This is a genomic window from Dryocola boscaweniae (assembly GCF_025215095.1).
Lineage (GTDB): Bacteria > Pseudomonadota > Gammaproteobacteria > Enterobacterales > Enterobacteriaceae > Dryocola > Dryocola boscaweniae.
Genome location: NZ_JALHAP010000068.1, coordinates 57,672 through 110,231 on the forward strand (window position 1 = coordinate 57,672; position 52,560 = coordinate 110,231).

48 protein-coding genes, 10 tRNA genes and 2 other RNA genes (1 of these 60 cut by a window edge) are annotated in these 52,560 nt (G+C 52.1%); 38 read left to right on the plus strand and 22 right to left on the minus strand.

Annotated elements, in window-relative coordinates:
- The 4 genes from corC to miaB form a co-directional block, all read right to left on the minus strand.
- Positions 1-580, minus strand: the 5' portion of a protein-coding gene (corC, locus tag MUA00_RS02655; protein WP_271121569.1) for a CNNM family magnesium/cobalt transport protein CorC. The gene continues 299 nt to the left of window position 1, outside the view; only the first 580 of its 879 coding nucleotides appear in the window; its start codon is at positions 578-580; its stop codon lies off the left edge, out of view.
- 101 nt (positions 581-681) lie between these two features.
- Complete coding sequence (gene ybeY / locus MUA00_RS02660; RefSeq protein WP_271121568.1) at positions 682-1,149, minus strand: rRNA maturation RNase YbeY; 468 nt, start codon at positions 1,147-1,149, stop codon at positions 682-684.
- Complete coding sequence (locus tag MUA00_RS02665; RefSeq protein WP_271121567.1) at positions 1,146-2,207, minus strand: PhoH family protein; 1,062 nt, start codon at positions 2,205-2,207, stop codon at positions 1,146-1,148. The genes ybeY and MUA00_RS02665 overlap by 4 nt, the downstream gene beginning before the upstream one ends.
- Before the next feature lie 214 nt (positions 2,208-2,421).
- On the minus strand, positions 2,422-3,849 hold the full coding sequence (gene miaB / locus MUA00_RS02670; RefSeq protein ID WP_271121566.1) for a tRNA (N6-isopentenyl adenosine(37)-C2)-methylthiotransferase MiaB: 1,428 nt from the start codon (positions 3,847-3,849) through the stop codon (positions 2,422-2,424).
- Between the two features lie 135 nt (positions 3,850-3,984).
- On the opposite strand from miaB, the gene ubiF reads away from it, so the two are divergent.
- On the plus strand, positions 3,985-5,160 hold the full coding sequence (gene ubiF / locus MUA00_RS02675; protein WP_271121565.1) for a 3-demethoxyubiquinol 3-hydroxylase: 1,176 nt from the start codon (positions 3,985-3,987) through the stop codon (positions 5,158-5,160).
- 91 nt (positions 5,161-5,251) lie between these two features.
- On the opposite strand, the gene MUA00_RS02680 is transcribed toward ubiF, so the two are convergent.
- The 12 genes from MUA00_RS02680 to nagB form a co-directional block, all read right to left on the minus strand.
- Positions 5,252-5,326 (minus strand) — tRNA-Gln (locus MUA00_RS02680).
- Positions 5,327-5,361: 35 nt separating this feature from the next.
- Positions 5,362-5,436: transfer RNA gene (locus MUA00_RS02685), tRNA-Gln, on the minus strand.
- Positions 5,437-5,442: 6 nt separating this feature from the next.
- Positions 5,443-5,519: transfer RNA gene (locus MUA00_RS02690), tRNA-Met, on the minus strand.
- A 17-nt stretch (positions 5,520-5,536) separates the two neighbouring features.
- Positions 5,537-5,611 (minus strand) — tRNA-Gln (locus MUA00_RS02695).
- Positions 5,612-5,648: 37 nt separating this feature from the next.
- A tRNA-Gln gene (locus tag MUA00_RS02700) sits at positions 5,649-5,723 on the minus strand.
- 19 nt (positions 5,724-5,742) lie between these two features.
- Positions 5,743-5,827 (minus strand) — tRNA-Leu (locus MUA00_RS02705).
- A gap of 14 nt (positions 5,828-5,841) precedes the next feature.
- A tRNA-Met gene (locus MUA00_RS02710) sits at positions 5,842-5,918 on the minus strand.
- A 408-nt stretch (positions 5,919-6,326) separates the two neighbouring features.
- Positions 6,327-7,991, minus strand: a complete 1,665-nt coding sequence (gene asnB, locus MUA00_RS02715) for an asparagine synthase B (protein WP_271121564.1) — start codon at positions 7,989-7,991, stop codon at positions 6,327-6,329.
- A gap of 326 nt (positions 7,992-8,317) precedes the next feature.
- Complete coding sequence (locus tag MUA00_RS02720; RefSeq protein ID WP_271121563.1) at positions 8,318-9,070, minus strand: HAD-IIA family hydrolase; 753 nt, start codon at positions 9,068-9,070, stop codon at positions 8,318-8,320.
- Between the two features lie 135 nt (positions 9,071-9,205).
- The gene (gene nagC / locus MUA00_RS02725) at positions 9,206-10,426 is read right to left on the minus strand and encodes a DNA-binding transcriptional regulator NagC (protein WP_271121562.1); all 1,221 of its coding nucleotides are present in this window, start codon (positions 10,424-10,426) and stop codon (positions 9,206-9,208) included.
- Positions 10,427-10,433: 7 nt separating this feature from the next.
- Entirely contained in the window at positions 10,434-11,582 is a 1,149-nt protein-coding gene (gene nagA / locus MUA00_RS02730) for an N-acetylglucosamine-6-phosphate deacetylase (protein ID WP_271121561.1), read from the minus strand.
- 26 nt (positions 11,583-11,608) lie between these two features.
- Positions 11,609-12,409: a glucosamine-6-phosphate deaminase gene (gene nagB / locus MUA00_RS02735; protein ID WP_271121560.1), complete on the minus strand. Its 801-nt coding sequence runs from the start codon at positions 12,407-12,409 to the stop codon at positions 11,609-11,611.
- Positions 12,410-12,743: 334 nt separating this feature from the next.
- Here nagB and nagE point away from each other — a divergent pair, with 334 nt between their 5' ends.
- From nagE to chiQ, 4 genes are all read left to right on the plus strand, one after another.
- Positions 12,744-14,765: an N-acetylglucosamine-specific PTS transporter subunit IIBC gene (gene nagE / locus MUA00_RS02740; RefSeq protein WP_271121559.1), complete on the plus strand. Its 2,022-nt coding sequence runs from the start codon at positions 12,744-12,746 to the stop codon at positions 14,763-14,765.
- Positions 14,766-14,954: 189 nt separating this feature from the next.
- Positions 14,955-16,622, plus strand: coding sequence for a glutamine--tRNA ligase (gene glnS, locus MUA00_RS02745; RefSeq protein ID WP_271121558.1), 1,668 nt, complete (start codon positions 14,955-14,957; stop codon positions 16,620-16,622).
- Positions 16,623-17,082: 460 nt separating this feature from the next.
- Entirely contained in the window at positions 17,083-18,480 is a 1,398-nt protein-coding gene (gene chiP, locus MUA00_RS02750) for a chitoporin ChiP (RefSeq protein WP_271121557.1), read from the plus strand.
- Between the two features lie 47 nt (positions 18,481-18,527).
- Positions 18,528-18,854 carry a ChiQ/YbfN family lipoprotein gene (chiQ, locus tag MUA00_RS02755; protein WP_271121556.1) on the plus strand — a complete coding sequence of 109 codons (327 nt, stop codon included), beginning with the start codon at positions 18,528-18,530 and terminating at the stop codon, positions 18,852-18,854.
- A gap of 86 nt (positions 18,855-18,940) precedes the next feature.
- Here the strand turns inward: chiQ and fur are convergent, their stop codons facing one another.
- From fur to ybfF, 4 genes are all read right to left on the minus strand, one after another.
- A complete protein-coding gene (gene fur, locus MUA00_RS02760; protein WP_167609681.1) occupies positions 18,941-19,393 on the minus strand; it encodes a ferric iron uptake transcriptional regulator in 453 nt (150 codons plus the stop codon).
- Between the two features lie 299 nt (positions 19,394-19,692).
- Positions 19,693-20,223 (minus strand): flavodoxin FldA, encoded by a 531-nt coding sequence (fldA, locus tag MUA00_RS02765; RefSeq protein ID WP_271121555.1) that lies wholly within the window; start codon positions 20,221-20,223, stop codon positions 19,693-19,695.
- A gap of 179 nt (positions 20,224-20,402) precedes the next feature.
- On the minus strand, positions 20,403-20,684 hold the full coding sequence (gene ybfE, locus MUA00_RS02770) for a LexA regulated protein (RefSeq protein ID WP_271121554.1): 282 nt from the start codon (positions 20,682-20,684) through the stop codon (positions 20,403-20,405).
- 135 nt (positions 20,685-20,819) lie between these two features.
- Positions 20,820-21,596 carry an esterase gene (gene ybfF, locus MUA00_RS02775; protein WP_271121553.1) on the minus strand — a complete coding sequence of 259 codons (777 nt, stop codon included), beginning with the start codon at positions 21,594-21,596 and terminating at the stop codon, positions 20,820-20,822.
- 186 nt (positions 21,597-21,782) lie between these two features.
- Here ybfF and seqA point away from each other — a divergent pair, with 186 nt between their 5' ends.
- The 9 genes from seqA (at position 21,783) to nei (ending at position 30,180) form a co-directional block, all read left to right on the plus strand.
- Positions 21,783-22,337: a replication initiation negative regulator SeqA gene (gene seqA, locus MUA00_RS02780; RefSeq protein ID WP_271121552.1), complete on the plus strand. Its 555-nt coding sequence runs from the start codon at positions 21,783-21,785 to the stop codon at positions 22,335-22,337.
- Positions 22,338-22,359: 22 nt separating this feature from the next.
- Positions 22,360-24,003, plus strand: coding sequence for a phosphoglucomutase (alpha-D-glucose-1,6-bisphosphate-dependent) (gene pgm / locus MUA00_RS02785; protein WP_271121551.1), 1,644 nt, complete (start codon positions 22,360-22,362; stop codon positions 24,001-24,003).
- A gap of 322 nt (positions 24,004-24,325) precedes the next feature.
- On the plus strand, positions 24,326-24,532 hold the full coding sequence (locus tag MUA00_RS02790; RefSeq protein WP_271121550.1) for a YbfA family protein: 207 nt from the start codon (positions 24,326-24,328) through the stop codon (positions 24,530-24,532).
- A 95-nt stretch (positions 24,533-24,627) separates the two neighbouring features.
- Positions 24,628-25,584 (plus strand): YbgA family protein, encoded by a 957-nt coding sequence (locus MUA00_RS02795; protein ID WP_271121549.1) that lies wholly within the window; start codon positions 24,628-24,630, stop codon positions 25,582-25,584.
- Positions 25,585-25,597: 13 nt separating this feature from the next.
- Complete coding sequence (phrB, locus tag MUA00_RS02800) at positions 25,598-27,034, plus strand: deoxyribodipyrimidine photo-lyase (RefSeq protein WP_271121548.1); 1,437 nt, start codon at positions 25,598-25,600, stop codon at positions 27,032-27,034.
- Positions 27,024-27,767: a type 2 GTP cyclohydrolase I gene (locus MUA00_RS02805; protein ID WP_271121547.1), complete on the plus strand. Its 744-nt coding sequence runs from the start codon at positions 27,024-27,026 to the stop codon at positions 27,765-27,767. Before phrB ends, MUA00_RS02805 begins: the two co-directional genes overlap by 11 nt.
- Before the next feature lie 20 nt (positions 27,768-27,787).
- Entirely contained in the window at positions 27,788-28,444 is a 657-nt protein-coding gene (pxpB, locus tag MUA00_RS02810; protein WP_271121546.1) for a 5-oxoprolinase subunit PxpB, read from the plus strand.
- Positions 28,438-29,370, plus strand: coding sequence for a 5-oxoprolinase subunit PxpC (gene pxpC / locus MUA00_RS02815; RefSeq protein WP_271121545.1), 933 nt, complete (start codon positions 28,438-28,440; stop codon positions 29,368-29,370). The genes pxpB and pxpC overlap by 7 nt, the downstream gene beginning before the upstream one ends.
- Before the next feature lie 18 nt (positions 29,371-29,388).
- Positions 29,389-30,180, plus strand: a complete 792-nt coding sequence (gene nei / locus MUA00_RS02820) for an endonuclease VIII (RefSeq protein ID WP_271121623.1) — start codon at positions 29,389-29,391, stop codon at positions 30,178-30,180.
- Between the two features lie 84 nt (positions 30,181-30,264).
- Here nei and MUA00_RS02825 read toward each other — a convergent pair whose 3' ends face one another.
- Positions 30,265-31,551 (minus strand): citrate synthase, encoded by a 1,287-nt coding sequence (locus tag MUA00_RS02825; protein WP_271121544.1) that lies wholly within the window; start codon positions 31,549-31,551, stop codon positions 30,265-30,267.
- A gap of 207 nt (positions 31,552-31,758) precedes the next feature.
- Entirely contained in the window at positions 31,759-31,917 is a 159-nt protein-coding gene (locus MUA00_RS21385) for a hypothetical protein (RefSeq protein ID WP_438941018.1), read from the minus strand.
- Between the two features lie 278 nt (positions 31,918-32,195).
- Between MUA00_RS21385 and sdhC the strand changes: the two genes are divergently transcribed.
- The 24 genes from sdhC (at position 32,196) to MUA00_RS02945 (ending at position 52,542) form a co-directional block, all read left to right on the plus strand.
- Positions 32,196-32,600, plus strand: coding sequence for a succinate dehydrogenase cytochrome b556 subunit (gene sdhC / locus MUA00_RS02830; protein WP_271121543.1), 405 nt, complete (start codon positions 32,196-32,198; stop codon positions 32,598-32,600).
- Entirely contained in the window at positions 32,594-32,941 is a 348-nt protein-coding gene (gene sdhD / locus MUA00_RS02835; protein WP_271121542.1) for a succinate dehydrogenase membrane anchor subunit, read from the plus strand. The genes sdhC and sdhD overlap by 7 nt, the downstream gene beginning before the upstream one ends.
- A complete protein-coding gene (gene sdhA / locus MUA00_RS02840) occupies positions 32,941-34,707 on the plus strand; it encodes a succinate dehydrogenase flavoprotein subunit (protein ID WP_271121541.1) in 1,767 nt (588 codons plus the stop codon). Before sdhD ends, sdhA begins: the two co-directional genes overlap by 1 nt.
- Positions 34,708-34,722: 15 nt before the next feature.
- Positions 34,723-35,439 (plus strand): succinate dehydrogenase iron-sulfur subunit, encoded by a 717-nt coding sequence (locus MUA00_RS02845; protein ID WP_271121540.1) that lies wholly within the window; start codon positions 34,723-34,725, stop codon positions 35,437-35,439.
- Positions 35,440-35,724: 285 nt separating this feature from the next.
- A complete protein-coding gene (sucA, locus tag MUA00_RS02850; protein WP_271121539.1) occupies positions 35,725-38,532 on the plus strand; it encodes a 2-oxoglutarate dehydrogenase E1 component in 2,808 nt (935 codons plus the stop codon).
- Positions 38,533-38,546: 14 nt separating this feature from the next.
- Positions 38,547-39,773 carry a 2-oxoglutarate dehydrogenase complex dihydrolipoyllysine-residue succinyltransferase gene (gene odhB, locus MUA00_RS02855; RefSeq protein ID WP_271121538.1) on the plus strand — a complete coding sequence of 409 codons (1,227 nt, stop codon included), beginning with the start codon at positions 38,547-38,549 and terminating at the stop codon, positions 39,771-39,773.
- Positions 39,774-39,903: 130 nt separating this feature from the next.
- Entirely contained in the window at positions 39,904-41,070 is a 1,167-nt protein-coding gene (gene sucC, locus MUA00_RS02860) for an ADP-forming succinate--CoA ligase subunit beta (RefSeq protein ID WP_271121537.1), read from the plus strand.
- Positions 41,070-41,942: a succinate--CoA ligase subunit alpha gene (gene sucD / locus MUA00_RS02865; protein ID WP_271121536.1), complete on the plus strand. Its 873-nt coding sequence runs from the start codon at positions 41,070-41,072 to the stop codon at positions 41,940-41,942. The genes sucC and sucD overlap by 1 nt, the downstream gene beginning before the upstream one ends.
- 851 nt (positions 41,943-42,793) lie before the next feature.
- Complete coding sequence (cydA, locus tag MUA00_RS02870) at positions 42,794-44,362, plus strand: cytochrome ubiquinol oxidase subunit I (protein WP_271121535.1); 1,569 nt, start codon at positions 42,794-42,796, stop codon at positions 44,360-44,362.
- Between the two features lie 15 nt (positions 44,363-44,377).
- Positions 44,378-45,517 carry a cytochrome d ubiquinol oxidase subunit II gene (gene cydB, locus MUA00_RS02875; RefSeq protein WP_271121534.1) on the plus strand — a complete coding sequence of 380 codons (1,140 nt, stop codon included), beginning with the start codon at positions 44,378-44,380 and terminating at the stop codon, positions 45,515-45,517.
- Between the two features lie 14 nt (positions 45,518-45,531).
- Entirely contained in the window at positions 45,532-45,642 is a 111-nt protein-coding gene (gene cydX, locus MUA00_RS02880) for a cytochrome bd-I oxidase subunit CydX (RefSeq protein ID WP_271121533.1), read from the plus strand.
- Positions 45,642-45,935 carry a cyd operon protein YbgE gene (gene ybgE, locus MUA00_RS02885; RefSeq protein WP_271121532.1) on the plus strand — a complete coding sequence of 98 codons (294 nt, stop codon included), beginning with the start codon at positions 45,642-45,644 and terminating at the stop codon, positions 45,933-45,935. Before cydX ends, ybgE begins: the two co-directional genes overlap by 1 nt.
- A gap of 147 nt (positions 45,936-46,082) precedes the next feature.
- Positions 46,083-46,487 (plus strand): tol-pal system-associated acyl-CoA thioesterase, encoded by a 405-nt coding sequence (gene ybgC / locus MUA00_RS02890; protein WP_167609083.1) that lies wholly within the window; start codon positions 46,083-46,085, stop codon positions 46,485-46,487.
- Positions 46,484-47,170, plus strand: a complete 687-nt coding sequence (gene tolQ / locus MUA00_RS02895; RefSeq protein ID WP_271121531.1) for a Tol-Pal system protein TolQ — start codon at positions 46,484-46,486, stop codon at positions 47,168-47,170. Before ybgC ends, tolQ begins: the two co-directional genes overlap by 4 nt.
- A gap of 10 nt (positions 47,171-47,180) precedes the next feature.
- Complete coding sequence (gene tolR, locus MUA00_RS02900) at positions 47,181-47,606, plus strand: colicin uptake protein TolR (protein ID WP_121267100.1); 426 nt, start codon at positions 47,181-47,183, stop codon at positions 47,604-47,606.
- Positions 47,607-47,634: 28 nt separating this feature from the next.
- Complete coding sequence (gene tolA, locus MUA00_RS02905; protein ID WP_271121530.1) at positions 47,635-48,852, plus strand: cell envelope integrity protein TolA; 1,218 nt, start codon at positions 47,635-47,637, stop codon at positions 48,850-48,852.
- 129 nt (positions 48,853-48,981) lie between these two features.
- A complete protein-coding gene (gene tolB / locus MUA00_RS02910; protein ID WP_271121529.1) occupies positions 48,982-50,274 on the plus strand; it encodes a Tol-Pal system beta propeller repeat protein TolB in 1,293 nt (430 codons plus the stop codon).
- Positions 50,275-50,300: 26 nt separating this feature from the next.
- Positions 50,301-50,819, plus strand: coding sequence for a peptidoglycan-associated lipoprotein Pal (gene pal, locus MUA00_RS02915; protein ID WP_121267098.1), 519 nt, complete (start codon positions 50,301-50,303; stop codon positions 50,817-50,819).
- Between the two features lie 9 nt (positions 50,820-50,828).
- Positions 50,829-51,623 (plus strand): cell division protein CpoB, encoded by a 795-nt coding sequence (cpoB, locus tag MUA00_RS02920; protein ID WP_271121528.1) that lies wholly within the window; start codon positions 50,829-50,831, stop codon positions 51,621-51,623.
- Positions 51,624-51,787: 164 nt separating this feature from the next.
- Positions 51,788-51,863: transfer RNA gene (locus MUA00_RS02925), tRNA-Lys, on the plus strand.
- A gap of 16 nt (positions 51,864-51,879) precedes the next feature.
- A non-coding RNA gene (locus MUA00_RS02930) (RtT sRNA) lies at positions 51,880-52,005 on the plus strand.
- Positions 52,006-52,049: 44 nt separating this feature from the next.
- Positions 52,050-52,125: transfer RNA gene (locus MUA00_RS02935), tRNA-Lys, on the plus strand.
- A 199-nt stretch (positions 52,126-52,324) separates the two neighbouring features.
- Positions 52,325-52,400: transfer RNA gene (locus tag MUA00_RS02940), tRNA-Lys, on the plus strand.
- A gap of 16 nt (positions 52,401-52,416) precedes the next feature.
- Positions 52,417-52,542: non-coding RNA, RtT sRNA (locus tag MUA00_RS02945), on the plus strand.
- Positions 52,543-52,560: the final 18 nt, after the last annotated feature.

Sequence of the window (52,560 nt, forward strand, 5' to 3'; positions counted from 1 at the left end):
CTTCGATTTCACCAACGATCAGTTCGAGAATATCTTCAATGGTGACGAGGCCGGAGACGCCGCCAAACTCATCAATCACAATCGCCATGTGATAGCGTTGCTGACGAAACTCTTTCAGCATGCGATCCACACGCTTACTTTCAGGCACAACTACGCACTGACGTAACACTTTTTCCATGCTAAACGGCTCGGTATCGCTGCGCATAAACGGCAGCAGATCTTTGGCCATCAAAATCCCTTCGATATGATCTTTGTCTTCACTGATCACCGGGAAGCGGGAGTGTGCTGATTCGATGATGACATCGAGGCATTCGTCCAGCGTCTGGTTGTGTTTGAGCGTCACCATTTGCGAGCGCGGGATCATGATGTCGCGGACACGTTGGTCGGCGATATCCATTACCCCTTCGAGCATGTCGCGGGTGTCCTGATCGATAAGATCGTTTTGCTCAGAATCACGGATGAGCTCTAGCAGATCGTCACGGTTTTTTGGCTCGCCGTGAAATAGCTGGCTGAGAAGAAGGGAAAAGAATCCCTTTTTACTGGCAGGCGTGTCACTGTTTTGTGAGTTGTCGTCGCTCATGGCGGTAGGGTTTTAGCCTCATGTTCGTTACTGAAAAACAGGCAGTTTGATGGGGCGCTGCCTGCGTTTTATGTGCTGCGGGGCATTAATCCCTGCGCAGACTAGTCTTTCTCGGCAATGTACGGATCGACATACCCAAGAGCAAGCATTATCTCCGTTTCCAGAGATTCCATCTCTTCAGCTTCTTCATCTTCAATATGGTCATAACCAAGCAGATGCAGACTGCCATGAATAACCATATGCGCCCAGTGGGCTTCCAGCGGCTTTTCCTGCTCTTTTGCTTCCTGCTCAACTACCTGGCGGCAAATAATAAGATCGCCAAGCAGCGGCAGTTCGATGCCCGGCGGGGCTTCGAACGGGAAAGAGAGCACGTTGGTGGATTTATCTTTACCACGATAAGTCAGATTCAGCTCGTGGCTTTCCGCGTCGTCTACCAGTCGGATGGTCACTTCTGACTCTTTCTGGAATTGGGGAATGACCGCATCAAGCCAGCCCTGAAATTGCGCTTGTGTGGGTAAACCTGCGGTATCTTCACAGGCGAGTTGTAAATCCAGAATGACCTGGCTCATTTGCTCTCCTGCGCGGCGGTGTTAATCGCCATCGCCTCGCGCTTACGCTCAGCGGCCTGCTCATCTTTACGAATTTGTTCTGCGTTTTCCCATGCTTCATAAGCATTAACGATGCGGGCGACCACAGGGTGACGCACGACGTCTTCGCTATTGAGGAAGTTGAAGCTGATTTCATCGACTTCCGCCAGCACATCGATAGCGTGGCGCAGCCCGGATTTCATGTTGCGCGGCAGGTCAATCTGCGTAACGTCGCCGGTGATTACCGCTTTAGAGTTAAAACCGATACGGGTCAGGAACATCTTCATCTGCTCGATGGTCGTGTTCTGGCTTTCATCAAGGATGATAAAGGCATCGTTCAGGGTGCGACCGCGCATATAGGCCAGCGGTGCGACTTCAATGACGTTGCGCTCCATCAGCTTTTCAACGCGTTCAAAGCCAAGCATTTCGAACAGCGCGTCGTAAAGCGGGCGCAGATACGGATCCACTTTTTGGCTTAAGTCGCCCGGCAGGAAGCCGAGTTTTTCGCCCGCTTCAACCGCCGGACGGGTCAGCAGAATACGGCGCACGTCCTGACGCTCCAGCGCATCCACGGCGGCCGCTACCGCAAGGTAGGTTTTACCTGTGCCCGCAGGGCCGATGCCGAAGGTGATGTCGTGGTCGAGCACGTTTGCGATGTACTGCGCCTGGTTAGGCGTACGGGGTTTGATGACGCCCCGCTTGGTCTTGATATTGACCGCTTTGCCGTATTCAGGAACATGTTCTGCCGATTGTTCCAGCACGCGAATTTCTTTAATCGCAAGATGGATTTGTTCCGGGTCGATGTCCTGGGTTTCGCCGCGCATAGGCGCGGTATCAATATAGAGATTGCGCAAAATATCTGCGGCGGCGTTCACCAGTATGGCGCGGCCAGTGAGCTTGAAGTGATTGTCACGACGGTTGATTTCGATACCCAGCCGACGCTCGAGCTGTTTGATGTTGTCATCAAACGGGCCGCACAGGCTTAATAAACGGGCATTGTCTGCAGGTTCCAGCGTAATTTCACGTGATTCGATATTCAAACTTATCCTCTGGGTCGCTCAGGGCCGGTTGTCAGTGTAATGGGTCATACCTTGCCTGCTCTTATCAGGCCATAAGGAGATTATTTACGGCGAGTGATATTGGCGCAAGCCTCGTTTTTGATATTTGGGTGGCGGATTCAGAATGCAAGCGCAAACAATGAATTTGCCCTTCGCTTCACGATGTTAGCGGAACGAAGGGCAAAGCGGGGCGGTGTTACGGCTGATAGAGACCTACGCCGATTTCATTCTCTTTGCGGGTGCGTGCAATCACGGATTCCGGCGCTTCTATTGCGCGCAGGCCCATTTCTTCTTCAGTGCGCACCACCCTGCCGCGCAGAGAGTTGTTGGTAGCGACTTCAGTAATCTCTACGTCAACAAATTTACCGATCATATCCGGAGTGCCTGCAAAGTTTACCCCGCGATTGTTTTCGGAACGCCCGGTCAGCTCCATTATGTTTCTGCGCGAGGTGCCTTCCACCAGAATGCGTTGAGTGGTGCCGACCATCTTACGGCTCCACTCCATTGCCTGCTGGTTGATGCGATCCTGCAGAATATACAGACGCTGCTTTTTCTCTTCTTCCGGCACGTCATCGACCATATCTGCCGCGGGCGTACCCGGACGGGCAGAGAAAATAAAGCTATAGCTGACGTCAAAATTCACGTCGGCAATGACTTTCATCGTCTGCTCAAAGTCCTGCTGCGTTTCGCCAGGGAAGCCGACGATAAAGTCAGAGCTGATCTGGATATCCGGACGTGCCGCGCGCAGCTTGCGAATAATAGCTTTGTATTCCAGCGCCGTGTGGGTGCGGCCCATCAGGTTTAGCACCCGGTCCGAGCCGCTTTGAATCGGCAGATGCAGGAAGCTTACAAGCTCCGGAGTGTCGCGATAAACATCGATGATATCGTCGGTGAATTCAATTGGATGGCTGGTGGTGAAACGAATGCGGTCGACGCCGTCAATCGCGGCGACCAGGCGCAGCAGCTCGGCAAAAGAGCAAATGCTGCCGTCGTAAGTAGCTCCGCGATAAGCATTAACATTCTGGCCTAACAGATGAATTTCACGTACGCCTTGCGAGGCGAGCTGGGCGATTTCAAATAGGATATCGTCGCATGGACGGCTGACTTCTTCACCACGGGTATAAGGCACAACGCAATAAGTGCAGTATTTGTTGCAGCCTTCCATAATAGAAACATAGGCCGTCGGGCCCTCTGCGCGCGGCTCAGGAAGGCGGTCGAATTTTTCAATTTCCGGGAAGCTGACATCAACGACAGGGCTGCGGGTGCCGCGCACCTGGTTGATCATTTCCGGCAGGCGATGCAGCGTTTGTGGCCCGAAAACGATATCGACATAATGAGCGCGTTGACGAATAAGTTTGCCTTCCTGAGAGGCAACGCAGCCGCCGACTCCGATGATGAGATCGGGGTTTTTTCGTTTTAAGAGCTTCCAGCGGCCTAAAAGATGAAAGACTTTTTCCTGGGCTTTTTCACGAATAGAACAGGTGTTTAACAGCAATACATCGGCTTCTTTTGGCTCGTCCGTGAGGACATAGCCATGGGTGCTGTTCAGCAGATCGGCCATCTTCGATGAATCGTATTCGTTCATCTGACAGCCCCAGGTTTTAATATGGAGTTTTTTTGTCATCGACTTTGCCATTGCTCAGTTAGGCCCGAAATCTTGGGCGCGTATTGTAATGCTTTGGCGTGGATGTGACCAGCCTGCGTAAGCCGGGGAAAAATCCGGTAGAATTAGCTTAGTCAAATTAAGGACGGGATAACCATGGCAAATCAACCAATCGACGTCGCGGTTGTTGGCGGGGGAATGGTCGGTGCGGCTGCAGCGCTTGGGCTTGCACAAAATGGCTTTCAGGTCGCAGTGATTGAACACCAGGCACCGGCAGAGTTTGAAAGCAGCAGCCAGCCCGATGTGCGTATTTCCGCCATCAGCAGCGCTTCTGTGGCTTTGCTTAAATCATTAGGTGTGTGGGAGGCGATTCTTTCTATGCGCAGCCATGCTTATCGCCAACTGGAAACCTGGGAATGGGAAAGCGCGCACGTCTCCTTTAATGCATCTGAGTTAGGTCTGCCGGAGCTGGGTTACATGGTGGAAAATAACGTCTTACAGATTGCATTATGGAAGGCGCTGGAAGCTCATCCAAATATCACGCTGATGTGTCCGGCGCTGTTAGCGCATATGCAAAGTAAAGAAGGTCGCTGGACGCTGAGCTTTGCGGATGGCGAAGAGTTAAGGGTACCGATGGTGATTGGCGCGGACGGCGCGAACTCAAAGGTCCGGCAATGGGCTGGCATTGGCATTCACGCCTGGGATTATCGACAGTCTTGTATGTTGATAACCGTTCAGTGCGAAGATGCGCCGGGCGACAGCACCTGGCAGCACTTTACGCCGACAGGGCCACATGCGTTTTTACCGCTTTTTGATAACTGGGCTTCCCTGGTGTGGTACGACACGCCAGCGCGCATTCGGCAGTTAAAGGCAATGACAATGCCGCAGCTCACGAAATCCATCGCGGCGACCTTTCCGCAAAGGCTTGGCGCGGTGACGCCGGTTGCCTGCGGGGCATTCCCACTGACTCGCCGTCACGCGCTGCATTATACGCAGCAAGGACTTGCGTTAATTGGCGATGCCGCTCACACCATTCATCCGCTGGCGGGACAGGGGGTTAACCTTGGCTATCGTGACGTCGACGCATTGCTTGAGGTGATGATTAACGCGCGCAGCTATGGTGAAAACTGGGCCGATGCGCAAATATTGAAACGTTATCAGACTCGTCGCCAGGCGGATAATTTCATTATGCAAAGCGGTATGGATCTGTTTTATGCCGGCTTTAGCAACAATCTGGCGCCACTGCGTGTAATGCGTAACTTAGGTTTGATGGTTGCTGAACGAGGCGGCGTGCTGAAGCGTCAGGCGCTGAAGTATGCGCTAGGGTTATGAGTCGCTGATAACTGAACGGGCGGGAAACCGCCTTTTCATCGATTTAAACGTAGAAAAGTAAAAAGCTCGCCTGAGCGAGCTTTTTTTAGAGTGGCTGGGGTACGAGGATTCGAACCTCGGAATGCTGGTATCAGAAACCAGAGCCTTACCGCTTGGCGATACCCCAACGGGGTGCGTTCGCGTGAGCAAACGTCTTTTTTATGGCTGGGGTACGAGGATTCGAACCTCGGAATGCTGGTATCAGAAACCAGAGCCTTACCGCTTGGCGATACCCCAATAATATGGTGGCTACGACGGGATTCGAACCTGTGACCCCATCATTATGAGTGATGTGCTCTAACCAGCTGAGCTACGTAGCCAATACAACATTTTTCGATGGCTGGGGTACCTGGATTCGAACCAGGGAATGCCGGTATCAAAAACCGGTGCCTTACCGCTTGGCGATACCCCAAAACCCGTGCGCATAGCGCATGCATATCGAAAAAAATTGGCTGGGGTACCTGGATTCGAACCAGGGAATGCCGGTATCAAAAACCGGTGCCTTACCGCTTGGCGATACCCCATCCATGCAACGCTTTAAAATGGTGCGGGAGGCGAGACTTGAACTCGCACACCTTGCGGCGCCAGAACCTAAATCTGGTGCGTCTACCAATTTCGCCACTCCCGCGGCTTAAAAAGAAATGGTGGCTACTACGGGATTTGAACCTGTGACCCCATCATTATGAGTGATGTGCTCTAACCAGCTGAGCTAAGTAGCCTTCTTTTTCTGCGTGCCTTATCGGCGTTGCGGGGCGCATTATGCGTAGTTGACCGAACAGCGTCAACAAATTTTTTCCCGAAAAGTGCCTGAAATCGTCTGTTTGACCAGCTTGCGAACAGCTTGGTGGAAATATCGGCAACAATCGGTTATTTCGGGGATTTATTAGCGAAAAAAGGGGCTGCAAACGTAGAGTTTTATGCAGAAACAACAACGGGCCCGCAGGCCCGTTGAGACTGATTGCAACCCTCCCGGCGTCACAAAACTAAAGGGGAGGGCATTTAAAAAATAAGGAAAATCAATTTATTGATTTTCAGCAGGACGATCAAAAAGAAGGAAAAACCACGCTTTTTTCCTTCTTTTTCAGCAATCTGAACGGGCCCGCAGGCCCGTTTCTTATCGAAGGTGCTTATTTATAGGCAGACTGGTGGACGCCCACCGCGCGGCCTGATGGATCGTTCATGGTTTTGAACGCTTCATCCCATTCAATAGCCTTAGCGGAAGAACAGGCAACTGAAGGGCCTCCTGGAACGCATTCTGCGGCGCTTGGCAGCGGGAATAACTCTTCGAAGATCTCACGGTAAAGGTAAGCTTCTTTCGAACCCGGCGTGTTGTATGGGAAACGGAAACTTGCTGTTTCCAGTTGTTGATCCGTTACCTGTCCTGCCGCTACTTCTTTTAGCGTGTCAATCCAGCTATAACCGACGCCGTCTGAGAACTGCTCTTTCTGACGCCATGCCACGCTTGCCGGCAGGTAGGATTCAAAACATTCACGCAGGATATGTTTCTCCATTTTGCCATTGCCGCACATTTTATCTTTCGGGTTGATGCGCATCGCCACGTCGAGGAATTTCTTATCCAGGAAGGGCACGCGAGCTTCAACGCCCCATGCAGACATTGCTTTGTTGGCCCGAGCGCAGTCGAACATATGCAGCGCCTGAAGTTTACGGACGGTCTCTTCATGCAGTTCTTTATCGTTTGGCGCTTTGTGGAAGTAAAGGTAGCCGCCGAACACTTCATCGGAACCTTCCCCTGACAGCACCATCTTGATGCCCATTGCTTTGATTTTACGGGACATCAGATACATCGGCGTAGAAGCGCGAATGGTTGTCACATCATAAGTTTCGATGTGATAGATAACGTCACGGATCGCATCCAGACCTTCCTGAACGGTGAAATGGATTTCATGGTGGACGGTACCTAAATGGTTTGCCACTTCCTGGGCTGCTTTAAGGTCCGGAGAACCCACGAGGCCGACTGCGAAGGAGTGAAGCTGAGGCCACCACGCTTCGCTACGTTCTTCATCTTCTACGCGGCGAGCGGCGAATTTTTTGGTGATGGCTGAAATAACAGAAGAATCCAGGCCGCCGGAAAGCAATACGCCGTAAGGCACGTCGGACATAAGATGGCTCTTAACCGAATCTTCCAGCGCCTGGCGCAGTTCGTTTTTATCGGTAACGTTGTCTTTGACCGCGTCGTAGTCAAACCAGTCACGCTGGTAGTAACTGCGAATTTCACCGTCCTGGCTCCACAGATAGCTGCCGGCCGGGAATTCTTTAATGGTGCGACAAACAGGCACCAGGGCTTTCATTTCAGAAGCAACATACATGTTGCCGTGTTCGTCGTAACCCATATAAAGCGGGATGATGCCGATGTGGTCGCGGCCAATCAGGTACGCATCTTTTTCGCTGTCATAAAGTACGAAGGCAAACATGCCTTGCAGGTCGTCCAGGAATTCCGGACCTTTTTCCTGGTACAGCGCGAGGATAACTTCGCAATCTGAACCAGTCTGAAATTCGTAGCGATCGCCGTATTCAGCACGCAGCGCCTGATGGTTGTAAATTTCTCCGTTTACAGCCAGCGCATGAGTTTGTTGCTTGTTATAAAGCGGCTGCGCCCCGGCGTTAACGTCAACGATAGAAAGGCGTTCGTGAGCCAGAATCGCTTTATCGCTGGCGTAAACACCGGACCAGTCCGGGCCGCGGTGGCGCATCAGACGCGATAATTCCAGCGCTTTTTTACGCAGTTCAACCGCGTCGGTTTTAATATCAAGAACACCAAAAATAGAACACATAGAACTTTCTCCGTAACACTGACCCGTGCGGTTTAATCGTGATATCGCATTGCCGTTTGTTAATGTTTTAGCGGCATTGCCGCGTTGCATGCCTTCGAATTTGCTCAATCATTAGCGGGAATGCAAGCGCTTTAGTATTCATTGCGTAAATACCGCAAAGGTGATTGCTGATTTATGAAAAACGATGAGGGAAAAGGCGAAATAATTAGCGGATCTGCAATTCTTAAGGGTTTTCATTGATTGAGCGTTGTAGCAAAAATAAAAGAGGGAAAGGATTCATAAAAAACGCCCGACGGCGTCAGGCGCTTTTTTACAAATTTTATCGATCAGAGAATGTCGATTTCAGCTACGGACGGGTAGATAAATGAAGGACGGAAAGGCATCGCATCGATATCGTTGAGCGTCGAAACGCCGGACAGTACCAGAATGGTTTCCAGACCGGCCTGGAATCCGGCCAGAATATCGGTGCGCAGGTTGTCGCCAACAATAACCGTATGTTCGGAATGGGCCTGCATTTTATTTAACGCCGCACGGATTATCCACGGACTGGGCTTGCCGACATAAAACGGTTTACGACCAGAGATTTTCTCAATGCCCGCGCAGAGCGCGCCACAGGCTGGATAATAACCGCGCCCATGGGTATCCGGGTTGGTTGCGATGAAACGCGCGCCATTTGCCACGAAGTACGCTGCTTTGTGCATCATTTCCCAGTTATAGGAGCGTGTTTCGCCAACGATGACAAAATCCGGGTTGATATCGGTGATAGTGAACCCTGCTTTATATAACTCATGGATTAACGCGCCTTCACCCACAACGTAGGCTTTTTTGCCTTCCTGACGACGCAGAAAATCAGCGGTTGCCATTGCTGAGGTATAAAACACGCTATCCGGCACGTCGACCCCGGCGGATGCGAAGCGGTTTGCAAGATCTTGTCCGGTTTGCGAAGGATAGTTGGTCAGCAGAACCAGCGGTAAACCTTTTTCAAGGATGCGGGCCAGAAATTCATTGGCACCCGGTACGGCGACGTTGTCATGCATCAGCACGCCGTCAATATCACAAATTACATTCTGGATGGTCATTAATTATCAGGCTCATATTCTCAGGAGGCGTATGCCCTTCATCTTTCAAACGCCAGGGGATTAACACCCTTGACGCCTGGCGGCAACTCGAAATCTAAAGGGTCTAACTATAACGTAAATCGGGGATAGCTTGCGTTAACTTTCCAGCAGACGCTGCAACAACATGCCGTTCAGCATGGAACGTTTTACCAGGGCAAAAGCGCCAATTGCGGAGCGGTCATCAAGCTGTGAACACACCACGGGCAGGTTCTTGCGGAACGCTTTTAACACCTGGGTGTTGATGCAGCCTTCAATGGCGGGAAGAAGGACCTTCTGTGCTTCGATGATTTCACCTGCAATGACTACTTTTTGCGGGTTAAACAGGTTGATGGCGATGGAGATAGCTTTGCCAAGATGGCGACCAACGTGTTCTATCACTTCGCAGGCCAGCGCATCGCCTTTATTGGCCGCTTTGCAAATCGCTGCAATATTGCAGTCGTCAGGCGTCAAACGACTGTTATAGCCTTGCTCGAGCAGATGACGTACTCGTCCTTCAATGGCGGCGTTCGCCGCGATGGTTTCCAGACAGCCAAAGTTGCCGCAGTGGCAGCGCTCGCCTAAGGGATCAACCTGAATGTGACCAATTTCACCGACGTTGCCGTTACGGCCGATAAAAATTCTGCCGTTGGAGAGAATTCCAGCACCCGTACCGCGGTGAACGCGCACCAGAATAGAGTCTTCGCAGTCATTTGTTGCACCAAAATAGTGCTCCGCTAACGCCAGGCTGCGAATATCGTGCCCGACAAAACAGGTGAGGTTAAAGCGTTTTTCCAGGCTTTCGACCAGCGACCAGTTATTGACCTGGATGTGTGGCATATAGCGAACCACGCCGCTTTCCGGGTCGACCAGGCCTGGCAGAATCACCGAGATAGCAATCAATTCGCGAATTTTTCGCTGCGTTTGCTCAATAAAGTGGGCAACGGCGTTGAGCAGCGCGTGCTCAAGGGTTTCCTGAGTGCGCTCCGGCAGTGGATAGTGTTCTTCAGCCAGCGGTTTAGCACTAAGATCGAACAGCGTGATAGTGGCATCGTGCCGGCCAAGCCGCACGCCAATCGCATGGAAATTGCGGGTTTCGGTAACGATAGAGATAGCGCGGCGACCCCCGGTGGAGGCCTGCTGATCGACTTCTTTAATCAGGCCGCGCTCAATAAGCTGGCGAGTAATTTTGGTGACGCTGGCAGGTGCAAGCTGGCTCTGTTCGGCAATCTGAATACGTGAGATTGGACCAAGTTGGTCAATCAGGCGATAGACCGCCGCGCCATTCAGTTGTTTTACCAGATCGACATTACCTATTTGAGCCTGTCCGCCAGTCGTCATGCCTTATTTACTCAGTTACGACCTCATTACCATTAACGAGAGTCTTGATGATTTTGTAATCGCGGGTAAAAGCAGTCAGGTTGGCGACTTTGCCAGCCTCAATGGTGCCCAACTGCTTTTCCACACCCATTGCACGGGCAGGGTAGAGAGTCGCCATGCGCAGAACTTCATCCAGCGCGATGTTGGCATGCTCGACCAGATTACGCACCCCTTCGATCATCGTCAGGGCAGATCCGCTCAGCGTACCGTTCTCATCTACACACAAACCGTCACGGTAGTATATTGTTTTACCAGCAAAAATGAACTGTTCAATATCAGCGCCCGCCGGTGCGGTTGCGTCGGTGACCAGGCAGAGTTTATCGCCTTTCATGCGCTTCGCGGTGCGAATATTGGCATAGTCCACATGCAGGCCATCGGCGATGATACCGCAGTAAACATCCGGTTCATCAAAAATTGCGCCAGCAAGGCCGGGCTCACGGCCTGTAATATAAGGCATCGCGTTGAAAAGATGCGTTGCAAAAGTGATTCCCGCCCGGAATCCAATTTTGGCTTCTTTTGCTGTCGCATTCGAGTGGCCTGCGGAAACGATAATTCCTGCAGCAACCAGTTTTTTGATGACATCAGGCTCGACCATTTCTGGTGCCAGAGTGACTTTGGTAATGACGTCGGCGTTCTCACAGAGGAAATCGACCAGTCTGGCGTCAGGCTTACGTACGAAACTCGGGTTGTGCGTCCCTTTTTTCACCATATTAAGCCACGGGCCTTCCAGATGAAGACCAAGTGCCTGGTTGGCGTATTTCGCCAGATATTCGCGCATCACCTTCACGCCCTGCATCATTAACTCGTCGCTGGCGGTGATAAGCGTTGGCAGATAGCTGGTGCAGCCAGAACGTTCGTTGGCTTTCTGCATGATTTCCAGCGTTTCAACCGTAACGGCATCGACGGTGTCGTTGAACTGAACGCCGCCGCAGCCGTTTAATTGCACATCAATAAAACCGGGGGCGATGATTGCATCACCCATGTCACGGGTTTCGATCCCAGCAGGGAGTTCGGAACGTGGACAAACTCGCTCAATCAGGCCGTCAGCGATAACAATCGCATGGTCATCCAGAATGTCGTGGCCGGTGTAAATCCGACCGCGGATTAATGCAAACATAATTACCCCCGGTAAAAAAGTAGCGCTTAAAGGTCTTTAATATTTTCAGCTTCGAGTTCGTTGAAGTACTTCAACGTCTTCACTTTCAGCTCCATCGTGGACGGCTCGTCGCACACGACAACTGCTTTTGGATGCAGTTGCAGGCAACTGATCGTCCACATATGGTTGACGTTGCCTTCTACGGCTGCCTGCAGAGCTTGCGCTTTAACATTACCAAGCACCAGAATCATCACTTCTTCTGCATCAAGCAGGGTACCAACGCCTACGGTCAGCGCGTATTTTGGAACCTGATTCACATCGCCATCAAAGAAGCGAGAGTTTGCCACTCGGGTGTCATGAGTCAGGGTTTTAATACGGGTACGGGAAGCCAGAGAAGAAGCGGGTTCGTTGAATGCGATGTGTCCGTCGTTGCCTACGCCGCCCATGAACAGGTGGATTTTGCCGTAGGAGCGAATCTTTTCTTCGTAAGCACGACATTCCGCATCAACGTCTTGCGCATTACCGTTTAACAGGTTGATGTTTTCTGCCGGGATATCAACGTGATCAAAGAAATTTTTATGCATGAAAGTATGATAGCTTTCCGGATGCTCTTTCGGCAGGCCAACATACTCATCCATATTGAAAGTCACGACGTTTTTAAAACTAACCTGGCCCGCTTTATGCATCTCTACCAGCGCTTTATAGGCTTCAAGCGGCGTACCGCCGGTCGGCAGGCCCAGCACGAAAGGACGATCTGCAGTTGGATTAAACGCATTGATGCGCTTCACGATATGGCGAGCTGCCCATTTGCCGACCTGAGCCGGGGTAGCCAGGGGAATCAGTCTCATCATTCACCTCTTAAAAGTTAATAGAAAGCGGATTTAGCCAGATTGATATTCAGCCCTCTAAGGGTAAACCAGATTTATACCGGCGCCTGAGGGGCAATCTGCCTTGATTTTTTGAATGATAAAATAAGTTTTGCATGATAGCCAGTCGAAGGAGGGGGTAATAGCGATATTTGGTGACTGTAGTCACAAAAAATGCGCGTTTAATTTGCGATACGAATTAATTTTTTTCACACTCCGGTGTGTGATGTGAACCGTCGCCGTTTATTTAAGGTTGTTAAGACAATAAAAACACTGCTTTGAGCGAGCCTTAACAGGGTCTCATAGGGGGAATAAAGTGAGTATTCTAGGTTATTTACAACGAGTTGGCCGCGCACTGATGGTGCCCGTGGCTACACTGCCTGCAGCAGCTATTTTGATGGGGGTAGGCTACTGGATTGACCCGGTTGGCTGGGGTGGAGACAACGCGCTTGCGGCGTTCTTCATTAAATCTGGTTCTGCCATTATTGATCACATGTCCGTTCTGTTCGCCATCGGCGTGGCTTACGGCATGTCCAAAGACAAAGACGGCGCCGCAGCGCTGACCGGCTTTGTTGGCTTCCTGGTTCTGACCACCCTGTGTTCTCCAGCAGCGGTTGCCATGATCCAGAAAATTCCGGCGGATCAGGTTCCGGCGGCGTTTGGTAAAATCGAAAACCAGTTCGTGGGTATCCTGGTCGGTATTATTTCTGCTGAACTGTACAACCGCTACAGCAGCGTCGAGCTGCCCAAAGCGCTGTCCTTCTTCAGCGGTCGTCGCCTGGTGCCGATCCTCACTTCTTTTTTGATGATCATTGTCGCTTTCATCATGATGTATGTCTGGCCGATGATCTTCGACGGTCTGGTGAACTTTGGTGAGCACATTCAGAAGCTGGGTTCCGTTGGCGCAGGCGTTTACGCCTTCTTCAACCGTCTGTTAATCCCGGTTGGTCTGCACCATGCGCTGAACTCCGTATTCTGGTTCGACGTTGCCGGCATTAACGATATCCCTAACTTCCTGGGTGGCGCACAGTCCATCGAAGCAGGTAAAGCGGTTGTCGGTATTACCGGTCGTTATCAGGCTGGCTTCTTCCCAATCATGATGTTCGGCCTGCCGGGCGCAGCGCTGGCTATCTACCACTGCGCCCGTCCGGAAAACCGCGCGAAAGTGGCTGGGATCATGATGGCTGCAGCGTTCGCCGCGTTCTTCACTGGTATCACCGAACCGTTGGAATTCTCCTTCATGTTCGTGGCGCCTGTTCTGTACGTTATCCACGCTGTTCTGACCGGTATTTCCGTATTCATCGCGGCAAGCATGCACTGGATTGCCGGTTTCGGTTTCAGCGCCGGCCTGGTGGATATGGTGCTTTCTTCCCGTAACCCGCTGGCAACACACTGGTGGATGCTGATTCCTCAGGGCCTCGTGTTCTTCGTTATCTACTACGTGGTGTTCCGTTTCACTATCACCAAATTCAATCTGTTAACCCCAGGCCGTGAGCTGGCGGTTGCTGGTGACGAGGCTGATGGACAGGACGTGAACGTTAGCGGTACAGCGAATCAGGACGTCTCTGGTCTGGCTCGTCAGTACATCGCGGCGGTTGGCGGTTCAGCTAACCTGACCGGTATTGATGCCTGTATCACTCGTCTGCGTTTAAACGTGAAAGACTCCTCGCTGGTTAACGAAGCCCTGGCGAAACGTCTGGGTGCAACCGGTGTCATTCGTCTGAACAAAACCAGCGTGCAGATTATCGTGGGCTTTGTGGCTGAGAAAATTGCTAACGCAATGAAAACTACCGGTGATGTGCCGGCAGCAGAAGCCAGTGTCGCTCCGGTTGCCGCAGCGGCGGCAGTTAAGCCTCAGGCTGTGCCAAACGCAGTTACCATCGCGGCGCTGGTTTCTCCAGTTACTGGTGATGTGGTTGCGCTGGAACAGGTTCCTGATGAAGCCTTTGCCAGCAAAGCGGTAGGCGATGGCGTCGCTATCAAGCCAACGGATAAAACCGTTGTTTCGCCAGCAGCCGGTACTATCGTAAAAATCTTTAATACCAACCACGCGTTCTGCCTGGAAACCCAAAAGGGTGCGGAAATTGTTGTCCATATGGGCATCGATACCGTAGCGCTTAACGGCCAGGGCTTTACTCGTCTGGTAGAAGAGGGGGCTGAAGTGGTGGCCGGTCAGCCGGTTCTGGAAATGGATCTTGATTTCCTGAACGCTAACGCGCGCTCCATGATTAGCCCGGTAGTTTGCAGCAACATTGACGACTTCAGCGGCCTGGTTATTCAGGCGCAGGGTTCAGTCGTTGCAGGGCAAACGCCTCTGTATGAAATTAAAGGCAAATAGTTGCTCCTGAGTTAGCATTGTGCCTTGAGCGGCTGGGGTCATTCCCCAGCCGCTTTTTTATCGCCTCAAATTAAACTTCCCTTTCTCTTTAACCGTGGCTACCCCAATTTATGCAACTAAAGGTTGTTTCCCGCGTCTGCTTATTAGATCATGCACCGTTAACGAAAGTTTTGTCTTGAGGAACCCGCGATGAGTGAGGCTGAAGCCCGCCCAACTAACTTTATTCGCCAGATTATCGATGAAGATCTGGCTAATGGTAAGCATGACCGTATCTGCACTCGTTTCCCGCCGGAGCCAAATGGCTATCTGCACATCGGCCATGCAAAATCTATCTGTCTGAACTTTGGTATCGCGCAAGATTATCAGGGTCAATGCAATCTGCGTTTCGATGACACCAACCCGGTAAAAGAAGACATCGAATACGTTGACTCCATTAAGCACGACGTAGAATGGCTGGGCTTTCACTGGTCCGGCAACGTGCGCTATTCCTCTGATTACTTCGACCAGCTATTTAATTACGCTGTTGAGCTGATTAACAAAGGTCTGGCGTATGTTGACGAGCTGACGCCTGAGCAGATCCGCGAATATCGTGGCTCGCTGACCGCGCCTGGCAAAAACAGCCCATACCGCGATCGCACCGTCGAGGAAAACCTCGCGCTGTTCGAGAAAATGCGTAACGGTGGATTCGCTGAAGGCACCGCGTGTCTGCGTGCAAAAATCGATATGGCATCGCCTTTTATCGTGATGCGCGATCCGGTGATTTACCGCATTAAGTTTGCCGATCACCACCAGACGGGCAGCAAATGGTGCATCTACCCGATGTACGACTTCACCCACTGTATTTCCGATGCGCTCGAAGGTATTACCCACTCGCTGTGTACGCTGGAATTCCAGGATAACCGCCGCCTGTACGACTGGGTGCTGGACAACATTACTATTCCGGCTCATCCGCGTCAGTACGAGTTCTCACGCCTGAATCTTGAATACGCCATTATGTCCAAGCGTAAGCTGAACCTGCTGGTGACCGAGAAGATTGTTGAGGGCTGGGACGACCCACGTATGCCGACCATTTCCGGCCTGCGTCGTCGTGGTTATACCGCAGCTTCCATCCGTGAGTTCTGCAAACGTATCGGCGTGACCAAGCAGGACAACACCGTTGAGATGGCTTCTCTGGAATCGTGCATTCGTGACGATCTGAATGAGAATGCGCCACGTGCAATGGCCGTGTTGGATCCGGTGAAGGTGATCATCGAAAACTACCCGCAGGGCGCGGAAGAAATGGTCACCATGCCAAATCATCCGAACAAGCCTGAGATGGGAAGCCGTCAGGTACCGTTCAGCGGTGAAATCTACATCGATCGCGCGGATTTCCGCGAAGAAGCAAACAAACAATACAAGCGTCTGGTGCTGGGCAAAGAAGTGCGTCTGCGCAACGCTTACGTGATTAAGGCCGAGCGCGTAGAGAAAGATGCTGAAGGCAATATCACCACGCTGCATTGCACCTACGACCCGGAAACGCTGAGTAAAGACCCGGCGGACGGACGTAAAGTAAAAGGCGTCATTCACTGGGTAAGCGCAGCACACGCGCTGCCGGTTGAAATCCGTCTCTACGATCGTTTGTTCAGCGTGGCAAACCCAGGGGCTGCAGAAGATTTCCTCGCGACAATTAATCCGGAATCTCTGGTTATCAAACAAGGTTTCGTTGAGCCGAGCCTGCAAAATGCAGAAAAAGGTAAAGCGTACCAGTTTGAACGCGAAGGTTATTTCTGTCTCGACAGCCGCTATGCAACCGCTACCAAACTGGTGTTCAACCGCACCGTTGGTCTGCGTGACACCTGGGCAAAAATAGGCGATTAATTCGCTGTATAGACAGAACAAACGCCGCTTAATGCGGCGTTTTTTTTGGCTTATCGATCAGACAGTTAAAGAAAACTAAAACTTCGCGTAGCGAATTAATTCTTTATTAATGCTTCGCAAAGATTGTCTGTCATTGACTCAATAACGTAAAAATTATCATTTCAATTTTTGAGAGCGCTTCCATTTAAGCGCTTATGCTCAATTTTTTGATTTTTATGGCATAAAAAACCATTTACGCAAATTGTTACAAATGCTCATAGATTATGTGCTCTTCGTCATACTATAGGAATTATCTCTTATAAAGGCATTGATAATTCGCGTTGCGAAAAATAGTCTTAAGCACAGAAGTCGATGCGGTCAACCAGATATAACCGCTTTTAGCCGTCAGGCATTTTTTATTTTTTCACCGTCAGGTGCTTTTACACCGGGTGACTATTTATACGTCAAAGAGGATTTCAATATGCGTACGTTTAGTGGCAAACGTAGTGCGCTGGCGCTTGCAATCGCAGGTGTCACGGCGCTGTCAGGCATTGTTATCGTTCCGCAGGCAACCGCTGCGGGATTTATTGATGATTCAACTCTCACCGGTGGTATTTATTACTGGCAACGTGAGCGTGACCGTAAAGACGTTAATACTGATAAATACGAAACCAACCTTGCGCATTCTACCTGGAACGCCAATCTGGATTTCCAGTCCGGCTATGCGGCCGATATGTTTGGTCTGGATATCGCGGCGTTTACCGCTATTGAAATGGCAGAAAATGGCGACAGCGGGCATCCGAACGAAATTGCCTTCTCATCAAAAAATAAGGCTTATGACGAAGACTATTCCGGTGATAAAAGCGGAATTAGCCTTTATAAAGCTGCGGTAAAATTTAAATACGGCCCCGTTTGGGCTCGCGCAGGTTACATCCAGCCAACCGGCCAGACTTTGTTAGCTCCTCACTGGAGCTTTATGCCGGGCACCTATCAGGGGGCAGAAGCGGGCGCTAATTTTGATTATGGCGATGCGGGCGCGCTGAGCTTCTCCTACATGTGGACCAACGAATATAAGTCCCCGTGGCACCTGGAGATGGATAAATTCTATCAGAACGACAAAAACACTAAAGTCGACTATCTGCACTCGGTTGGCGCAAAGTATGACTTCAAAAACGATCTGGTGCTCGAAGCTGCTTTTGGTCAGGCGGAAGGTTATATCGATCAGTACTTCACCAAGGCAAGCTACAAGTTCGATATTGCCGGCAGCCCGCTGACCACAAGCTATCAGTTCTACGGTACGCGTGACAAAGTCTCCAACGGCGGCGTGAATGATATTTATGACGGTACTGCATGGCTGCAGGCGCTGACTTTCGGTTACAAAATTGGTCAGGTTGATTTGCGTCTGGAAGGAACAATGGTTAAGGCAGACGGCCAGCAAGGCTATTTCCTGCAGCGCATGACTCCAACTTACGCATCTTCAAACGGTCGACTTGATGTGTGGTGGGATAACCGTTCTGACTTCAACGCCAACGGCGAAAAAGCGGTATTTGCAGGCGCGATGTATGATCTGAGCAACTGGAATCTGCCTGGCTGGGCGGTAGGCGCTTCTTACGTATATGCATGGGATGCTAAACCAGGCTCTACGCCAACCACTGATGGTTACTATGATGCAGATCGCCGCCTGAAAGAATCCTCTTACAGCCTCGATGCGCTTTACACCGTGCAGGACGGACGTGCGAAGGGCACGTTGTTCAAACTGCACTTCACTCAGTACGACAACCATTCCGATATCCCAAGCTGGGGCGGCGGCTACGGCAATATCTTCCAGGATGAGCGCGACGTGAAGTTTATCGTCATCGCACCGTTCACCATCTTCTGATTTGAAACCGGGCGCGAAAGCGCCCGTTTTTGTTAAGGATATCGATTATGAAAAAGATTATTTTATTAACGGCCATAACGCTGGGATTAACGGCATGCGCGCAGCCACAGGCAGCGCCGGAAGACACAAAGCTTAAAGAAGCCTACAGCGCCTGTATTAATACCGCAGAGGGAAACCCGGACAAAGTTCAGGCCTGCCAGAGCGTGCTGAAAGTGCTGGGCCAGGAAAAACAGCACCAGGAGTTTGTGAAGAAAGAGACGGTTCGCACCCTGGATTACCAAAACTGCATTCAGGCGACCCGCACAGGTAACGACCAGGCTGTTAAAGCCAGGTGCGATAAAATCTGGCAGGAGATACGTAGCAACAACGGGTAAGCTTATTCATGTAATAAAAAAACCGGTGAATTTCCTCACCGGTTTTTTTGTGTCTGACTTCCTTTGAAGAGGAGTCGGAGTGCGGATTATTTTTCGCTGATTTCGTGGGCGTTTTCGTCAGTACGGCAGTCGCCTTCGGCGCAGTGGCCATACAGGTAAAGGCTATGGTTAGTCAGACGGATCCCGTGACGAGTGGCGATTTCACGCTGGCGGGCTTCAATTGAGTCATCGCTGAATTCAATTACTTTGCCACAATCCAGACAAATCAGGTGATCGTGATGGTGCTGCTGTGTCAGTTCGAAAACTGACTTGCCACCTTCGAAGTTATGACGGGTAACAATACCTGCGTCATCAAACTGGTTCAGCACGCGGTAAACCGTGGCCAGACCAATCTCTTCGCCCATATCAATCAGTCGTTTGTATAACTCTTCCGCACTGACGTGATGGTTCACCGGTCCCTGCAACACTTCAAGGATTTTTAATCGCGGAAGCGTGACTTTCAGGCCGGCCTTCTTTAATGCGGTGTTGTTGTCAGTCATGCGGAAATTGTCCTGTTGCTTAACGTTTTGCTCGGACTCGTTGAGCGTTAAGTGAATGCGTCTCATTATATACCCTTCTTTTGTGGGTATAGTACAGCCACGTCTAAATAGAAACTGTAAGTATGAAGCATAACACAGCTAAAAAATCGTGGCCGAGTCGCTATTTGCTGGCATTTTAGCAAATGTGACCTGCGGGATATTGTACAGGGATAGACAAAAAAGTTACAAAATTGTAGCAATTATTTTCATTGGTAATATCTATCAATGCGGCACAAACGTTTTATTTGCGCCGCATTGCATCAGGCGTTAATGATATCAGCCAGATTCAGCTCGTCAGCAACTTGTTTGGTCCATTTCTCAACACGCTCGGCGGTCAGCTCCGGCTGGCGGTCTTCATCGATAGCCAGACCGACGAAATGATCGTCGTCTGCAAGACCTTTAGATGCTTCGAAGTGATAACCCGCGGTTGGCCAGTGACCTACGATTGCCGCGCCGCGTGGCTCGATGATGTCGCGAATGGTACCCAGGGCGTCGCAGAAATATTCCGCGTAATCTTCCTGATCGCCGCAGCCGAAGAGCGCAACCAGCTTGCCGTTGAAATCAACTTCTTCAAGAGTCGGGAAGAAATCATCCCAGTCGCACTGTGCTTCGCCGTAGTACCATGTAGGGATGCCCAGCAGCAGAATGTCGAAACCTTCGAGATCTTCCTTACTGCTCTTCGCAATGTCACGCACTTCAGCAACATCTTTACCGAGCTGTTTTTGAATCATTTTTGCGATATTTTCGGTGTTACCAGTATCGCTGCCGAAAAAAATGCCTACGATTGCCATGAGTAAAATAACCTCTTGAAACTTAATGGTATGGTGGCGGAGTATAGCCCACAGATGGGGCAATCATAGCAGAACAGGCCACAGTGCGGAAACAGCTATCATAGCGCTGTGCACAGACTGCAACATGATGGCGCATTAAGCGCCAGTTTCACTTGAGGACAGGGTGGGCTGACAAATGGTTAGCTCAGGTGTTGCTTGAGCTGTGTTAACAACATCTCTTCAATCAGTTCGCTGCGGCTGATATTTCTGGCTTCAGCAAGCTGAGTTAGCGCATCCACCGCTTCGTTGTTGAGTTTTAGCTCGACTCGTTTCAGGCCGCGTACTTTATCGCGTTTGAGCTGGTTACGTTTGTTGATACGCAGTTGCTCATCTCGCGTTAGCGGATTGGTTTTTGGCCGCCCCGGGCGACGCTCGTCCGCGAACAGATCTAATGTAGTACGGTCCGTTTGTTCTTTTGCCATGATTAGAGTACTGACAGGAATTTCGGGATGCTGCGAGCAGAATGCTCCGGCGCATTTAAGCGCGCCATCATACATCAGGGAATTCTGCGCGCCAACGCGTTAGCCGCAACTTACGGCCAGTCGGTCTGTTTTTAATCAGTTTAGGGAAGATTCATCGATAAAACGGTGAATGGCGCGTAAAACCGCTTCTGGTTTCTCGGCGTGAACCCAGTGCCCTGCGCCTGCAACAACGTGGGCACGAGCCCCGGGAAACTGTGCCAGCAACGCATCCCGGTGCGTTTCATCCACATAAGGCGAGTCGCCGCCGCGGATAAACAGAGCCGGATGCTCCCAGGCCGGAACGTTTTGCCAGCCAACGATATTTTCATACTCCTTCCACAACACCGGCACGTTGAATTTCCAGTCGCCTTCGGCAAAGGACTTCAGCAGGAACTGAATCACGCCTTCTTCTTTTATATGCTCGCGCATTAAAGCTGCGGCCTGCTGACGAGTTTTCGCACCGGCGTGGCTCACCGCATTAATCGCGGCAAAAATCTCATCGTGACGACGCACCCGGTAATCGACCGGAGCGATATCAATCAGCACAAGTTTGTCGATACGCTCAGGGGCGATAGCCGTCAGCGCCATAGCGACTTTACCGCCCATCGAATGACCGACAATTATCGCTTTTTCAAAACCGTATTCGTCCAGCGTTTCCAGCACATCCTGCGCCATTGCTGGATAATTCATTTCATCGCTGCGGGGAGACTGGCCGTGATTACGCAGATCTATTTGCAGCAGCGTATGATCCTGCCCGAGATCGCGAGCGAGCACGCCGAGGTTATCAAGGCTGCCAAACAGGCCGTGAATGAGAACAACAGGAGAATTGCTAGTCGATTGTTGCGCAGTTTGCAGGCGAGCGTTTAATTTCATGGCAAAGTTCTTTTTTTTGATTCGTAGGGTTAGGGTATCATGAAGACATTCCTGCCGCAGTGCCGCAAACATTCAGTTTAATCTGGCTTTATTGGGCGACACCTGTTTGGCGCTACCCGCTGTTGGGATTTGCTCCTATAATCCCAACGACTTGTATTCAGAATTAAGATATCGCACTGGATGAAGATGAAAACGATTGAAGTTGATGACGAGCTATATCGCTATATTGCCAGCCACACGCAACACATTGGCGAGAGCGCGTCCGATATTTTACGGCGAATGTTGAAATTTACCGCCGGTCAGACTCCCGCAGCGACGACTTCCCCTACAGCGAATTCCGCACAACCTGCGGCAATCCCTGCTCCTGAAGATAAACCCGTGAATCGGGCTCGCGATCGCGTGCGCGCCGTTCGTGAGTTGCTACTCTCTGATGAGTACGCCGAGCAAAAGAAAGCCGTTAATCGTTTCATGATGGTGCTTTCTACGCTCTACCAACTGGATGCGAAAACTTTTGGCGAAGCCACTGAGTCTTTGCATGGCCGTACGCGTGTCTACTTTGCCGGCAACGAACAAACGTTGCTGGCTAATGGCAATCAGACCAAGCCAAAACATGTTCCGGGTACGCCATACTGGGTTATCACCAACACCAATACGGGTCGCAAATGCAGCATGATCGAACACATCATGCAATCAATGCAGTTCCCGGCGGAATTGATTGAGAAGGTTTGCGGCACTATTTAATCTGCGTCAAAAGGAAGGGCCAATGGCTAACCACAACCGTGCAGGTCAACCTGCGCAACAGAGCGATTTGATTAACGTAGCCCAGCTAACGGCCCAGTACTACGTGCTGAAACCGGAAGCGGGCAATAGCGAACACGCGGTGAAATTCGGCACCTCCGGCCACCGCGGCAGTGCGGCTCGTCATAGCTTTAACGAACCGCATATTCTGGCAATTGCTCAGGCGATTGCTGAAGATCGTGCTAAGAACGGCATCACTGGCCCTTGCTATGTTGGTAAAGACACTCATGCCCTGTCTGAGCCTGCGTTTATCTCCGTGCTGGAAGTGCTGGCGGCAAACGGTGTGGATATCATTGTTCAACAGGCGAACGGCTACACGCCGACGCCTGCTGTGTCTAATGCGATTCTGACGCACAACAAAGAAGACGGCGCTCAGGCGGACGGTATCGTTATCACGCCTTCGCACAACCCGCCTGAAGATGGCGGCATCAAATACAATCCACCTAACGGTGGCCCGGCTGATACCAACGTCACAAAAGTTATTGAAGAGCGTGCAAATGCGCTGCTGGCCGATGGTCTGAAAGACGTGAAACGTATTTCTCTCGACCAGGCCTGGGCAAGCGGCCACGTGAAAGAGTTAGATCTGGTGCAGCCGTTTATCGAAGGGCTGGTGGACATTATCGACATGGCCGCCATCCAGAAAGCGGGCCTGAAGCTGGGCGTTGATCCGCTTGGCGGCTCCGGCATCGAATACTGGCAGCGTATTGCGAAACACTACAATCTGGATCTGACCATCGTAAACGATCAGGTAGATCAGACTTTCCGCTTTATGCACCTCGACAAAGACGGCGCGATCCGTATGGATTGCTCGTCTGAATGCGCGATGGCAGGTCTGCTGGCGCTGCGCGACAAATTCGACCTGGCCTTCGCCAACGACCCGGACTACGACCGTCACGGCATTGTCACCCCGGCCGGCCTGATGAACCCGAACCATTATCTGGCCGTCGCGATTAATTATCTGTTCCAGCATCGTCCACAGTGGGGCAAAGACGTGGCGGTAGGTAAAACGCTGGTTTCGTCCGCCATGATTGACCGCGTCGTCAACGACCTGGGCCGCAAGCTGGTGGAAGTGCCGGTTGGCTTTAAATGGTTTGTAGACGGTTTGTTTGACGGCAGCTTTGGTTTTGGTGGCGAAGAAAGCGCCGGGGCATCCTTCCTGCGCTTTGACGGCACGCCATGGTCGACTGATAAAGACGGCATTATCATGTGCCTGCTGGCGGCAGAAATTACCGCCGTTACCGGTAAAAACCCGCAGCAGCATTACGACGAACTGGCAGCCCGCTTCGGCGCGCCAAGCTATAACCGCCTGCAGGCTTCCGCCACTTCAGCACAAAAAGCTGCGCTGTCGAAGTTGTCCCCGGAAATGGTCAGCGCGGATACCCTGGCAGGCGACCCGATCACTGCACGTTTAACCGCGGCTCCGGGTAACGGCGCCTCCATCGGCGGTCTGAAAGTGATGACCGAGAATGGCTGGTTCGCGGCTCGTCCGTCCGGTACTGAAGATGCGTACAAAATCTATTGTGAAAGTTTCCTGGGCGCCGAACATCGCCAACAAATTGAAAAAGAAGCGGTAGAGATTGTTAGCGAAGTGCTGAAAAACGCGAAGTAAGCTGCAGCGAATCCATAAAGGCGCCCTGGGGCGCCTTTTTTGTATCTGTAAATCAGGCCTGCTCGCAGTTCATTTCGTTTTACCGCCGGATGCGAGACAGGGCAGGCGTACAAATACAAAGTCCCTTATTTAACTAATGGTTAGTACTTATTTAACTTTTTTGTAACTAAATTACGGAACGAATGTAAATATCTGCACAACAAGTGCGATCAAGTGGTCTGATGAGTAGTAAAATTTCAGCCGATGCGATACTATTTTGGTCAGATAACAAGTTCTGAATTCCCGGCTTTTGTTGCCGGTCACAAAATAAAGGGAGAAGCCTATGTCTTTATACAAAGAATATCCTGCGCATCAGGTTATCCTGCGTCGCATCTTCGCAGTAGCCGCTGGCATACTGGCGCTGCCGGTAATGTTGTTCTGGAAAGATCGCGCGCGTTTTTACAGCTATCTGCACCGCGTCTGGTCGAAAACAAGCGATCAGCCAGTCTGGCTGGCTCAGGCAGAAGCCGCTTCCGGCGATTTCTACTAAGACCTGATTCAAAGCTAAAAAGGCTACCCAAAAGGGTAGCCTTTTTTGTTATGGCGACTTGCTACACTTAGAGTTCATCACAAAGGAGTAAACTCATGAGCGGCAATATTCCAGTCGGCATCAGCGCCTGTTTACTCGGGGAAAACGTCCGCTTTGACGGCGGTCATAAACGGTTGGCGTTTGCTGTCGACGAGCTTGCGCCCTGGGTGCGTTTTGAGCCCGTTTGCCCGGAAATGGCAATTGGTCTACCTACGCCGCGCCCGGCGCTGCGTTTAATAAAGGTAGATGACGGCGAAATCGCGCTACGTTTTAGTAACCATACGGAAGGTGATTTGACCCAGGAGATGCAGCAGTTTTCCGCCAGGCGCATCCCGGGCCTTGCGCATCTTTGTGGCTATATTGTTTGCGCAAAATCTCCGAGCTGTGGCATGGAACGGGTGCGGGTTTACGAACCCGTTGGCAATAACAATCGTAAAAATGGTACCGGCATCTTTACCGCTGAGCTCAAACGCCAGATGCCGTGGCTGCCCGTTGAGGAAGATGGCCGCTTACAGGACCCCCCAATTCGCGAGAATTTTGTTGAGCGTATCTACACGCTTTTTGAGCTCAACAACCTGTACAAAAAAGGGCTGACGAGAGGCGGGCTTATTGGTTTTCACAGCCGCTATAAGCTGCTGTTGCTGGCGCATTCCCAGCCGCAATATCGCGAACTGGGGCGTTTTGTCGCGGATATAGAAAACTGGGAATCGCTGGATGATTTCTTTATCGAATACCGTCTGCGCTTAATGTTACTGCTTGAGCATCAGGCCACGCGCCGTAATCACACAAATGTGCTGATGCATGTTCAGGGCTATTTTCGTCGTCAGCTAAGCTCCCGCCAGCGTCAGGAGTTATCGGAGTTGATTGACCGGTATCGTCTGGGAACCCAGCCGCTTCTGGCCCCCGTCACTTTGTTAAAACACTACATGGCAGAATATCCTGACCAATATTTAGCGCAGCAGCGCTATTTTGAACCCTATCCTGAGGCTCTACGCTTGCGCTACGGCAATTAATTCAGGGAGTTGTATGGCCACTCATCTGGTCTGGTTTCGCAGTGACTTACGTGTTTCCGATAACCTGGCGCTCGCGGCGGCCTGCCGCGATCCCGGAGCTAAAGTCATCGTTCTTTTTATCGCCACGCCTGAACAATGGCGACAACACGATATGTCACCCCGCCAGGCTGAATTTCTCTGGCAGCATCTGCGTTTGCTGCAAACATCTCTGGCCGAACGCGGGATAGCGCTTTTTATTAAACAAGTGGCCGATTTCACGGCTTCTATTGAGTACCTGAAAGGGTTCTGCGCCAGTCAAAACGTGGATGCTCTGTTTTACAACTATCAGTATGAGATCAACGAGCGCGAACGTGACGCGGCGGTGGAGAAAATTCTCGGGCGAGACGTAATATGCCAGGGCTTTGATGACAGCGTGCTCCTGCCGCCCGGCAGCGTAACCACCGGCAATCATGAGATGTACAAGGTTTTTACTCCTTTCAGCAAAGCATTTATTAAACGGTTGCAGGAAGGATTGCCGGAATGCGTTTCGGCGCCGCATTCTCGTGGCGAGCCGCTTGTTATCAAAGAGCCTGCGCCTTTTGATTATCCTGGTGAGAAAGTGGATACGGCGTTGTTTCCCGTTGGCGAACGAGCGGCTATTGCAAAGCTGCGGGAATTTTGCCTGCGTCCTGCCGTCGATTATGCCGAACAGCGTGACTTCCCGGCAATTGAAGGCACCAGTCGCCTGTCGCCATATTTAGCGCTCGGGGTGATTTCGCCGCGCCAGTGTCTGCATCGATTATTAAAAGAACATCCGCAGGCTATAGAGGGCGGGGAGGGGGCGACGTGGTTAAACGAGCTTATCTGGCGTGAGTTTTATCGCCATCTGCTTGTGGCCTGGCCGAAGCTCTGCCGCTTTCGTCCGTTTATCCCATGGACGGACAAGGTGCGCTGGCATCAGGATAAGGAACGGCTGGAGGCCTGGCAGAAAGGGAAAACGGGTTTCCCGATTGTCGATGCCGCAATGCGCCAACTCAACGCCACCGGCTGGATGCATAACCGTCTGCGCATGGTTGTTGCCAGCTTCCTTGTAAAAGATTTGCTCATCGACTGGCGGGCCGGCGAGCGCTACTTTATGTCGCAATTGATCGACGGCGATCTTGCGGCGAATAATGGAGGCTGGCAATGGGCGGCCTCCACTGGTACCGATGCGGCACCTTATTTCCGTATCTTCAATCCCACCACGCAGGGAGAGCGATTTGACGCCGAAGGAGCGTTTATTCGCCATTGGCTGCCCGAACTGAAAGCCGTTCCAGGCAAATATATCCATTCACCGTGGATTTGGGCGGATAAACAGCAGCAGACTCTGGACTATCCGCGCCCGATTGTTGACCATAAGCAGGCACGTATTGCGACACTTGCCGCCTATGAGGCGGCCCGAAAACCGGAAGATAAACAAGATGAAAAATAGCGAACTGGAACGCCTGATCAACGAAAAACTCAACAGCGCGGCGATAAGCGACTACGCGCCAAACGGCCTGCAGGTTGAGGGGCGTGAAGAGATCCGTAAAATTATCACCGGCGTAACGGCAAGCCAGGCCTTGCTGGACGAAGCGGTACGTCAAAATGCCGACGCGGTGATTGTGCACCACGGCTATTTCTGGAAAGGCGAATCACCGGTTATTCGCGGTATGAAGCGTAGCCGTCTGAAAACGCTGCTGGCAAACGACATCAATCTTTACGGCTGGCATTTGCCGCTGGATGCGCACCCGCAATTAGGCAATAACGCGCAGCTCGGTTCGTTGCTGGGCATCGAAACCAAAGGCGAAATTGAGCCGCTGGTGCCGTGGGGCGAGTTTTCCACACCGCTTTCTGGCGTGGAACTTGCTTCATGGATTGAGATGCGGCTTGGTCGCACTCCGCTGTGGTGCGGCGATGCCGGGCCCGATCAAATTCGTCGCATCGCCTGGTGTACCGGCGGTGGGCAAAGCTTTATTGATAGCGCCGCACGTTTTGGCGTGGACGCCTTTATTACCGGTGAGGTTTCCGAACAAACCATTCACTCCGCGCGTGAACAAGGCTTGCATTTTTATGCCGCAGGACACCACGCAACCGAACGCGGCGGCATCCAGGCATTGAGCGACTGGCTCAACAGCGAAACGGATTTAGACGTGACCTTTGTCGACGTTCCTAACCCGGCATAACGCGATATTCAGGAGGAAAAGTGCAAAGAGCGCGGTGTTATTTATTAGGCGAAAGCGCGGTGGTTCTGGAGCTGGAACCGCCGATATCCCTTGAGAGCCAGCAACGTATATGGGGGCTGACCCGCAGGCTTGAAGAAGCGGATTCCGTTCGGGAAGTTATTCCGGGTATGAATAACATTACCGTCGTGCTGCGCGAGCCGCAGAACCTTGCGCTGGACGGCATAGAGCGGATACAGCGCTGGTGGGAAGAGAGCGAGGCGATAATCCCTGAATCACGGCGCATTGAGATCCCGGTGATCTACGGCGGCGATACTGGGCCGGATCTTAAAGTCGTTGCCGAACATAACGGGCTAACGCCTCAACAAGTCGTGGAGCAGCATTCAGGTGCGGAATACGTGGTTTATTTTCTCGGCTTTCAGCCTGGTTTTGCTTATCTTGGCGGGCTTGCATCCACGTTACAAACGCCGCGCCGCGCTGAACCTCGCTTGCTGGTGCCTGCGGGTTCCGTAGGAATTGGCGGCAGCCAGACGGGAATTTATCCTCTTGCGACGCCGGGCGGCTGGCAGATTATTGGTCAGACATCCGTAAAACTGTTTAACCCTGACATTGAACCGCCAGCGTTGTTAGCGCCGGGCGATACCGTGCGCTTTGTGCCTCAGAAGGAGGGCGTGTGCTGAAGATTATTCGTGCCGGGATGCACACTTCTGTGCAGGATAGTGGGCGCTATGGTTATCGCCAACTGGGCGTCAGCCGCTGCGGCGCGCTGGATGGACCCGCTTTGCGCATCGCCAATTTGCTGGTGGGGAATAATCCTGAAAGCGCCGCACTGGAAATTACGCTTGGCCAGTGCGTCATTGAGTTTACGCAGGACGGCTGGTTTGCTTTAACAGGCGCGGGCTGCCATGCGGATCTGGACGGACATGCAGTCTGGACCGGATGGCGGCTGCCGGTAAAAGCCGGGCAACAGCTACGACTCAAATCGCCGGAAAGGGGGATGCGCAGCTACGTAGCCGTTGCGGGCGGGCTGGATATTCCTTTGCTGATGGGGTCAGCGAGTACCGATTTAAAAGCGCAGATTGGAGGCTTCTCCGGCCGTTTGCTGCAAGATGGCGATACGATTCCGCTTTTGCCGCCAAAACGCCACTTCCGCGAAGCGCGTGGTGTAAAACAACTGCTGTGGGGCAACCGTATTCGCGCGCTCCCGGGCCCTGAATATCACGAGTTCAGCCAGGGCGCTCAGGATAGTTTCTGGCGTTTGCCCTGGCAGCTAAGCCCGCAGAGCAACCGCATGGGCTATCGTTTTCAGGGACAACGTTTAGAGCGCAACACCGATCGTGAGTTGTTATCCCACGGTTTATTACCGGGCGTGGTGCAGGTGCCGCATAACGGACAGCCGATTGTCCTGATGAACGATGCGCAAACAACCGGCGGCTACCCGAGAATCGCCTGTGTGATTGAAGCGGACATGTTCCACCTTGCGCAGCTACGGCTGGGAGAGCCTATCCACTTTGTGCAATGCACGCTGGAAGAAGCGCTTAAAGCACGCCGCGATCAGCAGCTCTATCTGGATCAACTGGCCTGGCGGCTTAATGACGATGATTGATTTAATCCGGGAGCGATGATGCCTGAAGGACCGGAAATTAGACGAGCGGCAGACGCTCTTGAAGCTGCCGTTTTAAATAAACCGTTAACCGATGTCTGGTTTGCTTTTCCCGAATTAAAAATATTTGAAGAAGCTTTGATAGGGCAAAAAGTTGAGCGAATAGAAACGCGTGGAAAAGCATTACTCACGCGCTTCTCAAACGGGAAGACCTTATACAGCCACAATCAGCTCTATGGCGTATGGCGTGTGGTGAATTCGGGAGAAGCGCCGGTAACCACGCGCGTGCTGCGAGTAAAATTGCAAACGGCGGACAAAGCTATCTTGCTTTACAGCGCCTCCGATATTGCCATGCTCGATGATGAACAACTGGTGAAGCATCCTTTTTTGCTGCGTGTCGGTCCGGATGTTCTGGATTTAACGCTAACGGCGCAGCAGGTGAAAGAGCGCCTGTTGTCGCCGAGGTTTCGTAAGCGGCAATTCAGCGGCCTGTTATTGGATCAGGCATTTCTCGCGGGGTTAGGGAATTATCTGCGGGTGGAGATTCTCTGGTACGTTGGGCTCGCGGCTCATCATAAAGCGCAGGATTTAAGCGACGAACAGCTCGACAGGCTCGCAAATGCGCTGCTGGATATCCCGCGTTTTTCGTACAATACGCGTGGCAGCGTGGATGAAAATAAACATCACGGCGCGATTTTTAGCTTTAAAGTGTTTCATCGTGCAGGAAAAAAATGCGAGCGTTGCGGCGGGGTGATAGAGAAAACGATGCTGTCTTCGCGGCCTTTTTACTGGTGTTCCCGTTGCCAGCGTTAAATCTGGCGGATGACGCTTATCTGCCCTACGTTCGCCTGAACAATCGTAGGGCGGATAAGCAATGCGCCATCCGCCAGTCGGAGCTTATTTTTTCAAATCGGATTTGAAATCACGCTGCTCGTAGCCGGTATACAACTGGCGTGGACGGGCGATTTTGATGCCGTCGTCGTGCATTTCATTCCAGTGCGCAATCCAGCCCACGGTACGCGCCATCGCGAAGATAACGGTAAACATGGAAGAAGGAATGCCCATCGCTTTCAGGATGATGCCGGAGTAGAAGTCCACGTTCGGGTAGAGTTTCTTCTCGATGAAGTACGGGTCGTTAAGGGCGATATGCTCAAGCTCCATCGCCACTTCCAGCAGGCTGTTATCTTTCAGATTCAGCTCTTTAAGCACTTCATGGCAGGTTTCACGCATTACGGTGGCACGCGGGTCGTAGTTTTTGTACACGCGGTGACCAAAGCCCATCAGACGGAAAGAATCGTTCTTATCTTTCGCGCGGCGGATGAATTCCGGAATGTGTTCAACGCTGCTGATTTCTTCGAGCATTTTCAGTGCGGCTTCGTTAGCGCCACCGTGTGCAGGCCCCCACAGGGAAGCAATACCGGCAGCGATACAGGCGAATGGGTTTGCGCCCGAGGAACCTGCGGTACGAACGGTTGAGGTGGATGCGTTTTGCTCGTGGTCGGCGTGTAGGATCAGAATTCTGTCCATTGCGCGTTCCAGAATTGGGTTAACTTCGTATTTCTCGCACGGCGTGGAGAACATCATATTCAGGAAGTTGCCGGCATAGGATAGATCGTTGCGCGGATAAACGAACGGCTGACCAATGGAGTACTTGTAGCACATCGCGGCGACGGTCGGCATTTTGGACAGCAGACGGAAAGCCGCGATATCGCGATGGCGCGGATTATTTACATCCAGGGAATCGTGATAGAAGGCGGCCAGCGCGCCGGTTACGCCGCACAGAACGGCCATTGGGTGTGAGTCACGACGGAAACCGTGGAACAGGCGAGTGATCTGCTCATGGATCATGGTGTGGCGAGTGACGGTGGTCTGGAATTCTTCGAACCCTTCCTGAGTCGGCTTTTCGCCGTACAGCAGGATGTAACATACTTCAAGATAGCTGGAGTGGGTCGCCAGTTGATCAATAGGGAAACCACGGTGTAGCAGGATACCTTCGTCACCGTCGATAAAGGTGATTTTTGATTCGCATGATGCGGTGGAGGTGAAACCCGGATCAAAAGTAAACACACCTTTAGAACCAAGACTACGGATATCAATTACATCCTGACCGAGCGTGCCTTTTAGCACATCCAGTTCGAGAGCATCATCACCGTTATAGGTGAGGGTTGCTTTTTTATCAGCCATTTACGGTCTCCTTAGCGCCTTATTTCTTAAGACTGCAGGGTACCCGATTTGCATTCAAACCCGTGGAAATCATTACCAGTTTGTTATTTGGCTCTCAGCTCTGTTTTGAAAGGGATACAGCCAGGGTACAGAGCGATGGGCGCTTGCAGGTAACGCAGCCACGCAGGCGAAAAAACAGCAAATCAGGGGGTTAGCAGTCCATATCATTCAAACCTGTGTACCACTAATAACTGTCCTGATTGACGGGGTCAATACCGACACACTGTTACATAACTTATTCTCAGGTGAAAGGCTGACCCTATAACTTTTGCGAATTATACGGCTTTTCTGGCCTTGTTTGTAACAATAATGTTTAACTTTTGTCAAATCAGATGATTAAATTTTAAAATAATGTTGTTATCGTGATCCTGGTCACTGTTCAGAGCAAAACCCTTCAAACTATATGTAGGTTAATTGTAATGATTTTGTGAAGAGCCTATACTGCCGCCAGGTCTCCGGAATACCCTGCCACCGGGTGCCACCCAGCGTTGTAGCCAGTTTTTTGGCATCTGGACGTAGCTGTTTTTGCATGACGCACAGTTATAGAAAGTTCACGCTGTCTGACCCCGCCTGCAGATCCGGAGGAAGGAAACAATAAGAACAGCATGTGGGCGCTATTCATGATAAAAAATGCGAAGAAACAAAGACCTGTCAATCTGGATCTCACAACGATCCAATTTCCCGTGACTGCCATCGCTTCCATCCTCCATCGTGTATCCGGCGTGATCACCTTTGTGGCTGTTGGCATTCTGCTTTGGCTGTTGGGTCTGTCACTCTCCTCCCCGGAAGGTTTTCTCTCTGCTTCATCAATAATGAGCAGCTTCTTTGTTAAATTCATAATGTGGGGCATTCTGACGGCTCTTGCCTATCACGTGGTTGGCGGCGTTCGCCATATGCTGATGGACGTGGGCTATCTGGAAGAAACTCTGCAAGCGGGCAAACGATCCGCAACGCTTTCCTTTGTTATTACCGTCGTGCTTTCAATTCTTGCAGGAGTCCTCGTATGGTAAGCAATGCCTCCGCATTAGGTCGCAATGGCGTGCATGACTTTTTGCTGGTTCGTGCCACCGCCATCGTAATCACCCTGTACATCATCTATATGATTGGCTTCTTCGCTGTCACTGGCGAATTAACCTATGAGGTCTGGAGTGGGTTCTTCGCCTCCGCCTTCACCAAAGTGTTCACCCTGCTGACATTGTTCTCTATTTTGATCCATGCCTGGATTGGCATGTGGCAGGTGTTGACCGACTACGTTAAATCAGTAGCGATTCGCCTTGGGCTGCAATTGCTGATTGTTGTAGCACTGCTGGTTTACGTCATTTATGGATTTGTTGTGGTGTGGGGTGTGTAATGAATTTACCAGTCAGAGAGTTTGATGCTGTCGTCATCGGTGCCGGCGGCGCAGGTATGCGCGCCGCGCTGCAAATTTCACAAAAGGGCCAGAGTTGCGCCTTGCTGTCAAAAGTTTTCCCAACTCGTTCCCATACCGTATCTGCACAGGGCGGCATTACCGTAGCGCTTGGTAATACCCATGAAGATAACTGGGAATGGCATATGTATGACACGGTAAAAGGTTCCGATTACATCGGTGACCAGGATGCCATTGAATATATGTGTAAAACCGGCCCGGAAGCGATTCTGGAGCTGGAGCATATGGGTCTGCCGTTCTCCCGTCTTGATGATGGAAAAATTTATCAGCGTCCGTTTGGCGGCCAGTCGAAAAACTTCGGCGGCGAGCAGGCGGCACGTACCGCAGCGGCAGCTGACCGCACAGGTCATGCCCTTTTGCACACGCTGTATCAACAGAACCTGAAAAACAAAACGACGATTTTCTCCGAGTGGTATGCGCTGGATCTGGTGAAAAACGACGATGGCGCAGTAGTAGGCTGTACCGCGCTGTGCATTGAAACCGGTGAAGTCGTTTACTTCAAAGCTAAGGCAACCGTGCTGGCGACTGGCGGCGCAGGCCGTATTTATCAGTCCACGACTAACGCCCACATCAACACCGGCGACGGTGTCGGCATGGCGCTGCGCGCAGGCGTTCCAGTGCAGGATATGGAAATGTGGCAGTTCCACCCAACCGGTATCGCCGGGGCCGGGGTTCTGGTCACTGAAGGGTGCCGTGGCGAAGGTGGTTATCTGTTGAATAAACACGGCGAGCGCTTTATGGAGCGTTATGCGCCAAACGCAAAAGACCTGGCGGGTCGCGACGTGGTGGCTCGTTCCATCATGATCGAAATCCGTGAAGGCCGCGGCTGCGACGGCCCGTGGGGGCCGCATGCCAAGCTGAAACTCGATCACCTGGGTAAAGAAGTGCTTGAGTCCCGTCTGCCGGGTATTCTGGAGCTGTCCCGCACCTTCGCACACGTTGACCCGGTTAAAGAACCTATCCCGGTCATTCCAACCTGCCACTATATGATGGGCGGTATTCCGACCAAAGTAACCGGCCAGGCGCTGACGGTGAATGAGCAGGGTGAAGACGTTGTAATTCCGGGCCTGTTCGCAGTAGGTGAAATCGCCTGCGTATCGGTACACGGCGCTAACCGCTTGGGCGGCAACTCGCTGCTTGACCTGGTGGTGTTCGGCCGTGCGGCTGGTTTGCATCTGCTGGAATCTATCGCCGAGCAGGGCGAGTTGCGCGATGCATCCGAAGAGCAGATTAATGCCGCTCTGGAACGCCTTAACCGCTGGAATGGCAACCGCGACGGTGAAGACCCGGTTCAAATCCGTAAAGCGCTTCAGGAATGTATGCAGCATAACTTCTCGGTATTCCGCGAAGGCGATGCGATGGCCAAAGGGCTTGAACAACTGAAGGTTATCCGCGAGCGTCTGAAAAACGCTCGTCTGGACGATACTTCCAGCGAATTCAACACCCAGCGCGTTGAGTGCCTGGAGCTGGATAACCTGATGGAAACCGCTTTTGCTACCGCCGTTTCCGCTAATTTCCGCACTGAAAGCCGTGGCGCGCATAGCCGCTTCGACTACCCGGACCGTGACGATGCGAACTGGCTGTGCCACAGCCTGTACCTGCCAGAGTCGGAAAGCATGACCCGCCGTGAGGTGAACATGCAGCCGAAACTGCGTCCGGCATTCCCACCAAAAGTGCGTACTTACTAATAGCGGAGCAAAGTGATGAAACTCGAATTCTCTATTTATCGCTACAACCCGGACGTTGACGATGCTCCGCGTATGCAGGAGTACACACTGGAAGGGGAAGAAGGGCGCGACATGATGTTGCTCGACGCGCTTATTCAACTGAAAGAAAAAGATCCGACGCTGGCGTTTCGCCGCTCGTGCCGTGAAGGCGTTTGTGGCTCTGACGGCGTGAACATGAACGGTAAAAACGGTCTGGCCTGTATCACGCCAATCTCAGCGCTCGGTAATGGAAAACAGAAGATTGTTATCCGCCCGCTGCCAGGATTGCCGGTTGTCAGGGATCTGGTAGTGGACATGGGACAATTCTATGCCCAATATGAGAAGATTAAACCTTACCTGTTGAATAATGGGCAAAATCCACCCGCTCGCGAGCATTTACAGTCGCCAGAGCAGCGTGAAAAACTGGATGGTCTGTACGAATGCATTTTGTGCGCCTGCTGCTCGACCTCCTGCCCGTCGTTCTGGTGGAACCCGGATAAGTTCATCGGTCCGGCAGGTTTACTGGCGGCTTATCGCTTCCTGATTGATAGCCGTGATACTGAGACCGCCAGTCGTCTGGATGGGATCAGCGATGCTTTCAGCGTATTCCGCTGCCATAGCATCATGAACTGCGTCAGTGTATGTCCTAAGGGGCTGAACCCGACGAAAGCCATCGGCCATATCAAGTCGATGCTGTTGCAAAGAAGCGCTTAATAAGAGAAGCATTGGCGGATGGCGCAGGCTTATCCGCCCTACGGAGAAAGGTAGGGTGGATAAACGAAGAGCCATCCACCACACGGCTCCCGGGACGGGAGCCATGCAGGAAACCTTTAAAAACTGCCCTACGTAACCTCGTATAGCGACAGTTTTTAAAGGTTCCTTCGCGGGCCGTCTTACTACGGCAACAGGTCCGCTGAAAGTGAACCCTGGAATGTGTACCAAACGTGTACGCTATAGTTATCCACGCGATTTAAGCAGATAAATGCTTAAGGGATCACGATGCAGAACGGCGAAATGAAAGCCTGGCTGGATTCCTCTTACCTGGCGGGTGCGAACCAGTCCTGGATAGAGCAGCTCTATGAAGACTTCTTAACCGATCCTGACTCTGTTGATGCGCACTGGCGCTCAATGTTCCAGCAGTTACCTGGAACCGGAGCCAGACCGGATCAATTCCATTCTAAAACACGTGATTATTTCCGTCGTCTGGCGAAGGATGCCTCACGTTATTCAACCGCGATTACCGACCCTGACACTGACGTTAAGCAAGTTAAAGTGCTGCAGCTTATTAACGCATGGCGCTTCCGTGGTCATCAGGCGGCTAATCTCGATCCGCTCGGCCTGTGGAAACAGGATGCGGTTCCCGATCTCTCTCCGGCTTTTCACAATCTGACGGATGCCGATCTTCAGGAAACCTTTAACGTAGGTTCTTTTGCCGGCGGCAAAGAAACCATGAAGCTTGCCGATCTGATAGACGCGCTGAAACAAACCTACGGCGGCTCCATCGGTGCGGAATACATGCACATCACCAACACCGAAGAGAAACGCTGGATTCAGCAGCGTATTGAATCGGTAGTCGGGCACTCCACCTTCACCAGCGAAGAGAAAAAACGCTTCCTGAACGAGCTGACCGCGGCCGAAGGTCTGGAGCGTTATCTGGGGGCGAAATTCCCGGGCGCGAAACGCTTCTCGCTGGAAGGCGGCGACGCGCTGGTGCCAATGCTCAAAGAAATGATCCGCCATGCGGGCAAGAGCGGCACGCGTGAAGTGGTGCTGGGGATGGCGCACCGTGGCCGCCTCAACGTGCTGATTAACGTATTAGGCAAGAAACCGCAGGACCTGTTCGACGAGTTCGCGGGCAAGCATAAAGAACATCTCGGTACTGGCGATGTGAAGTACCACATGGGCTTCTCATCCGATGTTGAAACCGAAGGCGGCCTGGTTCATCTGGCGCTGGCGTTTAACCCGTCGCACCTGGAAATTGTTAGCCCGGTTGTTATCGGTTCTGTTCGTGCGCGTCTGGATCGTCTGGACAAACCGGGCAGCAACCAGGTTCTGCCGATCACCATTCATGGCGATGCTGCGGTAGCGGGTCAGGGCGTGGTTCAGGAAACCCTGAACATGTCCAAAGCACGTGGTTACGAAGTGGGCGGTACCGTTCGCATCGTTATTAACAACCAGATTGGTTTCACCACCTCCAACCCGCTGGATGCGCGCTCCACGCCGTACTGTACCGATATCGGTAAGATGGTGATGGCGCCGATTTTCCACGTCAATGCAGACGATCCGGAAGCGGTGGCTTTCGTGACCCGTCTGGCCCTGGACTTCCGTAACACCTTCAAACGCGACGTGTTTATTGACCTGGTTTGCTACCGTCGTCATGGTCATAACGAAGCCGATGAGCCAAGCGCAACTCAGCCAGTGATGTACCAGAAAATCAAGAAGCACCCGACGCCGCGTAAGATTTACGCCGACCGTCTGGAGCAGGAAAAACTGGTCACGCTTGAAGACGCTACCGAAATGGTGAATCTCTACCGCGATGCGCTGGATGCCGGCGAGTGCGTGGTAAAAGAATACCGTCCGATGAACATGCATTCGTTTACCTGGTCGCCATACCTTAACCACGAATGGGATGAAAGCTACCCGAACAAGGTTGAGATGAAGCGCCTGCAGGAGTTGGCCAAACGCATCAGCACCGCGCCGGAATCCGTTGAAATGCAGTCTCGCGTCGCCAAAATCTACAGCGATCGTCAGGAAATGGCGAACGGCGCCAAGAAATTTGACTGGGGCGCGGCTGAAAACCTGGCTTACGCCACGTTGGTTGATGAAGGCGTTTCTGTGCGTCTGTCTGGCGAAGATGCAGGCCGTGGCACGTTCTTCCACCGTCACGCTGTGATTCACAACCAGACCAACGGTTCTACCTATACTCCGCTTCAGCATGTTCACAACAGCCAGGGCGAGTTCAAAGTTTGGGACTCCGTACTGTCTGAGGAAGCTGTACTGGCATTTGAATATGGTTACGCTACCGCTGAGCCACGCACGCTGACCATCTGGGAAGCCCAGTTCGGCGACTTCGCGAACGGCGCGCAGGTTGTTATCGACCAGTTCATCAGCTCCGGCGAGCAGAAATGGGGCCGTATGTGCGGTCTGGTGATGCTGCTGCCGCACGGCTATGAAGGTCAGGGCCCCGAGCACTCTTCTGCGCGTCTGGAACGTTACCTCCAGCTTTGTGCTGAACAGAACATGCAGGTTTGCGTACCGTCTACGCCGGCACAGGTTTACCACATGCTGCGTCGTCAGGCGCTGCGCGGTATGCGCCGTCCGCTGGTGGTTATGTCGCCGAAATCCCTGCTGCGTCATCCGCTGGCGGTTTCCACGCTCGATGAGCTGGCAAACGGCACCTTCCTGCCTGCGATTGGCGAAGTTGATGAGCTGGATCCTTCTGCCGTGAAACGCGTGGTAATGTGTTCCGGTAAGGTTTATTACGACCTGCTTGAGCAGCGCCGTAAAAGAGATCAAAAAGATGTGGCGATTGTGCGCATCGAGCAACTGTATCCATTCCCTCACCAGGCGGTGCAGGAAGCGCTGAAGCCGTTCGCTCACGTGCATGATTTCGTGTGGTGCCAGGAAGAGCCGCTTAACCAGGGCGCATGGTATTGCAGCCAACACCACTTCCGCGAAGTGATTCCATTTGGATCAGCTCTGCGTTATGCAGGTCGTCCGGCCTCCGCCTCTCCGGCGGTAGGGTATATGTCCGTTCACCAGAAACAGCAGCAAGATCTGGTTAATGACGCGCTGAACGTCGATTAATTAAAGGATAAAAAATGAGTAGCGTAGATATTCTAGTTCCTGACCTGCCTGAGTCCGTTGCCGATGCGACCGTTGCAACATGGCATAAAAAACCGGGTGATACCGTAACCCGTGACGAAGTGCTGGTGGAAATCGAAACTGACAAAGTGGTACTGGAAGTACCGGCGTCCGCAGATGGTGTCCTGGATGCTGTTCTGGAAGATGAAGGCACGACGGTGACCTCCCGTCAAATTCTGGGCCGCCTGCGCGAAGGCAACAGCTCTGGCAAAGAAACCTCAGCCAAAGCAGACAGCAAAGAGTCCACGCCGGCCCAGCGTCAGCAGGCTTCCCTGGAAGAGCAAAATAACGACGCCCTTAGCCCGGCTATTCGCCGCCTGATTGCCGAGCATTCGCTGGATGCCAGCGCCATCAAAGGCAGCGGCGTTGGCGGTCGTATCACTCGTGAAGACGTTGATAAGCATCTGACTCAGGCGAAAGCAGCCGAGCCTGCTCATGCAAAAGCAGCGCAAGAAACCAAAGCGCCGGCGGCCCCTCTGGCTGGCCGCAGCGAAAAACGCGTGCCGATGACTCGTCTGCGCAAGCGTGTCGCCGAGCGTTTGCTGGAAGCGAAAAATTCCACCGCCATGCTCACCACCTTTAACGAAGTGAACATGAAGCCGATCATGGAACTGCGTAAGCAGTACGGTGAAGCCTTCGAGAAACGTCACGGCGTACGCCTGGGCTTCATGTCCTTCTATATTAAAGCGGTTGTTGAAGCGCTGAAACGCTATCCGGAAGTGAACGCTTCTATCGACGGCGAAGATGTGGTTTACCATAACTACTTTGACGTCAGCATTGCGGTATCCACACCGCGTGGTCTGGTTACGCCGGTGCTGCGCGATGTCGATACCATCGGCATGGCGGACATCGAAAAACGCATCAAAGAGCTGGCGGTAAAAGGCCGTGACGGCAAGCTGACCGTTGAAGACCTGACCGGCGGTAACTTCACCATCACCAACGGCGGTGTGTTTGGTTCCCTGATGTCTACCCCGATAATCAACCCGCCGCAGAGCGCGATCCTGGGTATGCACGCTATTAAAGACAGGCCAATGGCGGTCGACGGTAAAGTTGAGATCCTGCCGATGATGTACCTGGCGCTCTCGTACGATCACCGTTTGATCGACGGCCGCGAGTCTGTCGGCTATCTGGTAGCGATTAAAGAGCTGCTTGAAGACCCGACTCGTCTGCTGCTGGACGTGTAGTAAACCTCTGGCGGGTGGCGCTTTGCTCACCCGCCCTACAAATATCACCTGCCTTGTAGGTCGGATAAGCGAAGCGTCATCCGACGTAGATTGATGACCTACCTGTTTTTATGAAGGATGGATAGAACTCATGAACTTACACGAATATCAGGCGAAACAATTGTTTGCTCGGTATGGTTTACCGGCTCCGGTCGGTTACGCCTGCACCACACCGCGTGAAGCTGAAGAAGCGGCCTCTAAAATTGGCGCAGGTCCGTGGGTGGTGAAATGTCAGGTTCATGCCGGTGGCCGCGGTAAAGCGGGCGGCGTGAAAGTGGTTAACAGCAAAGAAGACATTCGCGCCTTTGCTGAACACTGGCTCGGTAAGCGCCTGGTGACTTATCAAACTGACGCCGGCGGCCAGCCTGTTCATCAGATTCTGGTAGAAGCTGCGACTGACATTGATAAAGAGCTGTATCTTGGCGCGGTAGTAGACCGCAGCTCACGTCGCGTGGTGTTTATGGCTTCCACCGAAGGCGGCGTGGAAATCGAAAAAGTGGCGGAAGAAACCCCACATCTGATCCATAAAGTTGCGCTGGATCCGCTGGCGGGCCCAATGCCTTACCAGGGTCGCGAACTGGCGTTCAAACTGGGCCTGGAAGGTAAGCAGGTTCAGCAGTTCACCAAAATCTTTATGGGTCTTGCGAATATCTTCCTTGAGCGTGATTTGGCGCTTATCGAAATCAACCCGCTGGTTATCACCAAGCAGGGCGATTTGGTTTGCCTCGACGGTAAACTGGGCGCCGACGGCAACGCATTGTTCCGCCAGCCAGAGCTGCGTGAAATGCGTGACCCAAGTCAGGAAGACGCTCGTGAATCTCAGGCTGCGCAGTGGGAACTGAACTATGTGGCGCTGGATGGCAACATCGGCTGCATGGTTAACGGTGCGGGCCTTGCTATGGGCACCATGGACATCGTTAAGCTGCACGGCGGCGAACCGGCTAACTTCCTGGACGTTGGCGGCGGCGCAACCAAAGAGCGCGTAACCGAGGCGTTCAAAATCATTCTGTCCGACGACAAAGTGAAAGCCGTTCTGGTTAACATTTTCGGCGGTATCGTACGTTGCGATCTTATCGCTGACGGTATTATCGGCGCGGTTGAAGAGGTAGGCGTGAACGTTCCGGTCATAGTTCGTCTGGAAGGCAACAACGCTGAACTGGGCGCGAAGAAACTGGCTGATAGCGGCCTGAACATCATTGCAGCAACAAGTCTGACGGATGCAGCACAGCAGGTTGTTGCTGCCGTGGAGGGGAAATAATGTCCATTTTGATCGATAAAAACACCAAGGTAATTTGCCAGGGTTTCACCGGCAGCCAGGGGACTTTCCACTCCGAACAGGCGATTGCATACGGTACTCAAATGGTTGGCGGCGTAACGCCAGGTAAAGGCGGCACCGAGCACCTCGGCCTGCCGGTCTTTAACACCGTGCGCGAAGCAGTAGAAGCAACTGGCGCAACCGCGTCTGTCATCTATGTTCCGGCCCCGTTCTGCAAAGACTCCATTCTGGAAGCTATTGATGCAGGCATTAAGCTGATTATCACCATCACCGAAGGTATCCCGACGCTGGATATGCTGACGGTGAAAGTGAAACTGGACGAAGCCGGCGTGCGCATGATTGGGCCTAACTGCCCGGGCGTTATCACCCCAGGCGAGTGCAAAATCGGCATTATGCCGGGTCATATCCATCTGCCGGGCAAAGTGGGTATCGTTTCCCGCTCCGGTACGCTGACTTATGAAGCGGTTAAGCAGACCACCGATATTGGTCTGGGCCAGTCCACCTGCGTGGGTATCGGCGGCGACCCAATCCCTGGCTCTAACTTCATCGATATTCTGAAGATGTTCGAAGAAGATCCGAAGACTGAAGCCATCGTTATGATCGGTGAGATCGGCGGTAGCGCGGAAGAAGAAGCCGCGGCTTACATCAAGGATCATGTAACCAAGCCGGTTGTAGGCTATATCGCCGGTGTTACCGCGCCTAAAGGCAAACGTATGGGCCATGCGGGCGCCATCATTGCCGGGGGTAAAGGTACTGCTGACGAGAAATTCGCAGCGCTGGAAGCTGCAGGCGTGAAAACCGTACGCAGCCTCGCTGACATCGGTGAAGCCCTGAAGGCGATTCTGCCGCAATAAAACTTTTCCCCGCTTTGGCGGGAAAAGGGTAGAACTAATAATAAATGTTCGACATGGTTGGCCGCCCTTTGGGTGGCCTTTTTTATGGCTAAAAATCTGTTATTGCATTGGTATACAACAAAAAAATGGGTTTATAGATGTAAAATATTTCGATTTTGCGTCGTTCCTGTACGCGGTTTTTTCATTTTATCTATTCGTCTTCTTCTCAGGTAACCTTTTAAAAAATAATGATTTGTTAATATGTTTATCATTAATAGTAAATATATTGTGAATTTCACCTGTCCGCTGAGGTTTTCACGCTTTAATAACGTGAAGTGATTAGCACAAGTTAAAGCGTCAATGGCAAAAGTGCATTTGCCATCCATAGTTTAAATAGTTGGCATTTATTTATAGTTAGTCTACAGCGCTTAACTTAGCGCTATAATCACGAACACTTTGTTAACAATGTATTTACCATTCATTCTTCAGCGAAACGTTATTAACAAAAGCAAGATTATATGCGCCAGATCAATATCTAAGGCTGGCTTAATAACCGCGAAAAGGGGAAAATTGCTGTAGATCAAACTGGCTGTATAGCGATATTTTCGCTATAAATTGATCACTGTCGAGAAACGCAAAAAACGCTAAGCAAATACCTATTTATTGTAAGGAAATTGCAGGGTAATATATTTGCGGATTATTTTAGGCTTTTATTAACGTATTTGTAACCTTTTCCCTTTTGTCGTCACATTTGAATAAATGTGCTGGCGAAGGGATATCTGGAAGCGAATGTTTTTGTATTAGGGCATGCGTTGTGGAAGCCTGCGGGCCTTCCACTGTCGGAGTCTTCATGCGAAGAGCAAGGAGTCAAGATGTTTGATATTGTCGAACTGTCGCGCTTACAGTTTGCCTTGACCGCGATGTACCACTTCCTGTTTGTGCCGCTGACGCTGGGTATGGCGTTCTTGCTGGCCATTATGGAAACGGTTTACGTTCTGTCGGGTAAACAAATTTATAAAGATATGACCAAGTTCTGGGGCAAGTTGTTTGGTATCAACTTTGCTCTGGGGGTTGCCACCGGGTTGACCATGGAGTTCCAGTTCGGGACTAACTGGTCTTACTATTCTCATTATGTGGGCGACATTTTTGGTGCGCCGCTGGCCATTGAAGGCCTGATGGCATTCTTCCTCGAATCCACCTTCGTTGGTCTGTTCTTCTTCGGTTGGGATCGCCTCAGTAAAGTGCAGCATATGGCGGTGACCTGGCTGGTAGCGCTTGGCTCCAACCTTTCCGCGCTGTGGATTCTGGTTGCGAACGGCTGGATGCAAAACCCAATCGCTTCGGATTTCAACTTCGAAACCATGCGTATGGAAATGGTCAGCTTCGCTGAGCTGGTCCTTAACCCTGTTGCGCAGGTTAAATTCGTTCATACCGTTGCTTCTGGCTACGTTTGCGGCGCGATGTTCGTTCTGGGCATCAGCTCTTATTACATGCTTAAAGGCCGTGACTTCGCGTTTGCGAAGCGCTCTTTTGCCATTGCTGCAAGCTTTGGTATGGCGGCAATCCTGTCCGTTATCGTGCTGGGGGATGAGTCCGGTTACGAAATGGGGGACGTGCAGAAAACCAAACTGGCAGCCATTGAAGCCGAGTGGGAAACTCAACCGGCGCCGGCAGCCTTTACGCTGTTTGGCATTCCTGACCAGGATAAGCAAGAAAACCGTTTCGCGATTCAAATTCCGTACGCGCTGGGCATCATCGCGACGCGTTCTGTTGATAAACCCGTCACCGGTTTGAAAGAACTGATGGTGCAGCACGAAGAGCGTATCCGTAACGGCATGAAGGCTTACAGCCTGCTTGAAGAATTACGTGCCGGGACAACTGACCAGACCGTGCGTGACAACTTCAATAACGTTAAGAAAGATCTTGGTTACGGTCTGCTGCTGAAGCGCTATACCCCGAACGTCACCGACGCGACGGAAGAGCAAATTCAGAAAGCGACAAAAGATTCTATTCCACGCGTTGCGCCGCTGTACTTTGCGTTCCGTATCATGGTGGGCTGCGGCTTCCTGATGCTGTTTATTATTGCGGCGTCGTTCTGGACCGTGACTCGTAATGCTATCGGATCGAAAAAATGGCTGCTGCGTGCGGCGCTTTATGGCATTCCACTGCCGTGGATCGCCATCGAATCCGGCTGGTTTGTAGCTGAATATGGCCGTCAACCGTGGGCGATTGGTGAGGTGCTGCCAACCGCAGTCGCCAACTCCTCGCTGACCGTGGGCGATCTGCTCTTCTCTATGATTCTGATTTGCGGTCTTTACACGCTGTTTATGGTGGCCGAGCTGTACCTGATGTTCAAATTTGCTCGCCTTGGGCCGAGTAGTCTGAAAACGGGTCGCTATCACTACGAGCAGTCCTCCGTATCTTCACAGCCGGCACGCTAAGACAGGAGTCGTGAAATGATCGATTATGAAGTATTACGTTTTATCTGGTGGCTGCTGGTTGGCATTTTGCTGATTGGTTTTGCCGTTACCGACGGCTGGGATATGGGGGTGGGGATGTTGACCCGCTTCCTGGGCCGTAACGACACCGAACGTCGTATTATGATCAACTCTATCGCCCCGCACTGGGACGGTAACCAGGTGTGGCTTATCACCGCAGGCGGCGCGCTGTTTGCTGCCTGGCCAATGGTCTACGCAGCGGCGTTTTCCGGCTTTTATGTGGCGATGATTCTGGTGCTGGCATCCTTGTTCTTCCGCCCGGTAGGCTTTGACTACCGCTCTAAGATCGAAGATACCCGCTGGCGCAACATGTGGGACTGGGGCATTTTTGTCGGTAGCTTTGTGCCGCCGCTGGTCATCGGCGTGGCGTTTGGCAACCTATTGCAGGGCGTCCCTTTCCATATGGACGAGTACATGCGTCTGTTCTACACCGGTAACTTCTTCCAGTTGCTGAACCCGTTTGGTCTGCTGGCGGGCGTAGTGAGCGTTGCGATGATCCTGACGCAGGGCGCGACTTACCTGCAAATGCGTACGGCAGGTGAGGTCTATCTGCGCTCCCGTGTGACTTCACAAGTTGCGGCTCTGGTGACGATGGTATGCTTCGCCCTGGCAGGCGTTTGGGTGATGTACGGCATTGACGGTTATGCAGTAACTTCCGTTATTGACCATCATGCGCCGTCGAATCCGCTGGCAAAAGAAGTGGTACGTGAAGCCGGCGCCTGGCTGGTGAATTTCAACGCTATGCCGTCTCTGTGGGCTATTCCTGCGTTGGGCGTTGTTCTGCCGCTGCTGACCGTGTTAACAGCGCGTATGAACCGTAGCGCGTGGGCGTTCCTGTTCTCGTCCCTGACGCTGGCCTGCATTATCCTGACGGCGGGTATCGCGATGTTCCCGTTCATCATGCCATCCAGCACTGTGCTGAATGCGAGCCTGACAATGTGGGATGCGACTTCCAGCCAACTGACGTTGAATGTGATGACCTATGCTGCTGTGGTATTCGTCCCAATCATTCTGGCCTACTCGGGCTGGTGTTACTGGAAAATGTTCGGTCGTATCACCAAAGAACATATTGAAAGCAACACCCACTCTCTGTACTAAGTAAGGAGCTGATTATGTGGTACTTTGCATGGATTCTGGGGACGCTTCTTGCCTGTGCATTTGGCATCATCACGGCGCTTGCGCTTGAGCACATCGAAGCGAAAGCCGGGAAAGAAGAACACTAATGGAAGTAATTATCGCAAAGGTATATGCGGTAATGGATAAGAGCCCCTTGAGGGCTCTTTCCTTAATAATGGCGCTGGTCCTGGCTGGTTGCATCTTCTGGGACCCCTCGCGCTTTGCCGCAAAGACCAGCGGGCTTGAAATCTGGCACGGTTTCCTGCTGATGTGGGCCGTGTGCGCCGGGGTGATTCACGGGGTGGGATTTCACCCGAAGAAAGTTCTCTGGCAGGGCATTTTCTGTCCTTTAATCGCTCAACTTGTGTTGCTGGCCGGGCTGCTGTTTTTCTTCGCTTGAGGCTTTGCTCAGCCTAATCTGATTTACTTAAAATTTATGGGTTTTCACAGGCCCATAAATTTTTACCTAACGTTTAATACTACCCATTCCCAACCCTCATCCTCTTGCGTATAGTAGCAACGTTTAATTGCATTACCGGGATGTAAAGTGAGTACAACGCTGTTTCGATGGCCGGTTCGGGTCTACTACGAAGATACCGATGCCGGTGGTGTGGTTTACCACGCCAGTTATGTTGCTTTTTATGAAAGAGCACGCACTGAGATGCTGCGCCAGCACCACTTTAACCAGCAGGATTTGCTGGCGGAGCGCATCGCCTTTGTCGTACGCAGGATGACAGTCGATTATCTTGCGCCTGCCCGACTCGACGATTTACTCGAAATCCAAAGTGAAATTACATCGATGCGAGGCACTTCTATGGTGTTTACGCAGCGAATAGTCAATGCCGATGGGCGGACACTTAACGAAGCTGAGGTCCTTATCGTCTGTGTTGATCTTCTCTCAATGAAGCCTCGTGCGCTTCCCAAGTCTATTGTCGCGGAGTTCAAGCAGTGACTGACATGAATATCCTTGATTTGTTCCTGAAGGCGAGCCTTCTGGTCAAATTTATCATGTTGATTTTGATTGGTTTTTCCATTGCATCATGGGCAATCATCATTCAGCGAACGCGAATCCTCAATGCCGCCACCCGCGAAGCGGAAGCCTTTGAAGATAAGTTCTGGTCGGGCATTGAATTGTCCCGTCTCTATCAGGAAAGCCAGGGCCGCCGTGACAATCTTGCCGGTTCCGAGCAAATTTTCTACTCAGGATTCAAAGAGTTTGCCCGGCTGCATCGTGCAAATACTCATGCCCCGGAAGCGGTGGTCGATGGCGCCGCACGTGCCATGCGTATTTCGATGAGCCGTGAGCTCGAAACGCTCGAAACTCATATTCCTTTCCTTGGTACCGTGGGTTCCATCAGCCCTTACATCGGTCTGTTTGGTACGGTATGGGGGATCATGCATGCCTTTATCGCACTGGGTGCGGTGAAACAAGCGACGTTGCAGATGGTGGCGCCAGGCATCGCAGAAGCATTGATTGCGACCGCGATTGGTCTGTTTGCCGCAATTCCAGCGGTAATGGCGTATAACCGCCTGAACCAGCGCGTGAACAAACTGGAATTGAATTACGACAACTTTATGGAAGAGTTCACGGCTATCCTGCACCGTCAGGCTTTTACCAGCAGCGATAAGCAGTAAGGGGTAAGTCATGGCCAGACGTACACGTGGTCGTCGTGAACTAAAGTCAGAAATTAACATCGTACCTCTGTTGGACGTGTTGCTGGTGCTGTTGCTGATTTTTATGGCAACGGCTCCCATCATCACCCAGAGCGTTGAGGTGGACTTGCCGGATGCGACAGATTCGCAAACGGTAAGCAGTAACGATGAGCCTCCGGTCATTATTGAAGTGTCCGGGGTAGGGCAGTACAGCGTGGTGGTTGAAAAAGACCGGATGGAACAATTGCCGTCTGAGCAGGTTGTTGCTGAAGCCCAGCGTCGTCTGCAGGCAAATCCTAAAACGGTCTTTTTGATCGGTGGTGCGAAAGATGTCCCGTATGAGGAAATCATTAAGGCACTTAACCTGCTGCACAGTGCAGGGGTCAAATCCGTCGGTCTGATGACGCAGCCAATCTGATCCATCTCGCTATATTTGGGAACTGATAGTGTCAAAGGCAACCACAGAAAACGATAAGCTCAAGCGCGCGATAATCGTCTCAGTGATCCTGCATATCATCTTGATTGCAATCCTGATATGGAGTTCGTTTGACGAGCACATAGACGCCAGTGCGGGCGGCGGCGGTGGATCGTCCATTGACGCGGTCATGGTCGATCCGGGTGCCGTGGTGCAACAGTACAATCGCCAGCAGAATCAGCAGGCGAGCAGTAAGCGAGCAGCGGAGCTTCGCGAAAAGCAGGCGCAACAACAGGCTGAAGAGCTTCAGGAAAAACAGGCCGCTGAACAGCAGCGTCTGAAAGCACTGGAGAAAGAACGTCTGGAAGCGCAGGAGCAGGCAAAGCAGCAGGCCGAGGAGCAGAAAAAGGCGCAAGAAGCAGCTAAAGAAGCGCAGGAACAACAGAAACAGGCCGAAGCGGCTGCGGCGAAAGCCAAAGCAGACGCTAAAGCCCAGGCTGATGCTCAGGCGAAGGCTGCGGAAGAGGCGGCGAAGAAAGCCGCTGCCGACGCACAGAAAAAAGCTGCTGAAGAAGCGGCAAAAAAAGCAGCCGACGCACAGAAAAAGGCGGCTGCTGATGCAGCAGCCGCAGCGAAGAAGGCTCAGCAAGACGCTGAGAAGAAAGCGGCTGCCGAGGCGGCTAAACAAGAAGCTAAAGAAGCGGCCAAAGCTGCAGCGGCCGAAAAAGCCGCCGCGGAGAAAGCCGCAGCCGATAAGGCTGCCGCTGCAAAAGCTGCTGCAGACAAAAAAGCGGCTGCTGATGCAAAGAAAAAAGCTGCAGCTGAGAAAGCAGCGGCCGATAAAGCCGCAGCCGAGGGCGTTGACGACCTCTTTGGCGATCTGAGCTCAGGTAAGAATGCACCGAAAACCGGCGGCGGAGCGAAAGGAGATAGCGCAGCCGCGGCCGGGAAAGGGAATAATAAAAACAATGGCGCAACTGGCGCTGAAATCAGTGGTTACGCGGGACAGATAAAAGCAGCAATTGAGAGCAAGTTTTATCAGGACCCTGCCTTCAGTGGCAAGACCTGCTCGTTGCGCATAAAACTGGCTCCTGATGGTTTACTGCTTGATATTAAATCAGAGGGTGGCGACCCGGCTCTTTGCCAGGCTGCCATTGCGGCAGCGCGTCTGGCGAAGATTCCAAAGCCGCCAAGCCAGGATGTTTATGAAGTTTTCAAAAACGCGCCTATCGACTTTAAGCCCCAGTAAAATTTTCCTGACAAAGTTAGGAAAAACTTACCAGGATTAAGTCACAGTGAATTGGTAGTTTTGTGTATTTGGGGTCGTTAAAATTCTGCTAAATTATCGTGGGCTTTGGGTCCGGATAAGGGAGATATGATGAAGCAGGCATTTCGAGTAGCATTAAGTTTCTTGATGCTGTGGGCAGCGGTGCTGCACGCAGAAGTTCGTATTGAGATCACACAAGGTGTGGACTCGGCACGTCCTATTGGTGTGGCGCCGTTCAAATGGGCAGGCCCAGGCGCGGCACCTGAAGATGTCGGCGGCATTGTTGCCGCTGACTTGCGTAACAGCGGTAAGTTCAATCCGCTGGACAGATCCCGTTTGCCGCAACAGCCGGGCTCCGCCCAGGAAGTGCAGCCAGCAGCCTGGACCGCCTTGGGTATTGACGCTGTTGTTGTAGGGCAGGTTACGCCAAACGGCGATGGCAGCTATACCGTTGCTTACCAACTGGTCGACACCTCAGGTGCGCCAGGTACGGTTCTGGCTCAGAACTCCTACAAGGTAAATAAACAGTGGCTACGCTATGCCGGCCATACCGCAAGCGACGAAGTATTTGAAAAGCTGACCGGGATTAAAGGCGCTTTCCGCACTCGTATCGCATATGTTGTGCAGACCAACGGCGGCCAGTTCCCGTATGAGCTTCGCGTTTCTGATTATGATGGCTACAACCAGTTTGTGGTTCACCGTTCTCCGCAACCGCTGATGTCTCCAGCCTGGTCTCCGGACGGCAGCAAAGTCGCCTATGTAACCTTCGAAAGCGGCCGTTCTGCTCTGGTTATTCAGACTCTGGCTAACGGCGCTGTGCGTCAGGTGGCTTCTTTCCCACGTCACAACGGTGCGCCTTCGTTCTCTCCGGACGGCAGCAAGCTGGCCTTCGCGCTGTCTAAATCCGGCAGTCTGAATCTTTACGTGATGGATATCGGCTCCGGGCAAATCCGCCAGATTACCGATGGCCGTAGCAACAACACTGAACCAACCTGGTTCCCGGACAGCCAGAATCTGGCCTATACGTCTGACCAGGCCGGTCGTCCACAGATTTATAAAGTGAATATCAACGGCGGTGCTCCGCAGCGTTTGTCCTGGGAAGGTACCCAGAACCAGAACGCTGACGTAAGCTCTGACGGCAAGTTTATGGTAATGGTGAGCTCCGCAGGCGGACAGCAACACATTGCCAAACAGGATCTGGTAGCGGGTGGCGTACAAACTTTATCGTCAACGTTCCTGGATGAAACGCCAAGTCTGGCACCTAACGGCACCATGGTAATCTACAGCTCTTCTCAGGGGATGGGATCCGTGCTGAATCTGGTCTCAACAGATGGGCGTTTCAAAGCGCGTCTTCCGGCAACCGATGGTCAGGTTAAATCACCTGCCTGGTCGCCGTATCTGTGATAATAAAATATTAAAGGATCAAAGAAATGCAACTGAACAAAGTGCTGAAAGGGCTGATGATTGCTCTGCCTGTTATGGCCATCGCGGCGTGTTCTTCCAACAAGAACGCCAGCAATGACGGCAGCGAAGGCATGCTGGGTGCTGGCACTGGTATGGACGCTAACGGTCAAGGCAACATGTCTTCCGAAGAGCAGGCTCGTCTGCAGATGCAACAGCTGCAACAGAACAACATCGTCTACTTCGGTCTGGACAAGTATGATGTTTCTTCTGAATTTGCTGCAATGCTGGATGCGCACGCAAACTTCCTGCGTAGCAACCCGTCTTACAAAGTGACCGTAGAAGGTCATGCGGACGAACGTGGCACCCCGGAATACAACATCTCCCTGGGTGAGCGTCGTGCTAACGCCGTTAAGATGTATCTGCAAGGTAAAGGCGTTTCTGCAGACCAGATCTCCATCGTTTCTTACGGTAAAGAAAAACCAGCAGTACTGGGTCATGACGAAGCGGCTTACGCTAAAAACCGTCGTGCCGTACTGGTTTACTAAGAGAATGACATGAGCAGTAACTTCAGACATCACGTGTTGAGTCTGTCGTTACTGGTTGGCATAGCGGCCCCCTGGGCCGCTTTTGCTCAGGCGCCAATCAGTAGTGTCGGCTCAGGCTCGGTCGAAGACCGTGTCACCCAACTCGAGCGTATTTCTAATGCTCACAGTCAGCTTTTAACCCAACTCCAGCAACAGCTCTCCGATAACCAAAGCGATATTGATTCCCTGCGCGGTCAGATTCAGGAAAGCCAGTATCAGCTCAACCAGGTTGTGGAGCGTCAGAAACAAATTCTGTTGCAGATAGACGGCCTCAGCAACGGCGGCGCCGCAACGGGACAGGCGACCGGTAACGATCAGGGCGCAGCTACGGCAGCACCAGATGCCGGCGCGTCTGCAAACGCACCGGCTGCTGGCGCACCTGTACAGAGCGGCGACGCGAACAGCGATTACAATGCGGCAATCGCTCTGGTACAGGATAAATCGCGTCAGGATGAGGCGATGGCCGCTTTTCAGAGCTTCGTGAAGAAATATCCGGACTCGACTTACCAGCCAAATGCGAACTACTGGCTCGGGCAGTTGAATTACAACAAAGGGAAAAAAGACGATGCGGCGTTTTATTTTGCCTCCGTGGTGAAAAATTATCCCAAGTCGCCTAAAGCCCCGGACGCGATGTATAAGGTTGGATTGATCATGCAGGACAAAGGCGACGCCGCGAAAGCGAAAGCCGTCTATCAACAAGTGATCAAACAATTCCCAAACACCGACGGCGCGAAGCAGGCGCAAAAGCGTCTGAATGCGATGTAATGCTTGCGGCCTGACCAGATATCGTTGCTTTTCTGGTCTTGCCGCGCGATTACTAAGCAGTTGAGCGATCCGCGTTGAAATTGTTGTTGCGTCAAAATCTTAAATCAGTAATATATGCCGCCGTTGCCGGGGGATAAGTAACTAACCGGCAGTGACACGAAAATGGGTCGTTAGCTCAGTTGGTAGAGCAGTTGACTTTTAATCAATTGGTCGCAGGTTCGAATCCTGCACGACCCACCAATTTTCGAACAGAAAGACGGTTTGTGAATCGTGAAGGGTTTGAACCTGCTGCAGGTTCGAGTTGAGCGCAAGCGAAACAGCGTTGCAAAGCAACGACCCGAAGGGTGAGGTCTGAGGCCGAATCATCCTGCACGACCCACCAATTTTCGATGTCGCAAGTTTTGAAGCAGGCAGTAACCGCACAGCGGGTCGTTAGCTCAGTTGGTAGAGCAGTTGACTTTTAATCAATTGGTCGCAGGTTCGAATCCTGCACGACCCACCAATTTTCGAACAGAAAGACGGTTTGTGAATCGTGAAGGGTTTGAACCTGCAGCAGGCAGACAAAATCGTCGGGAACGATTTTGAACGTCGCTTGCGACGGCCCGGAGGGCGAGTCTCAGGATGAGACGAGTAATCATCCTGCACGACCCACCATCTTTCTTTGATGAATGCCTCTTTGAAACAAGCAGTAACCGCACAGCGGGTCGTTAGCTCAGTTGGTAGAGCAGTTGACTTTTAATCAATTGGTCGCAGGTTCGAATCCTGCACGACCCACCAATTTTCGAACAGAAAGGCGGTTTGTGAATCGTAAAGGGTTTGAACCTGCTGCAGGTTCGAGTTGAGCGCAAGCGAAACAGCGTTGCAAAGCAACGACCCGAAGGGTGAGGCCTGAGGCCGAATCATCCTGCACGACCCACCATCTTCAGATAAAGGCGCC

Bases quoted from the DNA above. Each gene is read 5' to 3' on its own strand.
- ybeY (WP_271121568.1), bottom strand. From the start codon at position 1,149: ATGAGCCAGGTCATTCTGGATTTACAACTCGCCTGTGAAGATACCGCA.
- miaB (WP_271121566.1), bottom strand. From the start codon at position 3,849: ATGACAAAAAAACTCCATATTAAAACCTGGGGCTGTCAGATGAACGAA.
- ubiF (WP_271121565.1), top strand. From the start codon at position 3,985: ATGGCAAATCAACCAATCGACGTCGCGGTTGTTGGCGGGGGAATGGTC.
- asnB (WP_271121564.1), bottom strand. From the start codon at position 7,991: ATGTGTTCTATTTTTGGTGTTCTTGATATTAAAACCGACGCGGTTGAA.
- MUA00_RS02720 (WP_271121563.1), bottom strand. From the start codon at position 9,070: ATGACCATCCAGAATGTAATTTGTGATATTGACGGCGTGCTGATGCAT.
- nagC (WP_271121562.1), bottom strand. From the start codon at position 10,426: ATGACGACTGGCGGACAGGCTCAAATAGGTAATGTCGATCTGGTAAAA.
- nagA (WP_271121561.1), bottom strand. From the start codon at position 11,582: ATGTTTGCATTAATCCGCGGTCGGATTTACACCGGCCACGACATTCTG.
- nagB (WP_271121560.1), bottom strand. From the start codon at position 12,409: ATGAGACTGATTCCCCTGGCTACCCCGGCTCAGGTCGGCAAATGGGCA.
- glnS (WP_271121558.1), top strand. From the start codon at position 14,955: ATGAGTGAGGCTGAAGCCCGCCCAACTAACTTTATTCGCCAGATTATC.
- chiP (WP_271121557.1), top strand. From the start codon at position 17,083: ATGCGTACGTTTAGTGGCAAACGTAGTGCGCTGGCGCTTGCAATCGCA.
- chiQ (WP_271121556.1), top strand. From the start codon at position 18,528: ATGAAAAAGATTATTTTATTAACGGCCATAACGCTGGGATTAACGGCA.
- fur (WP_167609681.1), bottom strand. From the start codon at position 19,393: ATGACTGACAACAACACCGCATTAAAGAAGGCCGGCCTGAAAGTCACG.
- fldA (WP_271121555.1), bottom strand. From the start codon at position 20,223: ATGGCAATCGTAGGCATTTTTTTCGGCAGCGATACTGGTAACACCGAA.
- ybfE (WP_271121554.1), bottom strand. From the start codon at position 20,684: ATGGCAAAAGAACAAACGGACCGTACTACATTAGATCTGTTCGCGGAC.
- ybfF (WP_271121553.1), bottom strand. From the start codon at position 21,596: ATGAAATTAAACGCTCGCCTGCAAACTGCGCAACAATCGACTAGCAAT.
- seqA (WP_271121552.1), top strand. From the start codon at position 21,783: ATGAAAACGATTGAAGTTGATGACGAGCTATATCGCTATATTGCCAGC.
- pgm (WP_271121551.1), top strand. From the start codon at position 22,360: ATGGCTAACCACAACCGTGCAGGTCAACCTGCGCAACAGAGCGATTTG.
- MUA00_RS02790 (WP_271121550.1), top strand. From the start codon at position 24,326: ATGTCTTTATACAAAGAATATCCTGCGCATCAGGTTATCCTGCGTCGC.
- MUA00_RS02795 (WP_271121549.1), top strand. From the start codon at position 24,628: ATGAGCGGCAATATTCCAGTCGGCATCAGCGCCTGTTTACTCGGGGAA.
- phrB (WP_271121548.1), top strand. From the start codon at position 25,598: ATGGCCACTCATCTGGTCTGGTTTCGCAGTGACTTACGTGTTTCCGAT.
- MUA00_RS02805 (WP_271121547.1), top strand. From the start codon at position 27,024: ATGAAAAATAGCGAACTGGAACGCCTGATCAACGAAAAACTCAACAGC.
- nei (WP_271121623.1), top strand. From the start codon at position 29,389: ATGCCTGAAGGACCGGAAATTAGACGAGCGGCAGACGCTCTTGAAGCT.
- MUA00_RS02825 (WP_271121544.1), bottom strand. From the start codon at position 31,551: ATGGCTGATAAAAAAGCAACCCTCACCTATAACGGTGATGATGCTCTC.
- sdhC (WP_271121543.1), top strand. From the start codon at position 32,196: ATGTGGGCGCTATTCATGATAAAAAATGCGAAGAAACAAAGACCTGTC.
- sdhD (WP_271121542.1), top strand. From the start codon at position 32,594: ATGGTAAGCAATGCCTCCGCATTAGGTCGCAATGGCGTGCATGACTTT.
- sdhA (WP_271121541.1), top strand. From the start codon at position 32,941: ATGAATTTACCAGTCAGAGAGTTTGATGCTGTCGTCATCGGTGCCGGC.
- MUA00_RS02845 (WP_271121540.1), top strand. From the start codon at position 34,723: ATGAAACTCGAATTCTCTATTTATCGCTACAACCCGGACGTTGACGAT.
- sucA (WP_271121539.1), top strand. From the start codon at position 35,725: ATGCAGAACGGCGAAATGAAAGCCTGGCTGGATTCCTCTTACCTGGCG.
- odhB (WP_271121538.1), top strand. From the start codon at position 38,547: ATGAGTAGCGTAGATATTCTAGTTCCTGACCTGCCTGAGTCCGTTGCC.
- sucC (WP_271121537.1), top strand. From the start codon at position 39,904: ATGAACTTACACGAATATCAGGCGAAACAATTGTTTGCTCGGTATGGT.
- sucD (WP_271121536.1), top strand. From the start codon at position 41,070: ATGTCCATTTTGATCGATAAAAACACCAAGGTAATTTGCCAGGGTTTC.
- cydA (WP_271121535.1), top strand. From the start codon at position 42,794: ATGTTTGATATTGTCGAACTGTCGCGCTTACAGTTTGCCTTGACCGCG.
- cydB (WP_271121534.1), top strand. From the start codon at position 44,378: ATGATCGATTATGAAGTATTACGTTTTATCTGGTGGCTGCTGGTTGGC.
- cydX (WP_271121533.1), top strand. From the start codon at position 45,532: ATGTGGTACTTTGCATGGATTCTGGGGACGCTTCTTGCCTGTGCATTT.
- ybgE (WP_271121532.1), top strand. From the start codon at position 45,642: ATGGAAGTAATTATCGCAAAGGTATATGCGGTAATGGATAAGAGCCCC.
- tolR (WP_121267100.1), top strand. From the start codon at position 47,181: ATGGCCAGACGTACACGTGGTCGTCGTGAACTAAAGTCAGAAATTAAC.
- tolB (WP_271121529.1), top strand. From the start codon at position 48,982: ATGAAGCAGGCATTTCGAGTAGCATTAAGTTTCTTGATGCTGTGGGCA.
- pal (WP_121267098.1), top strand. From the start codon at position 50,301: ATGCAACTGAACAAAGTGCTGAAAGGGCTGATGATTGCTCTGCCTGTT.
- cpoB (WP_271121528.1), top strand. From the start codon at position 50,829: ATGAGCAGTAACTTCAGACATCACGTGTTGAGTCTGTCGTTACTGGTT.